Here is a 57,671-nt window from a genome sequence, read left to right on the forward strand (position 1 = left end):
ATACTCCGAACGATCCAGAAGCTTCTCTTGCCCGGATTTGGTACGATATTCCGTCACCGGAAAGGATGCTGACATGATCTCGTATACACGTTCAAACTGTTCTAGCTGACTCATTCGAAGTAATCTCCTGTTTATCCTTCCGTTACGCTCTGGCAAGCCTCGCAGATCCCGTACACCTCGAAGCGGTGCCGGATCACCTTGTAATTTCCCGGCAGCTCCAAGCCATGGTCCATCGGACAGAAGTCAAAAGCCAGTGTTTTTTCGCAATTAATGCAGATCAGGTGGTGGTGGTGATGCGCCGCGCAATTTTCCCGGAACTTCAAGCCGCCTTCCATGAAATAGAAATGCTCCAGCACACCCATCTCACTCAGCATCCGAAGATTGCGGTAAACCGTATCCAGACTCATGCTTGGATAATGAACGGACATTTGGTCATAAACATCCTTCGGCGATAAATAGCCGTCATAGTCGGCAAAAATCTGCGCCAGCGTCTTTCGCTGCTCCGTTACCCTCCACCCGTTACGCGCCATCGTATCCAGCATCTCTTGAACCTTGGAGTGGCTCTTTTCCATTCCTGCGCACATTCCCTTCCTTGATATCTAAAGCGTCTGGTCCGCCAGCCCCAGCCCGCATAAAATCCTATCGTTCTATTTTATCAGGAAAAGGGAGAGTTGTCACAATCACTCCTTATATTTCAAGCTCGTTATCGGCCGTAAGCGAGAATGCCTCGGGCTGCTTGCCGGTCAGCTTGCGGCTTCGCTGGTCCGGCTGGGAGGTGCCTGCATAGACGGTGTAGGTTCCTTTCTGAATCCTGCGCACGCCTTCCTCGTCGCATAATGAGAAGGCGGAAGCAGGCAGATGCAAATTCACTTCCTTGGTCACGCCAGGCTCGAGGTGAATTTTTCGGAGCGCCTTTAGCTGGGCATTAGGCGTCCCGGCCCGCTCGGCCTTCACGTAAAGCTGCAGGGCTTCTCCCCCTGCCCTTTTGCCGTCGTTACGCAGCATAGCGGTTACCTGAACGCCCTGGGAAGTGACCCGGTCCGTATCCAGCTTTACGCCTTCCAGGACGATATCGGTATAGGAAAGCCCGTAACCAAACGGATACAGCGCCTCGCCCGTCATATAGCGGTATGTCCGGTTTTTCATCGCATAATCAGTAAAGGCGGGAAGCTCCTCTGTTGAGCGGTAGAACGTCACCGGCAGCTTACCCTCCGGAGAAAACTCGCCGAACAACGCCTCCGCAATGACCCGTCCTCCTTGGGCGCCCGGATACCAGCCTTGCAAAATCGCCGGAACATGCTCGTCAGCCCAGCTGAGATCAAGCGCACTTCCTGCCAATACGACCAATACCACGGGCTTGCCGCTGGCATAAGCGGTTTTCAGTACTTCCTCCTGAAGTCCCGGGAATTTCAGATCCGGTTTGTCACCGCTGCCGAACTGGTTTCCGGTATCCCCTTCTTCCCCTTCCAGCCCCGCATCCAGTCCCAGACAAACCACGACAACATCGCTTTCCGCACAGACGGCCTTGACCTCGGAAATCCGGTCGTTTCCGGTGCTGAGCCCGCTAACGCGGTCTTTGTACAGATGACACCCCTCGGAATACAGGACGCGGGCAGCGTTCCCGACATAATCCTGAATACCTTCCAATACCGTAATATAGCGAGAGGCTGTCCCTTCGTAATTGCCGACAAGCGCCTTGCGGTTATTGGCATTGGGGCCGATCACGCCTATGGTACTGACCGCGTCTTTGCTCAGCGGCAGCAGTCCAGCTTCGTTCTTCAGCAGCACCAGGCTCGAACGGGCGGCTTTGCGGTTTAATGCCTGCATCTTGGGGGTATCCACTTCGTTATAGGCAATCGCGTTAAACGGTACTTGTTCCGGCTCGTCAAACAGACCGAGCTTCATGCGGGTCGTGAACAGCCGGATCACCGCACGGTCGATTTGTTCCTCGGTAACGAGCCCTTCCTTGACCGCATCCAGCAAAAACATAAACAAGCTGCCGCAGTTCAAATCGCAACCCCGGTTAACCGCTAAAGCGACCGATTCCACGGCGTTTTCCGTTACATGGTGGTGCTCGTGAAAATCCCTGATCGCCCAGCAATCCGACACGACATGCCCGTCAAATTGCCATTCGCCGCGCAGGATTTGTTCGAGCAAAAGCTCGCTTCCGCAGCAGGGTTCACCATTCGTCCGGTTATAGGCGCCCATTACCGCTTCAACCTTGGCTTCCTCAACGCAAGCCTGGAAGGCCGGCAAATACGTCTCATACAAATCCTGAGCAGACACGACTGCGTTAAACTGATGCCTGAGATCCTCCGGTCCGGAGTGAACGGCAAAATGCTTGGCGCAAGCGGCGAGCTTGAGATAATTTTCGTCATGGCCCTGCAGGCCTTGAATAAACCGGACACCCAGTCTTGCGGTTAAATAAGGATCCTCCCCGTAGGTTTCATGACCTCTGCCCCATCTTGGATCGCGAAAAATATTAACGTTTGGCGCCCAAAAAGTCAGACCTTTATAAATGTCCGTATCCTCGTACTGCTGCTGCATGTTAAATTTAGCTCTTGCCTCCGTGGCGATCGCATCGGCCACTTCCTCCAGCAGCTCTTCGTCGAACGTGGCCGCAAGCCCGATCGCCTGCGGGTACACGGTGGCCACACCGGCTCTGGCGACACCGTGCAGCGCTTCGTTCCACCAATTGTAGGCTTTGACGTCAAGCCGCGGAATTGCGGGGGCGGCGTGCAACATTTGATGCACCTTCTCATCCAGCGTCATCTGCTCGACGAGACTCTGGGCACGCGCCTTATACTGATTCATTTTTTCACGGTTGTTTACGAGTTCGACCATCATCTCAACCTCATCTTTCACCTGTTTTTTGATCAAATAGGATTTGATAAACTCTTTTCGCGCATGGTATCATTTTGTATGCGATTTCATCGACTTTATTATACCGGCTTTAGCTTCGTTATTTCTTCGTAAATTTAGCTTTTAACTTCTCAAATATTGCTAAATTTGAAGCCTAGAGAGGAAGAATACAGATGATTGAAAGTCTGAATGGCGCCAAGGAAACCGTTTCTTACCGGGACCATCCCGGAATCCGTATCTATTTGAACCAAGAGGCTGAGGATTACCCTATGCACTGGCATACGGCTGCTGAGGTGATCATGCCGATCGAAAATAATTACTCGGCGGTTGTCGACGATACCCGGATAGTCCTGAATCCCGGGGACATACTCATCATCCCTCCGGGTGAGCTGCATCAACTGTTTGCCCCGGAAACGGGAAAAAGGGTCATTATGCAGTTTGACAGTACGCTTCTCTACCCGCTGAACGGCTTTGACTCCACCTTTCACCTGCTTCGCCCTTACATCATCATCGCTTCTCATCAAGATCAGGAACTGCACGGTGCGCTGAAGCCGCTGCTGCTTGAACTGATGGATGAATATTTCAGCGGCTCCCTGCTTAAGGAAGCTTCCGCTTACGCCATGCTGATTCAATTTTTCGTTGTGCTTGGCCGGAACTATATGCATCTGGAACGCCGTTTCCCCAACCGAAAGAGCCAAAAACAGCAGCATAAATACATCGATAAGCTGCTGGAAGTATGCAACTATATTAACGAGCACTGCACCGAGGAGATTCAGGTTGAAAAGCTGGCCGAGCTGGCCGGAATCAGCAAATTTCACTTTATGCGTTTGTTCAAGCAATTTATGGGCATATCCTACTACACTTATCTCAACCAGCATCGGATCATGCATGCAGAGAAGCTGCTGATCGATGCGAATTTGTCGATTATGGAGGTCGCCATGAGCTCCGGCTTCGGCAGTTTGCCTACCTTTAACCGCGTATTCAAGAACTATAAAAAATGCACACCTTCGGAATATAAGCTTTTACATGGGGTTCATAAGCTTTAATGCCTAAGCCAGAGGACAATGTGAAGAGGTTGTCCCAAACCATCGTAGATGATAGGGGGGGACATTTTTCAATGTGAGGTTACGCCTTGCGTCGCGAAATAAGTGCCGAAAGGCATTAAAATTCCTGGCGTGGGTGCTCGTGTGGCGAAATAATGCAGAAAGGCATTAAAATTGTTGGCGTGGGTGCTCGCGCGGCGAAATAAATGACAAAAGGCATTAAAATTGCTGGCGTGGGTGCTCGTGCGGTCTTTATAATGCAGAATGTCACTAAAGCCTCGAGGCTTGCTTGCCAAAGCCAGTTTGGATGTCGGGCGGATTCCCCCTCGCTCCTCATTTGCTCAAGAAAGCCGCTGGGACGCAAGAAACCAAGGCACCAAGCGAGAGAAAGGCCGCTTAGCTCCTTGGTTTTTATATGAATATCACTCTATTATGCTACTAAGGCTGTACAAAAATTTACTTTCGGGACTCCCTCTCATTTAAATCCTCTCTTCGATCTCTCCCTCAAGCTCCAAATAGCGGTTGCGGAGTTCCTCAAGTTCTTCCTCCGTCGCCGGCCAATAACTGCGCTGGTGGGATTCCAGCAGGGTCTCCAGCATTTGATGGTATGCGAAGCGATTGTTCTCCAGCAGCTGACGGCTGCGGGCTTCATCCGCGACATAGGTTTCATGCAGTGCGGAAAACACCCACGAATCCACTTTGTTCGTCGTCGCCGCAAGCCCGAGTATATTTTCGAAGCGCTGTGCGATCTTTTGCGTTCCATGGTAATCATGCTCCAGCAGCGCGTCGATCCACTTCGGATTGGTCAACCGGGTACGTACACCCCGGACAATCGACTGCTCCGCCGATTCGGTCAAAGGCAGCTCCCCGGTCGTGTCTGTAATATGAATCTCCGCCGGCGTTCCCTTCGCCATCTCAACGGACTTGGACAAGCCGCCAAAATACTCATAATAATGATCGGAATCGGTAACCTCCCATTCATGGCTGCCGCGAATTTGCGAAACGACATCGACTGCCAGCAAATGAGTTCGGTACAGCTCCGGCTCCGCGTGCCCGCGTTGCTCCAAGCTGTAGACATACTGCTGACTGTCCGCATAGGCTTGCCCCAGCTCCGCTTCCTCGCTCCAATGCTTCGTCTCGATCAGCTTGGTCATGCCCGTCCCGTATTGACCTTCCGCAGGGCCGAAGATCCGGGCGTTCGCCAGATCCGCGGCGCGCTCAGACTCGTAGCCTGACGAGAGCAGTCCAGCCTTCGTCTTGCGGGTATGGGCCTTGAACAGGTTCATATCCTCCGGCTCGTCCAGCTCGGAGACACGGCGGAAAATCCGGTTCAGATCCTCCAGCAGATTCGGAAACATGTCACGGAACAATCCGGTGATATGGACCACGACATTCAGACGCGGACGTCCCAGCTCGGAGAGCGGGATGATATCGTATTCGGTTCGGAACGTACCGAGCCCTCTGCCGGTGCGTACTCCCAGATAGCGAAGAATCTGGCCGATCGTCTCCCCTTGCGTCCTGGACGTTTCCAGACCCCACAGCACGATAGCTGTTGTGCCCGGATATTCGCCATGCTTGTCGTAATATTGGCGAACCGAGTTGTCGGCGGTCCGCGCTCCCCGTTCCGCGGCGGTAACGCTCGGCACGGCACGCGGATCGAATTGATAGAGATTTCGTCCGGACGGCAGCACCTCCGGCGAGCGCATCGCGTCGCCGGCCAGTTTGGCCCGGAGATAGCGCCCCTCCAGCGCCTTCAGCAATCCCTCCATCTCCTCGTTGTTCATGGAGTTCTTGTATGCCTGATAGCCGTACTCCAGCGTCTGCTTCAAGGCCTCCTGCCATTCCGCCGGCTCCTTCGCGCAGGAGGACGGAAGCTCCCTCGCTGCAAGGTAACCGGCAATCAATTCTTCCGCCTCCTGATCCAGTCTCCGAAGTTCCTCCGTTTGCCTCTGCTCAGCAAGCTCCTCCGCCTTCTTGCCGTTCCGCTCCGCCAAGAGTCCCCGCAAGGAACGGACCGTTCCCCGCTCATGCCGAAGCACGAACCGCATGTAAGCGGCAGCCTCTTCGGAGGAATAGCCATCGCCGAGCACATGCAGGCCGCTTGGAATCATGGAACGCTGCATCCGGTACAGCTCCTCCTCCATGTCCTCCGGCGTCTTCGCGGCAAAGTGCAAAGCCTCGGCCGTCTCCTCCAGCTTGCGGAGGATATCCCGGCAGCGGTCAGGGTCCAGTTGCTCCGCTTCGCGGTACTCCTGCAGAAGCAAGTCCAGTTCAGCCCATTCGCCGTACAGCTCTGCCTCGGCAAACGGCGGCGCCTGATAGCCGACCAGCACCGCATGGCTGCGGCGTTTGGCGATCATCGCTTCCGAGGGATTGCCCACGTAATAATAGTACAGGTGAGGAAGCTCCCCCAGAAAATCGTCCGGCACGCAGTCGCCCGACATGCCGCATTCCTTGCCGAGCTGGAACTCCAGTGTGCCGTGGGTGCCGATATGAACGACCGCATCCGCCTCCCACTCCTCGCGAAGCCATTGATAAAAGGCGGTATACTGATGCGTCGGAAGCAGGGAACGATCATGCACGGACTTCTCGGGATCCTCATGAATGCCCCGCGAAGGCTGCAAGCCGATAAAAACATTACCGCTTGCGATGCCGGGAATCAAAAAGGCCCCTTGCTCCGCCATGATTTCACCGGGAGGTTCGCCCCAACGGGCTTTCGCCTCGGCACCCCACGAACGGGCCGCCAGCTTGGCTGCAAATTCAGGATCGCTGTAACGGATCATTTCATCCGCGGCCTGCTCGCCCGTCCATTGTCCGGAATTGACCAGACCGCCCTCAACAAAGCGGGAGCGCAGCTCCTTCGCAGATATTTCCTGAACATCATAACCTTCCTTTTTCAGCCTGGTGAGCAGCCTAGATACCGATTCAAACGTATCCAGAAACGTGCCTCCGAACACATTGGCCTCGCCGGGAGGGTAGTTATAGCAAATCAGGGCCAGCCGTTTCTCCCGGTTTGTCTTTCTTTTCAGTTCCAGCCAACGCCGGACGCGTCCGACCAGCCGTTCTGCCCGTTCGGGAAGGAGTGCCAGCCTGCTGAGCGCAACGCCCAGCCCCCGATCCTCTCCTTCACGGCGCAGAGCAGCGATCGGAAAGGTCTCAATGGCTCCGTCCAGCTCCGGCAGCACAACCTGAACCATAAGCTGCGAGGGACTTACTCCCTGAACCGACTGCCTCCATTCCTCCTCTGTTGTGCCGGATAGGAAAAACGGATGCAGCATCGGCGCTCCCACGGCGTCCAGCCAATCCACCGCACCGCCTGCTCCGGCTGGAGATGATGATGCAGCCCCGCCTCCGCCCGGACCGATCCCCAGACGGAAGGGAAGCAGATTGATGATCAAATCAACCGGCCGATCTTCTTCAACCAGCAATTCGCGAAGACGCTCCAGCGAAATATGCATGACGGAAGGAAAAGCCACCGGCAAAACGTCGGCAAAAGCCTCGATGCTGTCCATCAGCTCGCCGATACATTCCGCCATGTCCAGGGGATTGCCGTTACCGAGAAACAGCAGCGCCACTGTTGGCCGATGCTCCGTATATCTCCGGCTTTTCCGGTAGTCCGCCAGGGTCGAGAAACGTGTTCCCCGGAGCGGGTCTAACAGGCATAGCTCCTGAACGAAGACCGGAGCGGGAGGGACGGGCAACAGGTTGCACCCGCCATACTCCCGGCCCGCCAGACAGAGCAGGCCGAGCATATTTTCAACTCCGCCGCCCCGCCAATATTCCGTTATATTCACATAGCGGTCGTAGTCCTTCCTGAGTTCATTCGGCAGTTCTGTCTCTGCGTTCACACCCGGGCTCGGCAAGCGGTCGGCAGTCAGTCCGCCTAGCCGGAACAAAGAGCGGATCTCGGCCGCATCCCCGCCCACAGGAACGAACTGCGCCGCCCCTTGACTAAGAAGCAGCTTGATTTGTTCCACAACCTCCTTGCGAACGCCGTGCGCATCGAATACTACAAAATCTGCGGCATCCGGTCCGAGCTTCGTCTCCAGACCCGGCGGCGATTTGACGGATTCGGGTCCTCCCGGGTCGACGACGGCCAGCTGCAACTGATCCCGCTGCGCCTCATCCAGCCTACGGTACGCTGCCGACAAGTGAGCCTGTGATGCCTCGCTGTTCGTCAATACGATGATTTTCAACCTCTCATCTCCCCACGTATATATTAAAAGAAACGTCTGGCGGCCCTTCGTTATATAACAGAGCCGTCCCCACGCTCTTGCGCTCCTGCATCAAGTTCCTTGCCGCACGTTCGATCACGCCGGCATCCAGCTCCTCCAGCCGCAAATACTGCGCCTGCATGCATTCCGCCAGCTTGCGGGCGTAGCCAAGACGGACAAATCCCTGCTCCGTATCGATGACCAGGGCCTGGATCCCCGCAGCCGCAATACGGCGGCCAATGCCGCGAATTTCCTGCCAAAGGTCAAGCCCTGGAGTTGCCCCCACGTTCGCTTTTCCATCCGTCATGATGATCATTGCCGGAATGAGCCCGCTACCCTTGCGCTGCATCGTTAGCATCGTCTCCGCCCCTTTCTCCAACCCGGCCAATAGCGGAGTTCGTCCGCCGACAGGCATCGATTGTAAGCGGCGTTCAGCCAGCTCGACACTGCGCGTGATGTCCAGCAGCAGCTCTGCCCCGCTGTCCCGAAAAGCGACCAGGCCGACGCTGTCGCGCTGCCGGTAAGCGTCGCGCAGCAGCGACAGCACCGCACCCTTGACCGCTTTCATGCGCTTGGCCGCGTTCATCGAGCCGCTGGCATCGACGACGAACAACAGCGCGGTCCCCGTTCGGCTCTCCCGCACCTTGACGCGCAGGTCGCTTCCCTCGACCAGCACGCGAGGACCGCCTTCGCCGCCGTCAGCAGCTTGCCGCAAACGGCGGGCCTGCTGATAAGGAGCCGCCGCCCGCAGCGTGGCGTCGAGCGCCAGATCGGAGACCGCCCCTCGCGGCGTCTCCGATCGCGCATAGCGGCCGGACCGTCCGCCCTCGCTCGCCTGGTTGCGTTTGCCCGCTTTAGCCTTAAAGCGGGTGTGCGGCGGAGCAAAGGCAATCCGGCGGACGCCGAAGTCCCGGCCTACCGCCTCTACGACGGCACGCGCAGGGACGGATGCAGCGCCCTCTCCACTGGAGGCGGAGCCCTCCTCGGCAGCATTGCCCCCAAGCGCCGGTTCTGGTGCCGGCGCTTGTTCTGGCGCTGATTCTGGTGCCGGCGCTGCCTCCCCGCTGCCGGCCTCCGGCAACGGCGAGCCGTCAGGCTGCATGTCATCCTCCTGTGCATCGGATGACGGCGCTTGCTCCGGCGGCGGTTCAACGTCCGCCTGGCCGCGGTCCGGTTCTTTTTCCGGCGCTGCCTGTCTCCCGGCTTCATTCTCCGCCTGACGCATGCGGTGCGGCAGAACAAATCCGGCCGCCTCCTGCACATGCCCGGCACTGACCTCCGGCTCGCCCTCCCAGGCAGCCAAAGCGCGAGCAAGCTCCGCAAGCAGAATTTCCCCGCGCTGTCCCGAGCATCCGGCTTCGCTGGCAATTTCGGCGGCCAGACGCAGCATCGGCTCGCCGATCCGCACGGCGCCCAGGCGCTCCTGTGCCTGCGCAAGCCTTCTCCGCAGCGCTTCGGACTCTGGCTCGAAGGAGCGCGCAAATGCTTGCGGATCCCGCTCGAAGGCCAGCCTGCGGGTGATAATCTCCGCCCGTTCGACAGGATCGTACGAGGTGTCGACCCGGACATAAAGTCCCCAGCGGTCAAGTAAAGCAGGAGTCAGCTTGGCCTCCTCAGGATTCATCGTCCCTAGCAGCAGGAAGGAAGACCGCTGCCAACCGGCTGTCCCTTCACGCGCTCTTTCAAAACATCCTAGTTCTGCAGCGGACAAAATCGCGTTCAGCGCCCTTTCGCTCATCAGGTTCACATCATCTATCGTCACCAGTTGCCCGTCCGCTGCGGCCAGTAAGCCGGAAGAAAAGGTTCTCTCGCCAAAGCGGATGGCAGCTGCCGTCTCCAAGCCGCCAAAGAGCCGGTCGTCATCGACATGAAGCGGAATGCGGAGCTCCTTGCGTTCCGGAACCAGAGAAGCAAAGCCGCGAACAATTGTCGTCTTTGATGTCCCCGTCTCTCCGGCCAGCAAAACTCCCTTGACCGACGGATTCACGGCGTGCAGCAGCAGCGCTTTTTTGGCCCGCTCCTGGCCTACAACGGCGCAGAAAGGATACAAGGAACCGCCGTCAGCACACATTCGCGGCCTCCAGCAGCAGATCGCCGAGCCGTTCCTTGATCGTCTCCGTCCCGTACGCCCCATCCTCGAACGGTCTTCTGCGCATCCGATGCGGCATGACAAGCGAAGCCGCCTCAACCATGTCATCTGCCAGGACACAGGTTCTGCCCTCCAAGGCGGCGAGCGCCATCGCCGTCTTCATCAGCGTGATATCCGCGCGGTGACCGTCCACCTCCAGCCGAATCCCGACCTTGGCGGTCCATTCCAGCAGCTGATCGGCAGGCTCAATCCTGGCAAGCCGCTCGCGAGCGCTCAGAATCCGGTGATAGAGCTCCGTTTGTTCTCGCGCATATTGGCGTCGAAACGCTTCGGGATTCGCATCAAAGGCAAGACGTCGCTTGACGACCTCCATACGGGTCTCAACCTCCCGCTCTCCCCCTACTTCCACGGACAGCGCAAATCGGTCCAGCAGCTGCGGGCGTAGATCCCCTTCCTCCGGATTCATCGTCCCGATCAGAATGAAACGGGAGGGATGACTATACGACACCCCCTCCCGTTCGACCGTATTTACACCCATGGCGGCAGCGTCCAGCAAGGCGTCCACGATGGTATCATCCAGCAGATTAATCTCATCCACGTATAAAATATGTCCGTGAGCCGCAGCCAGCAAGCCCGGCTCGAACCGCTTTTCTCCCTCACGGATCGCATGCTCGATGTCCAGGGTGCCCACGACGCGGTCCTCCGTAGCGCTGACCGGCAGGTTGACGACATGAAGGCCTGGCATCAGATCGGCGAGCGCCCGAACTGCCGTCGATTTGGCCGTCCCTTTCTCTCCCCGGATCAACACCCCGCCAAGCCGCGGGTCCACAAGATTCAGGAGCAATCCCTTCTTCATCGCATCCTGGCCGACGATGGCCGAAAACGGAAATACATCCGGTGTGATATTCATCGTTATCCTCTCCATTTCCTAATGCACATAGATTTTTTCGGCCGTCTGCGCCTGCTCTTTGTTCGGAAGCAGCCCCGTTACAAGACAGCTCAGCCGTTGATTGACCGGATCGCGCTCAATGCGCCCCTTTACGCCGAACACTTCGCCAAGAGAGTGTTCGGTAATCGTATCCTCCGGCGACCCGCTGGCATACACTTTTCCTTTGCTCATCATCATGATTTCGTCGGAATAGGCCGCCGCATGATTCATATCGTGCAAGACCATGATGATAGTCATGCCGTGTTTCCGATTAATATCGGAGATCAGCTCCATGATCTCCCACTGATGGCTGACATCCAGATAGGTTGTCGGTTCATCAAGCAGCAAAAGGCGCGGCTTTTGCGCCAGCGCCAACGCAATCCACACCCGCTGGCGTTCCCCGCCGGATAAGGCGGACAGCTTGCGGTCGGCAAACATCCAAGTCCCTGTCTGCGCCAGTGCCCAATCGACGATGGCCTCATCCTCCTTGCGCTGTCCGGCCCAAGCCGGTTTATGCGGAAAGCGCCCGTAACCGACCAAGGTTCGCACCGTCATGTCCGGCAGCTTATCCTGGCTTTGCTGCAGCATGGATAACTGACGGGCCAGACTTCGCCTGGAATAGGCTCCGATAGGCTTCCCTTCCAGCAGAATCGAGCCCCCTGCCGGCTTCAATTGACCGGAGATCGCCTTGAGCAAGGTGCTTTTTCCGCATCCGTTCGGACCGATAATGCTGTAGATCTTCCCCTCCTCCGCCTGCCAATCCAGACGGTCGATCACGCATCGGTTGTGGTAATTGACAGAAACCTGATCCAGCAGCAATGCTGTCATTCTCCTTCCCTCCTTAGCAAATACAGAAAGAACGGAGCGCCAAGCGCTCCCAGTATAATTCCAACAGGCAGCTCGATCGGTGCGAACATCAGACGAGCCAAGGTATCACAGACCGTGACCACCGCTGCGCCGAGCAGCGCCGAGGCGGGCAACAGCAGCCGATAGTCACTGCCGATCAGCAGCCGGGCGGAATGCGGCACAATCAGGCCCACAAAGCCGAGCAACCCCACCACGCTGACGGCGCTGGCGGCTAGCAAAGTAGCTACAGCCGTCAATACCAGGCGGGTAGTCTCTACCTTAAGGCCAAGGCCGCGCGCATTGGAATCTCCAAGAGAGAGCAGATTTAAATGCACGGAGCCTGCCAAGGCCAGCGCCACTCCCGCAAAGGAATACGGAAGCATCATCTGCAGCTCCGGCCAGCTTTTGGCAGCTAAACCGCCAACGAGAAACACAAGCGCACCGTTGACCCGGTCGCTATAGAAGGTGAGCAGCGCGGAAATGCCGGAGCCTAGAAAAGCGGACACCGCCACCCCCGCAAGAATGATGCGGACCGGCTGAACGCCCTGCTTCCAGGCCAGCAAATAGATGATGGCAGCCGCTATCGAGGCGCCGACAAATGCAGCCGGCGTTAGCAGGGGCCAGGCTTGCGGAAATAAAATAAGGATGACGATGCCAAGCAGCCCGGCTCCCGAAGAGACGCCAATAATATGGGGGTCAGCCAACGGATTGCGCATGACCCCCTGCAGAATGGCTCCGGACAAGGCCAGATTCACGCCGACCAAGGCCGCTACCAGCGTGCGAGGCAGACGGATGCTCCAGATCACTTCTTTCATCGGCCCGTCAAACCCGTGGAACAAATACCTCCAAATATCCTCCAGCGAAATCGAAACGGCTCCGGTTCCGATGCTAAACGCAATCCCTGCTGCTGCCGCAACTGCCATAGCTGCTAATACGAAAACGCCTCTCGGAGCGGATACCCGTTTAATGTCAGTTTTCATTGCCATACACATCAGGGTATACAAGCTCTGCCAGATACTCGACCGACTCGTTTAGCCGAAAGCCCGGATTCGACAGCAGCAGATCCGAGGGCAAGATGGCCATGCGTTGTTCCTTGACCGCACGCAGCGAAGCCCATGCCGGTTGAGCGGCCAGATCCGATTCGACTTTCTTCTCTCCATCCTCCCGCGCTCCATGAATAAGGACAAAGACATAATCCGGGTCCAATTCTACGATCTTTTCCAGACTGAACGGAGCAGTAGACGGACTCTTCTGCGATGCCTCCAGCGTTGCCGCTACATTTTTCAGATGCAGCATTTCCGCGACCTCGATTCCCACCGTATTTTGCCGCTGCACGCTAATGCTGCTCGGCGTGACATTCAGCATAATGAAGGTAGGCGCCTGATCTGAGGGCACCTTGTCCGTCAAACCGCCGATTTGCTTCTCCAGCTTTGCCAGCGCTTCGTTTGCTTGCGGCTCCGTACCGGCCAGCTTGCCGAACAGCTGGGCCTTTTCCTTCAAATCGTCATAGGTGCTGAGCGTGAAGAGCGCAAAAGGAACATTACTGGCCTCCAGAACGTTTACCAGCTCACGATGGAACGAAGTAGAGCCGATCACCAGATCCGGCTTCAAGGACAGCAGCTTTTCCGTATTCACGGTGGTCATGCCGCCGACATCCTCAATCGCCTTGGCCTTCTCCGGAATGGTTCCTCCCGTTGACGTAGCCTTAGCTATAGCGGTACCTTCAACCGCATATAGCAGGTCCAGCAACTGCGGGGAGAGTACGACGATTTTCTGCGGTTGTGCCTGAAGCGTAACCTCACGATCAGCATCATCCGTAAAAGATAGGAAAACCTCGGCCTGATTCTCTTCCGTCACGGTTGAAGACTCCGTCGGTTCCGCCGCAGACACCGAAGAGTTTGCTTCCTGCTTTTCCGCCGCAGTGTCAGCAGCAGGCGATGAAGCACACCCCGTTGCCACCGCCAGCATCAGACTCCCTAATAGAATAAGTGTTGTTTTTTTCAATGAATGCATCGTTTTCTTCCTCCTCCATGAAGTTAAAGCGTAATTATTACTATTTGTAGATATGAATATAGAATTTAGGAAGCGGGTCGTTCAATGTTCGCCAGTTGCTTGCGCGTGGCAATCCACATGATCCCCTTGGACCGCACAACCTCATGCTCGTGCTTCACCCAACCCTATCCTTATTTGTGATCCGCTTTAGGTCTGTATTCCGAATACGCATCCTCCAGATGCTTTCGTGACAGAGAACCGTCCTCGATGATGGCCTTTCGTTTGGCTTTGAGAACGATTTGCTCCATATCGGCAAAGCTGCAGCCCGCAAGCAGGCCTAGTGCCGCTTCGTGAATCGGTCCGTCCAGCTCGAAACCATCCAGCAGCAGCGAAATAAATTCAGTCCGTCCGGCATCGTCAGGCATACTGTAATTCATCTTCGTATCAAAGCGGCGCCAGATCGCCTGATCCAGCTCTTCCTCCAGATTGGTGGCTGCGATGAAGATGCTGTTCCCTTCAAATTCGTCCAGGGACTGCAGCAAGGTATTGACTACTCTGGCCATTTCCTTAACTTCATCATTATTGTCCCTTGTTCTTCCGATCGCATCGAACTCATCCAGGAACAGAACGCATGGTGTTGCCTTGGCATAATCGAATATTTTGCGGACATTGCTTCCCGTCTCTCCCAGATGGCTATGGATAATCGAATCCAGTCGGACCAAAATCAAAGGGAGCTCCAGGCGTGCGGCGATATAAAAGGCTGTCAGTGTCTTTCCTGTACCGGGAGGGCCGAACATGACAATCTTGTTGGGAATCGGCACATCATACTGCTCGAACCTTTCCTTTAAGCCGATGATGGAGATGAATTCCTCGACAATCTGGCGGTTAACAGGCGAGAATACGATTCGTTTTGCTTTCTTGCCGCACTCTTTAGGCGTATAAAAGGTCGCCATGTCGGTCCCCTTGGACCGTGGGAGCCGGAGATTTGCGTTGTTTTTACTCATTCATGGATACTCCTCTTACTTTTAGTCAGAATGTTTCAGCCCAGTCGCCAGTGGGCCAGAAGATCCCCTCAGGATCCAGCTCGACCTGCTCAAGCTGCCGTTCAAAGTCCGGACTGGGCGCAATGGATTTGACGGGTACCCAGTCATGGCTCGCATTTAGGGCATACACATTCCATTGATTGTGTTCCAGACGAAACTGTGCAATAGCCGAACAAAGCCATTGCCGCCCGTGGGAATGGGACCGCTCCTCGAAGAGAATCATTGCTTTGCCGTCCCACACGTATTTTAAGCGCACGAAAGACCGGACCTCCTTCGGAACCTTCGCTTCAAAGTAGCCGTTTAAGATGGCCTCCAATCTTCGAATCGTAAATTCGTCCATCATTAACACCCCATATCACGCCTATAATTTGCTAAGCTCGCTATTAAATCGTAATTTTTACGATGTGAATAGTATACTGATCACTTCTTTGTGTGTCAACCGTTTATCTTGTTGTTATTTGTATTTGCTACGATTAAAATAGAACAGGAACATTATCATTCTTCGAAGGGACTTATATACAGTCATGTCATTGCTTGCATTGGATTTTTCATCTGAACTCCTAACATTCAAAACGATATTTATCAGCATCTTTCTGGAAGCACTTCCGTTCATTCTGCTGGGCGTGATCTCATCCTCCCTGCTGCAAATGTTCGTATCCGAGGAATTCATCGCACGGATGGTACCAAAGAACCCTTTGCTCGGCATTTTGTTTGCCTGCTTCTTCGGCGTGCTCTTTCCGATCTGTGAATGCGGCATGGTTCCGGTCATTCGCCGATTGATTGCCAAAGGAATGCCGGTCTATATCGCCACCGTATTTATCATGAGCGGACCGATCCTGAACCCGATTGTCTTCTTTGCTACCTACACCGCCTTTCGCAGCCGCCCCGAGATCCTTTACTCGCGGATGGGACTGGCTCTGGTGGTCGCGCTCGTCGCGGGCCTTCTCATTTACCGCTTCATTCGTTATAATCCGCTTCGTCTAAGCATGGAGACCATGTATGATGAAGGAACTGGAAGCAGCATGCATCCTCCTGGTGCCGGGAAGGTCACCTCGATGTTCATGCATATGACCAGCGAATTTTTTGAGATGAGCAAATATCTTACCCTTGGCGCTTTGATCACCGCCCTGATCCACACCTTTGTAAATACGGGGCAGCTAGCGGCTTACGGGAACGGTCCGATCTCCTCTCATATGCTGATGGCCGGATTTGCTTACATACTCTCGATCTGCTCCACCTCGGATGCCTTTGTGGCCTCCTCCTTTGTAAACACCTTTTCGGCCGGCTCGCTGATTACCTTCCTGGTGCTTGGGCCGATGCTTGATCTGAAGAGCACGCTTATGCTGCTGTCTGTATTCAAGACCAAATTTGTTGCCACCTTGAGTGTAATTATCGTATTGGTTGTGCTGGCATTCAGTATTGGGTGGGATCAGCTATTTTTAAAATCTTTCTCGTAAAGGAGTGCCTTCCATGAAAAATCAGCAGCGGGCTACCGTGCTCCATCATGTGGTCAGAACCGTCATTCTGTTAGGCTTGGCTGTGTACATTGCGTTTCTGGTCGAAAGCGATACGCTTCAGCTGTATATCGGCATTCGTATTCGGCCGCTTGTCAAACTCTCGTCGATTGTCGTCTATGCCCTGGCCGTCATTCAGGGCTTTATCGCCTATAGAGCTTATCGAGGCTCCATTATCGAATGCGACTGCTGCAGCGGTGCCAAGGAGAAATCCTGGTTCCAATCCGGCTTTCTGTATGCCATGCTTGCCCTGCCGCTGCTATTAGGATTCTTGCTGCCCGATACCGTGCTTGGCGGCTCCTTTGCCAGTAAGAAGGGCATGATCCTTGGCGCATCTACTACACCCAATTTAGGAGCTATGTACGCGCAGCAGCAGTCCGCCATTTCAGGCGATACTGCCGGTAACATTTCAGATGATGCTGTTGGTAACATTTCAAACGATGCTGTTGGTAGCGCTGAGGGTTCCATAAACCATGAGAGCCCCGATACCTCCCTTTCGGCGGACTTTGGAGAGACCGCCACGCCGGGCGAATTGATAGCCACTGACGGGGCCTCCGGGATATCAGCTGATCCTGTGTTCATTGGTGCGGATGCCTTCGAGCAGGAGTTGGCCGTATTGGCTGAGCGTCTGTACGCCCAGCCGGTCATCGAGGTCAAGACCGACATTTATATGGAAATCCTCACTACCATCGTCACCTTCCAGGAGCAGTTTGCAGGCAAAGAAATCGAGCTGACCGGATTCGTCTACCGGGAAAAAAATCTGGACAAAAACCAGCTTGTCGTTGGACGAATCGCCGTGCAGTGCTGTACCGCCGACGCGACTCCTTACGGCGTGTTGACCGAGTTCCCCGAGGCCTCCGGGTTCGCCGATGACACCTGGGTCCGGCTGAAGGGAACCCTCGGTCAGACGCAATATAACGGAAACACCATCATTAAAGTGGATGTGACTGAATCCGAAGTCATACCTGCACCGGACAATCCATATATTTACCCTAACTTTGATTTTTTGGACGTCAGTATCCCATGATGATCAAAGGACTTGAAGGATAAGGAGGAGCCTATGAAAACACCTGTTATTGTCATCTCCGGCTTTTTGGGAAGCGGCAAGACCACACTGCTGCTTGAGCTGATTCAAGAGATGCACCGCCGGAAGCTAAAGCCGGCCATTCTGATGAATGAGCTCGGCAAAGCGGATGTGGACGGCATGATCCTGTCCCAGAGCGCCGGGGATATCCCGCTGGAGAAACTGTTCGACGGCTGTATATGCTGCAGCAAGAAATCGGAAATATCCGGGTCGATCCAAGGCTTGCTTGCGCTGGCTCCCGATGTCATTCTGGTCGAGCTGACCGGGGTCGCCAATCCCGAGGAAGTCGTCGATGCAATGGCTGAGCCCGATCTGCTGGATAAGGTGATACTGCACAACATCGTCACGGTCATAGATGCGGAGCATGTGCTGGAATACAACAGTATTTTTGCCTCGGACAAACAGCTCGTTCACACCCTGCGGCGCCAATTGAATGTTGCGGATGTGATCGTCGTCAATAAGCAGGACCTGGTATCAGATCACCATCTGTCAAAGGTCGAGCGTCTAGTCAGAAAGCATAATGAGCAAGCTGCTATTTTCTATGCCGTACAGGCCAAAATCGAGCTTGAGAGCGTGCTGCGGGGACTGGTTCCCTTGCGCCTCAAGGCCAAAGCATCCAGCCCGTTCAAGGTCATCTCTGCACCTCACCAGCCTTCAGAGCCTCGCGGCCGCTCCGGCTCCCAGTATGGGCATGGTCATGATCACGGGCATGGGAATGGGCATAGAGACGCAAACGGGCATGGACATAGTCACGATCATAATCACGGGCAGGGTCACGTGCATAGTCACAATCATGATCATCGCTCCTTCTCCCGGGTTCAGACCATCTATATTCCGATTAACAGCGAAAGTCCCTTTTCTCTGAAAAAGCTGGAGAAGCTGCTGAAAAATCAGGGGAGCCACGTGCTCCGTGCCAAAGGCTATGTTTCTCTGAGCGGTGCCTCCAATGCCGATGCGTCGCTAATCCAGTTTTCAGGAAAGCAGCTCCGCCATGAACGCACAACGTACAAAGGGCCCCATTATCTGGTCGTCATTGGGTATGACCTGGACGAACACGAGCTGCTTGATGCTTGGCGTTCTATCGGCTGAAATGAAACAGCGCAACCATCGAGTGGTTTGCGCTGTTTTTTTTCTATTGCATAGCAGTATAAGCTGATCTCAACGCCAGCATCATCATACTGAGCGATGAACGAGTACTTTTATCCGTTTTTTCATACAAAAAATAGGAATTCAAGTCCCAACCCCAGCATTTGTACGATTTTTCGCATAAAAGTTGCCTACTTGAGTAACATCCGAGCTAATTTATCCGTTTTTTCGTACAAAACAGGCAAATTGGGCCCGCACGATCCTACAGTTATACGATTTTTCGTATAAAACTCTCTGCGCCTCACTCACCATTCCAGCTAACTTATTCCACTATAGAAATACATGCCCCGCTATCCCTTACCAACTTGCTTTTTTTACGCCGGGAATTTGCCCTTTGTGGGCAAGCTCGCGAAATACGATCCGGGATACTTTGAATTTGCTGAGATATCCCTTGGGCCGCCCCGATACGGAGCAACGGTTGTGAAGACGGGTCGGCGAAGAATCGCGAGGCAGCTTTTGCAGGGCTTCATAATCACCGACTTCTTTCAGCGTTCTGCGCTTCTCGGCGTACTTTTCCACCAACGCTTGCCTTTTCAATTCCTTGACGACCTTCGATTTCTTGGCCATGCTTAGTCCTCCTTTGGCTTGCGGCTGCAATCTCCGCATAGTCCATAGATTTCAAATTTATGAGACCGGATCACAAATCCATCAGGCGGATCAATTCCGTGATCTACCGGACAGAAATCCAGCGGGTATGTCATGTGGCAGGACTGGCAAATAAAATGGTGGTGATGATGGTCCGGCCCGCATCTCAGCTTGAACCGGACACCATCGGGAAAGTCGAATTGCTCGATCAGATTGATCTGCACGAGCAGACGAAGATTGCGATACACAGTGTCATAGCTGACACCGGGGATGTGCCTAGAAATATGGGTGTGCACCTGTCTCGGCAGTACAAAGCCTCTGGAGCTGGAGAACAGCTCGGCGATTAATTTGCGCTGTACGGTAATCCGAAGCCCTTCCGCCTCCATCCCGTTAATGATGCTCTCCGCCAGGTTCTCCATCTCTTCCCGCCCTCTCTTTTCCAGATACATACCGGTTGCCTCTTCTATTCGTTCAGCGCTGCCTTTAAAGCTTCAAGGTTTTGACGCATCAGACCGAGATAATCCAATCCGCCTGCGATATCCTCTTCGGTCAATCCTTCAATCGGATTAAGAACTGCGGATTTAGCGCCAAGCTCCGCAGCAATCGTATCCGCTACCTTGGACGATACCAGGGTTTCGAAGAAGATCGTCTTCACGTTATGCTCCTTCGCGAATTCAATGATCTCCGCCATTTGGGCCGCGGAAGGCTCCTGTTCCGGGGACAGACCGGCAATCGGAACCTGGGTCAGACCATATTGCTTGGCCAGATAGCCAAAGGCCGCATGCTGCGTTATGAAGTCTTTGCGAAGGGAATCCTTCAAGCCTTCTTGAAATTCCTTGTCCAGTGCTTCCAGCTGAGCAACATAAGCATCTGCGTTAGCTTTAAATGCCTCCTTGTGCTCTGGCGCCGCTTCCGACAGTCCCTTCTCGATATTGCGAACCTGCTGGATCGCCATCGCAGGAGACAACCAGACATGCGGATCTAAGCCTCCATGGTCGTGGTCATGGTCGTGGTCATGGTCGTGGTCATGATCGTGGCTGTGCGCTTCTTCGCCCTCATGGGCATGGTCGGCTTCATCATGGTCATGAGCCTCCTCTTCGTGAGCATGATCATTTTCACCATGAGCGTGATCTTCTCCCTGGTGGTCATGCTCCCCTTCCTCATGGCTATGGGCTTCTTCGCCCTCGTGCGCATGATCAGCTTCATCATGATCATGACCTTCCTCTTCATGAGCGTGGTCATGCCCTTCATGATCATGACTATGAGGTGTGCCCTCCATGATCTCTAGACCGTTGCTCGCCTCGATGACAAGTACATGCTGTCCGGCAGCACTATCCAGCACTTGCTCCGCCCAGCTCTCCATTCCGGCGCCGTTGTAGACGAATACGTCGGCATCCGTAATAGCGGCCATGTCCTGCGGCGACGGCTCCCAATCATGGGGCTCTACGCCGGCGGGCACGAAATTCTCCACCTCAGCCAGATCACCGGCTACTTGCCGGGTGAATTCATACATCGGATAGAAGCTCGTCTTGATCTTCAGCTTCTCTCCTGCTGCAGTATTCACAGGCGCCGAATCGGGAGCTGCATTCTGATTTGAACCCGTTTTGTTGGCATTTGAGCCGCAGCCCGCGACAACCAGCATGATCGATAAAAATAAAACCGTTACACTATGCTTCCAATATTTCATGGATATTTGACTCCTTCGACTGAATTGTTTTTTGCGGTCTCCGGCGGCCAATCAGCCGCAGCAACCGTTGAATCAAAATCGTAACCAGCAAGAATGATAGCAAAATCAAGGCGATCGTCCCCCCGGGCGGCGTATCCGCATAATACGAAACGCTCAAGCCGGAGAACACGCCAAGCATTCCGGTTCCAATGGCAATGAAAATGGCCGAGGTGAAGCCGGCAGCAATCCGCAGGGCCAGCGAAGCAGGGAGCACGATCAACGCCGAGACCAGCAGCACGCCGACAACAGGCATTGCTGCCGCTACGGTCATACCCGTTAATACGGCAAAGGAAAAGGACAAGGCTTTTACCCGGACACCGGAAATTTCGGCCGTCTCTTCATCAAAGATCATGCTGTATAACGGACGCCGTAAAATGATAAAATAAGCAACCCCTAGCAGAGCAACGAGCGCAATCAAAGCTAATTGGGTATTGCTGACCGCAACGATGGAGCCGAACAGGTAGGAACTGAAGCTTTTACTCAAATTCTGCTTAAGGCTCATCAGCACTACAGCCAGCGCCAGCCCCGAGGTCATGATGATCGCCACCGGCATCTCACTGTATGTACGGTAAGAACGCCGCAGCTGCTCGATGATAAGCCCTCCCGCTACGGCAACGGCAAAGCCGCTGAGCGCAGGATTGAGATGAAGCACCGAGCCGAGAGCAACGCCAGCCAGCGACACATGGGACAGCGTATCCGCCATTAGCGCCTGCCGCCGCAGCATCAGGTACACGCCAAGCAGCGGAGCGATAACCGCAATCAGGCCTCCGGCCCAGAAGGCCCGTTGCATGAATTCGTAACTGAGCATTGCCATCCCCCCTCCTTCCGTTCCAGATGAATCAGCGCATCCAGATAAGGGGCAGCTTCCTCCAGGCCATGCGTCACCATGATCACGGTACGTCCATGCCGGCTTACATCCTCCCGAAGCATCCCATACAGCTTCATCCTGCTGGCAGCATCCATCCCTGTGGTCGGTTCATCCAACACCAGGACATCCGGCTCCTGGACAAGCGCGCGCGCAATACAGACTCGCTGCTTTTGCCCCCCGGACAGATCCCCGATTTTCCGGTTCCGGTAAGCCCACATCTCCGTCCGTTGCAGCACTTGCTCCACCTTCTGCCGATGCTCCGCCTTGAACCTCCGGAACAGCCCGAGCCTGAAATAGTAGCCCGAGCTGACCAGTTCACTAACCTTGCTCGGAAATCCGGTATTAAATGAAGCTGCCTGCTGCGGCACATAGGCTACATTCAACCGGGTGCCATCCTCCTGGATCCGGCGGAAATTCACCGTGCCGCTCCAGGGCTTAAGCAGTCCGAGCATCAGCTTCAGGAGCGTCGATTTGGCCGCGCCGTTCTCTCCCGTAATGCCGATCAGTTGCCCGGCATGGATATCTAATGATAAATTCTCGATGACAGCCTCCTGTCCATACCCAAAGACCACATCACGCATAGAGGATAAAATCATTGAAACCTCTTCCTTTAATCGTAATTATTACTACACAACAACCTATATTAGCGTAATAATTACGATTTGTAAACCGTTTTATTGAAAAGCTTCCTCGGGCCAAGGCAGGGGATTGTTGAACCTGCTCCAGTCCTGCTTCATTTCTTCTTCCGTCAGCAAACAGCGTCCTAATCGCTTTTCGATATCCGGCCGGTTCATCTCTACGCCGATAAAAACCAGCTCCGTCATCCGGTCTCCCCACTTCTCGTCCCAACGCGCCCTCACCTCCGGCTCGCTCTCGAGCACTTGGCGCTGCTCCTCCTCGGGCATCGCTGCAAGCCAATACCCCGCAGGACCGAACTGGATTGAAGGTCCGGCCTGACTTAGCGTGGCCGCCATATCGCCGCGGGCGGCGATCCATACGAGCCCCTTGGCGCGAACGACTTCCTCCGGCCAATTGCTGAAGAAGAAGCTGAGGCGCTGCGGGTGAAACGGGACCTTGCTGCGATACACGAACGAGCCAATACCGTACTCTTCGGTCTCCGGCGTATGCTCCTCTTTGTTTAGCTCCGCGATCCAGCCTGAGGACAGGCTCGTCTTTTCAAAATCAAACAGGCCTGTATTCAAGATCTCTCTTGGATCCACGACGCCGTTTACCGTCCGGATCAGCTTGGCCGCAGGCTGAAGCTTTCTCAGCACCGCCTCAAGCTTTAACAATTCCTCTTCTTCCACCAGATCGCATTTATTCAGCAGCAAGACATCGCAGGTTTCAATCTGATCGATGAGCAGGTCTACAATGTCCCTGTAATCGTTCTCCCCGGCCGCCTGATCGCGGTCCAGCAGACTTTCGCCCGAAGCAAAATCATGCCAGAACCGGTTGGCGTCCACCACGGTAACCATCGTATCCAGCCGGGTCAGCGAGGTTAAGTCGATGTCCAGCTCAGGATTGGCATAAGTGAACGTCTGCGCGACCGGAACCGGCTCGCTGATTCCCGAAGATTCGATCAGAATATAATCAAATCTCCCTTCGGCAGCCAGCTTCTGAACCTCGCGCAGCAGATCGTCCCGCAATGTGCAGCAGATACAGCCATTGGACATCTCTACCAGCTTTTCTTCGGTTCTGGACAAGGTATTGCCGGACTTCACCAGATTGGCGTCCACATTGACTTCGCTCATGTCATTGACGATGACCGCTACTCTTAAGCCATCCCGGTTGTGCAGGATATGATTAAGCAGCGTCGTCTTTCCGGAGCCCAGATATCCGCTCAGTACCGTAACAGGAATTTTCTTCGTTGATTCCATCATATTTGCTCCTTCTTTATCGGGTCTCGCGATGCAGCGTATATTTTCTGAGGCGCGGACAGTATTTCATCAATTCCATCCGCTCCGGATGGGTCTTCTTGTTCTTGGTCGTCGTATAATTCCGGTCTCCGGTCTCCGTGCAAGCCAAGGTAACAACTACTCTCACAATAAACATCTCCTTTTAATTCGTAATTTTTACGATTTGATTATTTTACACGTTCGTTATTCGGCTGTCAACCAAATCAGATCTGTCCCCGATTTTGTAAATATTGTCACACAGACGACTCAATAAGCTAGACTCATGACTAACCACAATAACACCGATATTTCTGCTTTTACAAATGCCAAGAAAAGTGTGCCAGATTTTTGCCTGCGTAACGGCATCCAGCATCGTCGTCATTTCGTCTGCAATGATATACTTGGTTGCCGGGTTCAGGGCTCTTACAATGCAGAAGCGCTGTTTCTCCCCGCCGGAAAGTTCAACCGGCCAACGGTTCATCCATTCCTCCCGGATTTCGAAAGCATCCAGAATATCATCCGTGGGCGAATAGGATTCGTTCAGCACGTCGCACATGCGCCATTTGGGATTGATCGCCTTTTCCGGGTGCTGATAGATTAATTGAACCGATCGAAAGCCCCTTTGTTCCATGGGACGGTGATCTACCGTTACAAGGCCGGCATGCGGAGAGATATAACCGGCCAGCATTCTGGACAATGTCGTTTTACCGCACCCGCTGTAACCGGATAACCCCAGCACTTCTCCCGGCGCGACAGAAATGTCGATATTCTTAAAAATCCAGCGATCCTTTTTATAATAATGACCTAGTTTTTCTCCTCTTAAAGACATTGACCATCCGCCTCCCTTCCGTTGAATTCCAGATCGAAATCGTTTTGCGGTAATGCCCGCCACAAGCTTTGGGCATATTCGGTCTTTAAGCGTTCTCCCTTGCCTTCAAACGCCGCGGCTTCGGCAATTTCTACAGTTGCCCCATCCTTGATAACCACTACCCGGTCTGCAATCTCGAGCGCAGAAATAATATCATGTGTAATCAGCATGACCCCTGCACCGTCGATCGCAAATTGCTTCAACTGACGTAAGATTTCGGACAGCGCCTGAGGATGGATTCCCGGTGTCGGTTCGTCTGCAATAACTAGCTTGACGCCCTCCCGAACACTTGTCGCAAACAGTACCCTGCGCAGCATGCCTCCCGATAGTTCATGCGGGAACAATCGGCCATCACCGCTCTTCAAGCCATAACGGGCAAACAGGCTCTCTTGCGCGGCCTTTGCCGTGCTGCGATCCAAGCCAATCTGTACCTGCCGCCCCACACGCATCAAAGGATCCAGATAGTTGACGGATTGCGGAATGAACGAAATCTCCCTCCCCCGCAACTGCTCCTTTCTTTTGTCCGTCAGCTCTTCTCCTCTATAGAGGATACGCCCACCACAAACTGCATTTCCAGGCAAAATCCCCAGTACAGAGTGGGCTAACAGACTCTTGCCCGATCCGCTGGCTCCAACGACGGCCACGACTTCTCCCTCTCCAATATCAACATGCAAATCAGCTATGGGACGGATGATTCGTTTTTTCGTTCCTCTCGTATACTGAGAAAAGCTGATCGACAGATTTTCTACCTGCAGCAACTTTCTTTTATCGGAATTGTTCAATGAAAGCCCTCCCTATTCATTGGAGCTGGAAGGCTCCATCAAAATGCGAAACTGTTCTCCAATGCTGTCAAAGCTTTTAATAACGACGACTAACAGCAAGCCCGGGAACACGACCAACCACCATTTTCCTGTTGAAATATGGTTCATCGCTTCCGACAAAATAATGCCGATGGCCGGCGTTTGGGGAGAAAGCCCGAACCCCAGGAAAGTCAGCGCGGCTTCATGCAAAATTACATGTGGAAACATCAGAAGAAAGCCGATCATGATTTGCGGGAAAACTGCCGGCATAATATGTTTTCTTGCGATAAACCATGCAGATCTCCCCAAGCCCTTGGACACTTGAATGTACTCGGCCGTTTTAATCTGAAGCACCTCGGAGCGAACAACTCTCGCAAGCGCAGTCCAATGCGTGAGCGAAATGCCAAGCACAATCCCCTGGACACCTCCCCCTACGATAAAGCAGATCAACACCATAAACACAAGGTGAGGCATGCCAATAAACAAATCGATGAGCCAGGAAATGACCGTATCCACCGCTTTACCGAAGGTTGCTGCGCATATGCCTAGGACAGTGGCTATCAGAACACTGATCAATGAAGTAAATGCACCTACCGCCAGAGACAGACGCAAACCCTTGATCGTTCTCGTAAACATATCCCGACCCAGCCAGTCCGTCCCGAACCAATGCTCAAGGCTGGGGGCAAGGTTTTTCCCCCCGGCGCCCAGGCGGAGATGATCATTGCTAAGGCCAAAGCTGAGGATCAGAACAACCAATAAAAAGCCGAAAGAACCCGCCATGAGCAACAGCATTCTTTTTCTAGCATTGAAACCTTCCTGTAAGCTCGGCATTTAGCTCGCCTCCTTTGTCCGGGGATCAATCACGTTGTTTAATATATCGGCTATAAGATTTCCGGCAAATACGAATAAGGAGCTGACCAAAATAATGCCCACCATTAAAGGGAGGTCTCCCTTTAACCCGGCTGTGGTCAAGGTGCTGCCGAGTCCTGGATAGGCGAATACCTGCTCAGCCAGCATGGAGCCCCCGAACAGCTCGCCAAAATAGGCAAACTGTAAGGATATAGCGGGAAGAATCGAATTACGAAAGCCGTGATGTTTGAAAATTTGCCATTTACTTTCCCCTCTTGCCTTGGCAAAGATGATATATTCCGTATTCAGAATGTCTATCATCTTCTCGCGCGTATGCATCGCCACATTGGCTACGCCCAAGATGCTTAAGGCTAGTGCCGGCAACACAAAATGACGGACCCGGTCTATAAAATGCACTTCGCTCTCCAAAACGCCGGCCGGAACAGCCAAGCCTACGGGAAGCCATCTTAACCAGACAGCAAAAACGATCAGAAGAATTAAGCCCATCCAGAAAACGGGCGTGGATACCAAGGTGTAACTGTACCATTTGATTATTTTATCGATGAGCCTTCCCCTGTTCATAGCAGCGAGCATGCCGAGTGCGTATCCGATAACTCCCGATAAAATCCAGGCTGTACCCATTAAGGCCAGCGATGTTAAAAACCGGCTTTGAATAATGTCAACGACCGGGGTGCGGTACAACAAGGAGGTTCCAAAGTCGCCTTTAAGCAGCGCCCCGGCCCAGGATAAATACTGCTCTACAAGACCTTTATCTGTTCCCCAATATTCCTTGAACTTCTCAATTTGCTCCGGTGATGCCGAACTGTCTCCTCCGACATAGGCATTGACTGGGTCCATCGGCGAGAGCTGAATCAAAGAAAAAGTCAGGATGGATAATCCGATCAATAAGGTTACGACGCGAACCAGGCGAATCACGATACTTTTTGCCACGGTCAATTACCCCAAGTCCACTCGGTGATATTGCCGAACAGTGCCCACTCGTGCCCATGGGAATGGATCGGCTGTTTGCCGAGATTCAGCTTCTCATTCGCCAGGTATAAGTGATCGACGCGCAAGAGCCAGACAATCGGCGCATCGCCAATGCCGCTAAAGCCGGTCTCTCCATCCCACTGTGCAAGCTTCCAGTATTTATTGGCCTCTTCCTGCGTAACCGCATTGAGTGCCTTTTTCAAATACTCATCCACCTTAGGATTTTTATAATTGGACATATTGTTATAGCCCGTGTCGATCACCTCGGAGGAATTCATCGTGTACAGCTGATGAGGATGGTGACGTCCTCCTCCCCAAGCGACCGCCCCAGTTTTGCCTTTAAGGTAGATCTCATCCCAGGTAGCCCCGATCAAATTGATTTTTATACCGAATTCAGTCGCTTGGTCCGCAACGGCAAGAGACAGATCACTGCGAAGCTGGTCACTGGAGCTGAAGTACATATCAAACTCCGCCTTGAGTCCATTCTTTTCCACGATTCCATCTCGGTCCGTATCAACCCATCCGCCATCGGACAGTATTTTTTTCGCCGCTTCGATGTCGCCGTCTTCAATGACGGTTTCTTCATTAAACCAAGGCAAACCATCACATAAGCAATAAGCCTTTTGACCGTATCCGTCCAATGCCACATCCAGAAGCATCTGGCGGTCCAGCCCGATATTAAGCGCCTGGCGGATCGCGAGATCGGAGGTGACATCATTGCCGGCATCCACTTCTTTATCGTTGGTTCTGCCTTTCCCGCCGCTAGGCACCGTCGGCAGCATGATTCCGCGGGAATCAATGCTTTCGAAGGCGAGGAGCTGCATGCCGTTTACCTTTTGCTCCGCAAACGTCGGCGGAACGTATACAATATCCGCTTGCCCGGCCTTAGCAGCCGCAAGCGCGGCATCTTCCTCAAGAAGAAGCAGAGTCAGCTTTTTGAACTGGGGTTCTTTTCCGTACCAATAGGGATTGTACTCCATAATAATTTGCTGCCCGTCGTCGTACTGGACAACCTGGTATGGACCGGAACCGATCGGATTTTGCGAGTAGCTGTCATCATAATGAGCTTCAGGCACGATGCCGATCTCCGTAAGCTGGCTTACGAAGGTAGAACGAGGTTCCAAAAGCCTGATTATGACGGTATTATCCTCAGGCAAGGCTTCTATCGATTCGACAAATGACAAGTCAAACTTAATGCCGTCTTCCTTAAGCATCTCATATGTAAATTTCACGTCCTCCGCAGTAACAAGCTCCCCATTTGAAAACTTAACATCGTCCCGCAACGGAAAAGTCCATGTTAAAGCATCCTCGCTAACGGTATAGGACTCGGCAAGGTCGCCGATGAAGTTCAGATCGGAATCGATTGTCAACAACGAGCTGTGTGTCAAACGAATCTGAGCATGCGTTCCCCAGCCTTTTTTGGGATCAAACATACCGATATCGGTCTTGCCCACGGCCAATATCAAATCCTCTTTGACCGTTTCCGTCCCCAGAGAATCGGCCGAATGAAGTTGTGAAGGAGAACTTGATCCACAACCTGCCAGGAAAATGAATATAGATAATACCCACGTTAAATAAAAGATCGTCCTCTTTCTAGCAATTTTCTTTTTATTAGACTTCATAGGAATCCTCCGTCCCAATCTCATATTTTAATCGTAATAAATACGATTAATTCTGAATAGATTATATCGACCTCCTAGAAGCTTGTCAACATCCCAAATGATAGTTATTTATTCATAGTCAATGCATAAAATAGTACAACTACAACTCTATTACAGGAGGCCATTGATGAGAGCTTCGACGTTCTACAAAACGCTGCCCTTCTTCCTGCTCATCGTCTTTCTAATCCCGGTCGTCGCAGTCTGGCCGCAGCACGGTGCCGCCCTCTTCGCTCACCCGCAATGGCAGCAGTTGAAAACGATCTTTATCGGCATCTTTCTGGAGGCCTTCCCGTTCATTCTGATGGGCGTGTTCCTGTCCTCCTTGCTCCAACTGTTCGTTAAGGACGAGTGGATTGCCCGCTGGTGTCCGAAAAATCCCGTAATCGGCGTCGTATTCGCCGCCTTGCTGGGCATTGTTCTCCCCATTTGTGAATGCGGGATGATTCCCGTCGTCCGCAGGCTTATGCTGAAGGGACTGCCCGCTCATATTGCGGTAACCTTCATTCTCAGCGGCCCGATTCTCAATCCGGTCGTCTTCGCCGCCACGATGATGGCGTTCCGCTCGCATTCCGAGATTGTTTACGGCCGAATGGGACTTGCCTTTGTCGTCGCCGCACTGATCGGCCTGATCATATACAGTCTATGCCGACGCAATCCGCTCAAGCGTTCCCTGCAGGAATTCGGGACACAAGGTGCGGGGGCGGAAGCCCATCAGCATCCCAAAACCTGGAACAGCTTTTTCACCCACGCCGGGGACGAGTTATTCGAAATGAGCAAATACGTCGTGCTAGGCACGTTTCTGACAGCTGTCATTCAGACGACGATCCCGAGGGATGAGCTCCTTGCACTGGGTAATGGACCGATATCCTCCTATGCGCTGATGATGGGCTTTGCCTTCATCCTGTCGCTTTGCTCCACCTCGGATGCCTTCGTGGCTTCCGCCTTTTCCCATGTGCTGACCGCCGGACCGCTTCTTTCCTTTCTGGTGCTGGGCCCCATGCTTGATTTCAAAAGCCTGCTCATGCTCTTTGCCACATTTAAGCCTAAATTTGTGATCGGTCTGAGCCTGTTGATCATCGTGCTAGTATTTGCCGGTTCAGTCACCGTAAATATGATTCTTTAAAAGGAAAGGAGTGATCACATGATGGACAGCTTCAGCTTGAAGCACCGCAGCCATTACTTCGTTCGCGCCATTCTGTTATGCTGCCTTGCGTTCTATATCATGGGCTTGAATAATTCCGATGCGCTGCATTACTACTTGGCGCCCCATATGCAGAGGCTGCTGCTGCTCTGTCCGATTCCGCTGCTCTTCATCGCCTTCGGCATGCTATGGCATGCAATGATGGGGGACTCCGCCCAAATCTGCGATTGTGAGCACCCGCTCCCGGGCGGTCTGCTGAAAAGCACCGGCGTATACGGCATGTTCGCCATCCCCCTGCTGTTCGGCCTGCTGCTTCCGGATCAGGCGCTCGGGAGCGATATGGCGGCGAAGAAGGGCATTGTCTATTCCTTCCCCGATCCGGAGCTCGAGCATAAGGCGAAACCGACCGCCCCCCTGGTCCCGGCCTTAAGCACATTGGACGAGATGTTTATTCCCCGGGATATATATAGCGTAGAATTTTCTGAATTAGCTAAAAGGCTGTATACGCTCCCTGTTATCCAGGTTGATCCGCTGATTTTCTCGGAGACGATTGGTTCCATCGATATGTATAAAGAGCATTTTGCGGATAAAAAGATCGTTCTGCAAGGCTTTGTCTTTCGAGAGGAGGATATGCCCCCGGACAGCTTCGCATTGACCCGCTTTCTGGTCATGTGCTGCACGGCGGATGCGGTTCCGTTCGGCGTCTTGGCACGCGGAGATGAGGTGTCCGCATTGGAGGAGGATGCATGGATAGAGCTGGAGGGGACTATCGGAGTGGGGAATGTGAACGGCGAAGAGCGGCTGCAAATTACGGTCGATCAGATCAGATCCGTAGAGCAGCCGGCCACCCCTTATATTTTCACACATCCCGATTCGGTTGCGGCTTTTGACGCGAAGAATTAAAATCCAGCGCACCACTCAAACAACAAGGCCGCCCGTTTAGGCAGCCTTGTTCATTTCTTAAAGCCGAAGAGCCTCTCCATGTTTACCCTTTGAGCGCTCCGACCATGACTCCCTTAACAAAATATTTCTGCAGGAACGGATAGACCAGCAGGATCGGGAGTGTAGCAACCATAATTGTTGCATATTTTATGGTTTCGCCGATAGCCGCCCTGTCCTGAGCTACTGCTCCGGACATCATTTCATCCGTACTGTTGGAGATCAGAATCTCTCTAAGCACCAGCTGCAACGGCCATAGTTCTCTATCTCTCAAATAAATCATGGCCCCGAACCATGAATTCCAGTGGCCTACCCCATAATACAGCACCATCACGGCAATGGTTGGCAGCGCCAGCGGCAAAATAATTCGGAACAGGATGACAAAATCATTAGCGCCATCGATATGAGCAGATTCTACCAGCCCGCTCGGTATTCCCTGAAACGCCGTTCTCATAATGATCAGATTCCAGGTTCCGATGGCTCCGGGAATGATCAAGGCCCATAAAGAGTCCATTAAACCGAGATTCTTGACCAACAGGAAATTGGGAATCAGCCCGCCGCCGAAAAACATGGTGAACACGATCATAAAGGTAATCAGCTTCCTCCAGAAGAAATCCTTCCTGGAAAGAACAAAAGCGCCCATAGAGGTCATTATGATATTGTAGGTCGTTCCCACCACGACAATAAAGAGCGTATTCATATATCCGGAATAAATGATGGGATTCTCCAGTACAGCCTTATAAGCCTCCAGGCTGAAGTTTAACGGCTTCAGAAGCAAGCCGCTATGGGCTGTAAGCTCATCAGCACTGCTCAAAGATGCAAACACCACATAAATAAACGGATAAGCCGTTATCACGGCCAATGCCGCCAATATTATGACATTTAACGAATCGAAAATATAATCCCCCACTGTCTTTCTGACAACCATACCTTCCACTCCCTACCAAAGACTGGTTTCGTTGACCTTCCGGCTAACATAGTTCGCTGTGACGATTAAAGTCAGATTCACGATAGAGTTAAAAAGTCCCACCGCCGCACTGAAGCTGTAATTTGCCTCCACCAATCCACGCCGATACACAAAGGATGAAATGATATCCGCTGTTTCATAGGTGCTGGGATTATAGAGCAGGATGACCTTCTCATATCCCTCGCTCATCATATGGCCAATATTCATTATTAACAGGATCACGATTGTGGGGGCGATTCCCGGGAGCGTGATATGGACGAACTGCTTCCATCTGCCGGCTCCGTCGATGGTTACCGCCTCATAGAGCTCCGTGTCGATTGCGGTAAGGGATGCAAGATAGATAATCGAGCCCCAGCCTACGCCCTGCCAAATGCCGGTGCCTACATAAATGGTCCTGAACCATCCCGCTTCAACAAGGAAGATCGTCCGGGAGCCTCCAAAATAAGCAACAATATCATTAATCAGACCGCTTTTTGCGAAGAAATCGATAATCATCCCGCAGATCACCACGGTTGAGACAAAATGCGGTAAATAGGTAACTGTTTGAATTGTCTTTTTAAAATATTTGCTTTTGATTTCATTAAGCAATAACGCCAGAATAATGGGGGCTGGAAAGGCAAAGAGGAGCTGATAGAAATTGATCAACAAGGTATTTCGGATGACCCTCCATGCGGAAATACTGCTAAAAAAGTCTTGAAAATGTCTTAGTCCTACCCAGGCGCTGTCCCAGATTCCTTTTATCGGGCTAAATTGTTTGAACGCGATAATGACCCCGTACATCGGGACGTAGTGAAACAGGATATACCAGGCTACGACGGGCAAAGCCATCAATATCAGCCACTTATTTTTTTTATAATCTTTTTTTATGGCTTGCATGAGGCTTGGCTTTTTATATATCAAATGCTGCGGCTGCAGCTTTAATTCTGGCACTATCGGAACCTCCCCGTATTGAGAGATGGGGGAATTTCTTCCCCCATTTCATTCATGCTATTTCTCAAAGATGTCGCTGATATTAAACGATTTCGGATTTAAGGCCTGCGGGAATTTTTCAATGAACCGGTCATAGGCAGCCTGCCTAACCTGGATGATGTCGTCAATACCCAGCCTTTGGATTTGCTCCACATATTTATCCCAAGTCGCATCCACGTCCTCTTTTCCCATAAGCCACTTCAGGAACATTTCATCCTTATAGGTGTTAATTTCATTCTGCTTGGTAGTCGTCTGTGAAACCTCATCCGGAGTCAAGGTACCTCTATAGTTCTTATTGGCTTGAGTAACCTGCTTGGCATATTTGGTCCAGGTCTTCAATGACTCTTGCTGCTGAGGCAGCGCCATATACTGCTCAAAATATCTCTTGTCCTGTACGAAGGGACCGTCCTTGAACGCACGGGTATAGTACTGCCCCATAGTTGCAATCGGCTGTCCGTTGGGATTGTTAGTAACCAAGTCCGTATATTTCGGATACCCGTCCTCCATCGTATAGCTTACGCCCTCAATTCCGAAGTTATAGAGCATAGAGCCTTCCTTCGTATATCCATAGTTCAGGAATGCCAGCGCCTCCGGAAGATTCTCGCATGCGGTGGTAATATTCCAGGCTCCATTGTTAACAGTAGGTCCATCCTTCGCCATAAAAGGATTGAAATCCCCCTTATTAAGCACGGGATACGGCATAGCGACCAAGTCAAATTCAGGATCCTTGTTCTTCATCAGCGGCAGGTATTTGCCAAGACCGGAGCCGGTATTCCCCACGGTTGCGCCCGCTTGATTGCCGGTGATTTTAGCATCGATGGTTTTGGTATTATTCGTAGCCAGCTCGGGGTCCAAGAGACCCTCCTTATACCATTTCACCATGGTTTTGGTGTACTCTTTAAACCTTGGATCAATAGAGCCGTATACGACTTTACCATCCTCAATGAAGTAATCCTGGTTAATTCCCCAGGCTCCGGTAAAGTACATTCCTTTAATATTTCCGACAGTTCCGGTAAAGGGCGCAGTCGCCCCCTTCTGTTCTTTGAAGGCCTTCAATACCGTATACAATTCGTCAATGGTTTCCGGCACTTCCAGCCCCAGCTCCGTCAACCAATCCTTGCGCAGAAAGCCGCCGAAGAAAGTGTAGATACTCTCGTCACCTTTGAGGAACGGAACACCGAACTGTCTCCCTTCCTCTGTCTCTACATCCATTAACAGATCGGGATAGGCTTCATAAATTTTCGCCAGATCCGGCGCATACTTGGGAATTTCATTCTTTATGTCAATCAGTATCCCATCCTCGAAGGCCTTTTCCCTTCCCCCCGGATAATCTCCAAAGGTGCCCACAATAAAATCCGGGATGTCGCCGGAGGTAAGCATCAGATTAAACTGCTCCTTCGCCGAGCCTTCTGTAGGATGAATATACTCAATCCTCACATTCAGTCTTCTCTCCAGCTCTTTATTCAGCTCCGACTCGGCATAATTCTTCATGATAGGAAGAGCCGTGCTCATCAGAGGATCCCAGACGCGAAATGTAACCGTTTCCTTAAAAGGCAATGTTACAGCGGTATCCGCCGCCGTCGAGTTCGAATTCGTCGAATTCGCCGGCTCCGCCCCTTTCTCCTCTCCTCCGCATCCTGTCAGCGCAGATGACAAAAGCGCTAGCAGAAGGAACCCCGTGGCAAGCTTGGTAAATAGCTTCTTACTCTTCAACTGATTACGTTTCAACATCTCTTCTCCCCTTACGTTCATTTTGTTGTTACACGCAATTATAATCCGACTGCAAGCTTCCCCGTCTCATGTCAATTACAATTGCTAGGGCAAGTGTAGTATTTCAGCGAGCTGCAGAGCAATCTCCATCCGGCTGAATACATACTCAAAATGCCAAAAGCCAATATTGAATTTGGGAAAATCATCATCAAAAAACAAAAAACGGGGCAACACCAGAGGATGTCTGCTTCCCGCGGCAGTGTATTGTAGTATACTATTGAGAAACGCAGACTCTCCAACATCGATAATCCCTGACTTGAGGAACTCAACAATTATAATAATGAGGGGGATCCATGAACGTAAAGAGCGTGTTGAACACTAGAAATAGCATCATCTTTACTCAAATTTTATCCTATATATTGATTCTGTTAATTCCTATCACTTTTACCGGGATCGTTTATCTTGTCACTGTAAGGACCATTGAGCAGGAAACCAACAGGGCGAATCTGGCTATGCTGAAGCAAGTCCAGTTGAATATGGACAACATTTTAAAGGATGCCGAGCGGTTAAGCTTTGATATCGCCTTCAATCCGGGCATTCAATTACTGGCCGCTTCGCAGGACAACAACTGGAATAGCAGACAGTATGAGGTTTCTCAGATCGTGAAGGAATTCAAAAGAATGAATATCGCGAATGGCTACATAGATGATTTTTATGTGTACTTTAAAAACCTGGATGGTGTGATTTCTTCAACGGCAGCTTCAAGGAGCAATTTTATGTACCCTATTCTGGTCACTAATGATTTAAGGTACGAGCAGTGGATAGATACTCTGCAGCATGCATACAGCGGCAGATATATCTCCATGAGCGATAAGACCAGCTCCATGGAGGATTCCGAGGCGCTTGCCTACATGCGTTCAATCCCCATAACGAATTCGGAGAAGCCGCTTGCCACGGTCGTCATCAAGTTTAATCCGGAGAGATTTGCGGAAATGATCCAGAATATCCAACTGGCCCAGTACGGGGGTATCTTTATCCTAGACAATGATAACAACATTCTCACGTCGACAGCTTCTTTTCCTTTATCGGATATTCTGCAGACGGGCGAGCTTGACCGCAACGACAACATCCTGGTGAAGGGACGAGGGAAGGATTCGTTGATTATTTCCTATTCGGAGTCCGATGTATCCAAGCTAAAGTATGTTTCCATTGTCCGGCGAGATATTGTGATGGAAAAAAGTGAGTTTACCGAAAAATTAATGATTGCGAGCATTGTGCTGTGTTTGCTTTTTGGAGGAGCTATATCCGTGTTACTTGCCTGGCGCAATTATAATCCGGTGCGTAATCTGATCCGCATTGTCCAGAACGGGAAGATCAAGAGCTCTTATGACAGATCGAGCAATGAATATCAGTTTATTTATGAGGCCATTCAGGATGCGCTTCAAGAAAAGGAAAAAATAAACCTGAAGCTTAAGCAGCAAAGCAGCGTGGTGAGAGCGGATTTTCTGCAAAAGCTCTTAAAAGGGAAGTTTGGTCACATATCCGTCCATCATAATGCGTTTTACGCGCTTGACATGCAGTTTATTTCCGATGACTTTATCGTCGTGCTCCTATCCATTGAAGATCAGGGCAAGCTGATCCCCTTAGAGGTGGGGGACGATTTTGAAGCGAAGTCGAAGCTTCCCAGCTTTGTGATCACCAATGTTTTTGAGGAGCTCTTGGGTCAAGGCTATAAGAGCTTTGTTACAGAGATTGATGAAAAAATAGTATTCCTAGTGAATCTACAAGCTTCTGAAGCGGTGGATCCTGTGCAGGAATTGGCAAGCATTATCGAAGAGCTGCAAGGCTTTTTTGGCAAATATTACGATCTGAGCCTCACAGCTTCCATCAGTGATGCGCACACGGGAATCCGCGGCATGCAGGAAGCCTATCAGGAAGCCATAGAAGCCCATGATTACAAGCTGATAGCCGGCAACGGAAAGATCATCAGCTTCCAAAGTCTGAAATATAATGTCAGAGATTATTTCTATCCTCTTGAAAAGGAACAAAAATTAGTGAATTGCATCAAAACCGGAGAGTTCGAAAAAGGAAAGCAATTGCTTGATGACATTATTCGCTCGAACTTTATGGACGGCGCTCCCACTGCGGAAATGACAAGGTACTTTATGCTTGACCTTGCAAGTACAGTCGTAAAAACAGTAAAAGAAATCGCTGCTGACGAGCCGGTAGAGAAGCTGTTTGAGTGTGAAACCGTAGCGGAGCTCCAGACGGAAATTACGAATATACTATCGTTGGTATGTAAGCGCATACAATCAAAGACAGGCAATCGTTTTTATGAAATGAGCAGGAATATCATCCAGTTTGTTAACAACCACTATGGAGAAGTTACCTTAAATGTAGCGATGATTGCAGATCATCTGGGAATTACTCCAAGCTATATGTCCAGGCTCTTCAAAGAACAAACCGGAGAAACCCTGCCGGATTACATCAATAAGGTGAGGCTGGAGAAAGCAAAAGTGTTATTAAGGGACGAAAAGCTCAATATTTCCGAAGCGGCTGTCAAAGTCGGGTATTTGAACAGCAATGCGCTGATACGCAGCTTTAAGAAGTATGAGGGAGTTACCCCGGGAAAATATAAAGGGTCTTGATAAGCCCCTTGATGCTTCAGAGCAACGGCTCATCGCGTACAAGCCCGATAAGAGGTTGGCGATATCCCCGCGTGGCACTTGAACTGGCGGGAGAAATGCGCCAGCTGCATGCCCAGTTGCTCGGCAATATCGGCAATGCTGGAGTCCGTGAAGGTCAAGAGCCGCTTGGCTTCCTCCATCCGCTTTTGCTGCACGTAATGCATAGGGGTAACGCCCATGATTTTTTTGAAATAAGGAATGAAATAGTTTGGATGCAAATGGACGAGATGGGCCAGCGCTTCGATCTCGATCGGCTCGCACAGATGCTCCTGAATATACGCCAGCACTTTGCCCAGCTTGTTTCTTTCCGTCATTTGCATGTAATCCTTCAAATAATCGTGATATCCCCCCTCCTCCAGACAGCAGGCAAGCAGGTTGAGCAGACAGGCCTGCATCCGCAGCCCGGCGAAAGGGCCGCCGCTCTGAAATTGGCGGATCATCTCCTCAAACGTCAGACGAACCTGCTCCGGGTTGCGGACACTGCTGATATAGAGCTTGCTTCCCGCATGAAACAGCGGCCAGCCTCCCACCTGGGCATCGAAATGGCAAAAATATCTTGAATACGGATTGTCCGGATTCGTAAACGTCGTTTGACTGGACCCCGCCGGCATGATCATCAATTGATTGGGACGCGGGTAATAGGTCTCGCCATTGATTATGACAGAGCCTTCCCCTTGAGGAATGAAATACAGCCGATTAAAGCTTGGGGACTGCTCCGTCCGGTTCCAGCCGGGAAAACCGGTTTTCAGTTGCGCGTGCGTTACCGTCACAGTCAAGCTTTCGGGCATTCTCCCGGCCTGAAGCTCCATTTCATTCATCATCTTTCCCAATCCTCTCCATCATGGATTTTCTTCTCCCTTGATTGTAACACGACAGAGAAATTTATCATATTCACCTTAATTTTGTGCAAAATACGCTTAATCCTTGTCATTCTCTTTCCTCCATATTCAAGCTAAGCTAAAAGCGATAAGTAAGGATGAACGCAAGAAGAAAGGCAGGTAGCAATATGAACAAAGTACGGTTTGGCATCATCGGCATCGGTAATATGGGCTCTTCCCATGCGTTAAGCCTGGTTCAAGATATTCAGGGAGCAGAGCTGACTGCTGTATGCGATACAAACCCCAAACGGCTGGAATGGGCACATGAGCACCTCCCTGACCAAGTGCTTGTATTTGGCAATCCCGATGATTTCTTCGCGTCTCGCGCGATGGATGCGGTTTTGATTGCAACGCCTCACTATGATCATCCCACCCTTGCGGTACAAGCTTTTGAGAGCGGTTACCATGTGTTGATTGAAAAGCCGGCTGGCGTCTATACCAAGGCAGTCCGGGAGATGAACCGCGCGGCTGAAGCCTCAGACAAGCTGTTCGGCATTATGTACAACCAGCGGACCAATCCGCTCTATGCCAAGCTGCGCGAGCTGGTGTTATCCGGGGAGCTCGGCGAGATTCGCCGGACGAATTGGATTATTACGAACTGGTACCGGTCGCAGAGCTATTACGATTCCGGCGGCTGGCGCGCCACCTGGGCCGGAGAAGGCGGCGGCGTGCTGCTCAATCAGGATCCGCATCAGCTTGACCTCTGGCAGTGGACGACCGGGATGATGCCGGCTCGGGTTCGTGCGTTCTGCCACTTCGGAAAATATCGGAACATCGAAGTCGAGGATGACGTCACCGCTTATGTTGAATATAGCAACGGCGCCACAGGGCTGTTCGTGACCACTACCGGCGAAGCGCCCGGAACGAATCGCTATGAGCTGACCGGAGATAACGGAAAAATCGTTATCGAGGACGGCAAGCTGACGTTCTGGCGGCTGCGGGTGCCCGAGCCTCAGTTCAACGCGGAATTCACTGGCGGCTTCGGCCAGCCCGAATGCTGGAAATGTGATATTCCCATCCATGAAGGGGAAGGCTCGCAGCATAAAGGAATTTTACGGAATTTCACGAACGCCATTCTTCACGGCGAGCCGTTGCTGGCTCCGGGAAAGGACGGCATTCACGGATTGACGCTGTCCAACGCCATGCATTTGTCGTCCTGGACCGAGGATTGGGTGGAGCTGCCGCTTGATGAGGACTTGTACCACGCCAAGCTGCAAGAGAAGATCGAAGCCTCAACCTTCCGAAAAGTAAACGGAGACGGCAAAACGCTCGATGTTTCGGGCACGCATTAGGCTCTGAGTTTTTATACCAAGCGATTTCAAGGAGGCTCAACCAGCGATGAAATTGTCCGTATTTACCGTAGCGACACCGGATCTTACACCGGAGGAACTGGTTCAGGCGGCTCGGGAAGCAGGACTCCACGGCGTGGAATGGCGATACAAGGAGATTCCGGCCGATGCAGCCGGAGAAGCGCCATCCTACTGGCGCAACAATCTATGTTCGATTGACCCGTCTCTCCCGGACGAGGAGCTGCTGCGCTTCAAGCACCTTACCGAAGCAGCAGGCCTGGAAATGGTCAGTGTTACCCCCTACTTGAATCACCTTGGACTGGAGGAGACGGAGCAAGCTTTCCACGCTGCTCGTCTGCTGGGCGCGAAGATGATTCGCGTCGGAGCCGCCGGATATGGCGACGGGACGCCTTATCCCGTGCTCTATGACAAGACGGTCCGCTATCTGAAGGAAGCCGAGCGGCTTGCCAAGCAATACGGCGTCAAAGGGGTCGTGGAGACGCATCATTTCACCATCGCCCCCAGCGCCGGCCTGGCCCATCGGCTTGTCAGCCATTGCGATCCCGACCTGATCGGCGTTTTATTTGACCCTGGTAACATGGTGTATGAAGGCTACGAGCAATTCAAGATGGGACTGGAACTGCTTGGTCCTTATCTTGCTCATGTTCATATCAAGAACGCCGCCTGGAAAGAAACCGGCAAGCTCAAGGACGGAACGGCCGAATGGCGCTGCGAATGGGCCTCCTTGCATAACGGGATCGTCGATTTCGGCCGGCTGCTGGCGGATTTGAAGTCCGTTCACTACGACGGCTATCTCGGCATCGAGGACTTCAGCGGTACATGGAATTCCAGAGCTATGCTTCGGCAATTTGCCGAATTCATTCATGAGCGAATTTAAGGAGGACGACTATCAATGCCATCAGAAGCTAACGGACAAGTTGAATCTTTTCAGACCAGCGACGGAATGAACTACGCGCCAAAGGGCCGGCCGAATCAAGTCGTGCAAGCGGGCGAGTTCATATTTGCAGCCGCTGCGCTGGATCATGGACATATTTACGGCATGACTGGCGGATTGATCGAGGCCGGAGCGACCTTGAAATGGGTGTATGATCCGGACCCGGCCAAAGTGCAGGCATTTTTGAAATCGTATCCGCAGGCAGCTCCTGCCGACAGTCTGGAACAAATTCTTCAGGACCCAGAGGTTCGGCTTGTTGCCTCCGCTGCGATTCCGTCTGAACGCGGTCCATTGGGGCTTCGGGTGATGGATGCCGGGAAGGATTACTTTACGGACAAGGCGCCGTTCACCAGCCTGGAGCAATTGGAGGCCGCCCGCCGGAAGGTTCAAGAGACCGGACGAAAATATGCCGTATACTATAGCGAACGCCTGCATGTGGAATCTGCGGTTTACGCAGGACAACTGATTCAGCAAGGCGCCATTGGTCGAGTGCTGCAAATCACCGGATTTGGACCGCACCGGCTGAACGCCCCCTCCAGACCCTCCTGGTTCTTTGAAAAGGAGAAGTACGGCGGTATTCTTTGCGACATCGGGAGCCATCAGATCGAGCAATTCCTGTTCTACTCCGGCTGCAAGGATGCAGAGGTCGTGCACAGCAAGGTCGCGAACTATAACCATGCCGAATACCCCGAGCTGGAGGATTACGGTGACGCGACACTCGTCGGGGATAACGGAGCGACCCAGTACTTCCGGGTGGACTGGTTTACGCCGGACGGGTTAAGCACCTGGGGAGACGGCCGGACGTTCATTATGGGAACGGATGGCTACATCGAGCTGAGAAAATATACCGACATTGCCCGGGATCGGCAGGGGGATCATGTCTATCTGGTCAACAAGGATGGCGAACAGCATTTCTCCGTTCGCGGGCAGATCGGATTTCCATATTTCGGAGAGCTGATCCTAGATTGCATCCACCGGACCGAGCATGCGATGACCCAGGAGCATGCCTTCAAAGCTGCAGAGCTCTGTCTGAAGGCACAGAACCAGGCTCTTCATCTCACCACATCTCTATAGACAGGAAGGATGCATCATGAGAGATCCGATCGGTGCGGCCATTGTCGGCGCTGGTGCGATATCCACCGTTCATGCCGAAAGTCTCGCCAAATTGAACGGAGTGCATCTGAAGCTGATCGTAGACATTGATCCGGTCAGAGCCGCACAGGCCGCTGAGAAATATCATTGTGAGGCAGCCAGCGATTTTCAAACGCTGCTGAATCGGCAGGATATTCAGGTTGTGCATCTATGCACGCCCCATCATCTCCATGCCGGGATGGCGATCGATTTGCTCCGGTCCGGCAAGCATGTTCTTACGGAAAAGCCGTTGGCTCATCATCTCCCCGCTGCAGAGGCCTTACTTCGGGAGGCAAGCCAGAGCTCGGCTCAGCTGGGGATTACCTTTCAAAACCGTTATAATGCCTCATCCCGGGCCATACGGGAAATGATCGACAAGGGAACACTGGGGCGTCTGCTTGGCCTTAAAGGAATCGTCACCTGGAGCCGCGAGCCTTCGTATTATACCTCCAGCCCTTGGCGGGGGAGCTGGGCGACCGAAGGCGGCGGTGTGCTGATTAACCAGGCGATTCATACCCTCGACCTGCTGCAATGGTTCGGCGGCGAGGTAGCTTCCATTGAAGGCAGCGCAAGCACCGATGCCCTGGGCGATACGATAGAGGTCGAGGATACGGCGCATGCTCATATCCGGTTTACCAACGGAGCACGGGGATTATTTTATGCTACGAACGCCTATGTCTCCAATTCTCCGGTCGAGCTCGAGCTTGTATTCGAGCAGGGGGTGCTCCGGCAGCGGAACGATTGCCTGCACCTCGTCCAGCACGGCAGCGAGACGCTGCTGTGCGAGCCTCCCGCAACCTTGGACGAGCAAGGACTGATTACGGGCAAATCCTATTGGGGCATCAGTCATCAGCTATTGATCGAGGATTTCTACGATCATGTCCGCAGCGGGACGCGCTTTCCGGTTCATGCTGAGGAAGGAATCAAAACCATGCGGTTGATTGCCGATTTGTACGCTTCTTCCCAAGCGCAGGCCGCTCGGATGAGCAGCCGTCCGACTTAAATTCTAGTAAAAGAAGCAGGCTCCGAAGCGGCTGGAATGCCTAACCGCTTCAGAGCCTGTTGAATTTTTATAGCAGACGCTTAGAATTTCGCTCTATTGAGGAGACTGGCCACTCTATCACTTAGCTGCTATTCCTCAGACTTTCTCTCCAGAAAGAACACCTCTTTCAAATCACGGCTTACAGGACGGTGGTCAGCATGCGTCTCCATGATATCCTTCATGCTATCCCACCACTTTCTGCAAATCCTCGTATCGGCAGCCTGGTTCCAAAGAGCTTCGTCCTCAAGCTCTAAATAGGCAAACAAAGTGCTTGTAGGTTCATCTAAAAAAATCGAATAACTAATAACTCCGTGAGCGAGAAGCATCTCTCTCATCTCGGGCCAAAGCTCATTGTGACGCTTATGATATTCATCATGACAGTCCTCGTAGACCTTCATCAGTGAAGCTTTTCGTATCATCCCTCCGCCTCCCTCCCTCATTTAATTTTACGTTTTGAGGGCAACGTGTGAAGTGTGCTTACGATCGCTGTTGTTCGCGGATTTCTCTAATTGAATTAAGATAGTATAAGGTAGAAATCCACTCACAAAGGCGAACGCTTACGCTTCTACAGCACACTTTCACACTTATACCCTTTCTACGTAATTTTATAGTTCAACTTATAAGCAACAAGTATCGAGTATCCTTCATCAATCATTCGCCAACTTGAATTGCCGCCGCCAGCAGCGCCAATGTGAGTCCCTGTCCCCAGCCCTGGGCCCATTTGCGGTCCACTGCAAGATAGTCCTCGACATCCTTCATCACGGCGGTTCCGCCGGAGACATTCAGCACGCGGCCATTCGCTGCAATGTTATCCAGCACGCCATCCAGCGCTTTCTGCACATATTTTGCATGGAGGGGATTGCCCTGCATGAGCATAGCCGCCGCTATTCCTGCCGTCGCTGACACTTCACCGTAGGCCTCAGGAGCATCAAGAACGGTTCCCCAGAGGCCGTTATCCTTCTGCAGTTTTTTAATCGCCGCGAGTTGATCCCGCAAGGAACTCCATATATGCATCATCGGCGGATAGAGGTAGCCTTCCGGCACCACCCTTGCCGCCCGGGACATCGTATAGGCTGCCCAAGCATTGGCGCGAGCCCAGTAGATCCCGGACATATGATCCTTCCTGATATTGTTGTAGCCATGATACCAAAGTCCGGAGTCCTCGTCCTGCAAATAATGGATATGCCAATAAAATTGGTGCAGAGCATCTTCAATCAGCGGCTTCTCTCCCAGCATCACACCGGTGCGCAGCATGAAATAGGCGGCCATAAACAGCGTATCGGCCCAGCACTGCTCCGGAAAATCATTCTTGGCGGACACCGTATGCTGAAGCACCCGTTCTCCGAATCGAGGGGCCTTATTCTGGATGTAATCGATCTTGCTTAAAATCAGATCGAGATACTTCTGGTCTTGCGTGTGTTCATACAAGGTAAGCAGCATATGTCCCATCGCGCAGGTGTTCACGTTCCAGATCGGAAGCCCTGCCTCAATGTACTCATCGCACCATTCCGCCATCCGTTCGAGATAAGCCTGTTCCCCGGTAGCTTCGAAGATCGAGCTGACTCCGTAAAAGGCAACCCCTCCCGGCCAGTCCCAGGTCAGATCCATGCCGAAGATATAGTCCACCACGCGTCCGGCGATTGGTTTCAGGTCGGACGGAACCGCTGTTAGCTTCAAACTATTCACCCTCCCGGATTAATTGTACTGTCCCGCGTCGATCGCTTTCTGCTTCTCGTCGAGAATCTCCTGGTAACCCGCGTTGAGATAAGTCTTCTTGGCTGCTTCGTAGGTCGCATCGAACTCTCCTTCCGGAGACAGAACACACTTGACATACAGCTCCTGGAACAACGAGTTCAGGTCGGCCTTGTATTCGTTAACTTTCTCAAGAACGATAGTAAACAAGGCGTCCGGCGTGCGGTATTCTGCCGTCTCATCATAGTACTTCAGCATATCCTCGGCCAGATATTCGTATCCTGGAGGCGCCCAGTTGCGGATATACGATTTCCGCGTCAATTCCGGGCTGGCGTATTCTGCCATCTCCGTGACTAGTCCCCAATAATCCTTGTTGTTGTTATTGGACAGCTTCGATTCACCCGCAAAATCGGCTGCCTTCACAGCGATGCCATCACTGTCGAGCGTGTAATTCTGGCCCTCGACACCATTTTGCAGGAAGAAGAGATTATCCGGCTGGCTCATCCATTCGAGATACATCCATACTGCCCTCCGTTCCTCGGCCGAGGATTCGTAATTTATGCCCATAATGAAGCCGAAGGGCCAGTAGGCGCGTCCCTGAGGCTGGAAGCCTTCCGGAACGCTCGCCGCCGGAGGCAGCACAGCGAACTCGGCATCCGGATTGTTGACGAGCGTAGCGGATATAACGTCTGTATTGCTCGTAAGATAGAAGGCGAATGTTCCGGTCTTGCCGGCTACGAACTCCGCTTTTGTCTTTGCCTCATCATTGCGCAAATAAAATTCCTTATCGATCATTCCGTTGTTGTACTGATAGTTCAGATTGCGAAGATAGCGTTCCGTTGCCGGAGACGTCAGGTCGGCCACACTAAGGTCAGAATACAGCGCCCGTTCTTTTCCATCAATCGGCCAGTCCCGGAAGGCATAGTTGAAATTATAGTTGTTTTGCAGCAAGTTGCCGCCGCCAACGCCGAGACCCGCTTCCTTCCATTTTGCCAGCATCTCGTTAAATTTCTCCAAAGACGTCAAGTCCTCGACTTTCATCCCGGCCTGCTCTACCCAGTCCTTCCGAACGAGTGTCGTGAAGTTATCCGCAGAAGGGCGATTGGCAAAGAAGAAGACTTTGTTTCCGTCCACACTACCGTATTTCTCTATGGTTGAACTCATATTTTTCCAATAAGTCGGGGCATAGTAAGCAATTTCGTCATAATCAAGCTCTTGCATCACTTCTTCTCCGTAATAGGCCAGTGCTTGCGGCATGTCATAGTGAAAAATAATGTCTGGCGCCTTGTGCGAAGCAAGCAATTGTTCATAGTCCGTAACCTCGCTCGTGCGGGTAATCGGAACATATTTAACATCGATGTTGTACTTATCTCCGAACTCCTGCTGAACCCAGCGGGTATAGTAGTTATCGGTGACATTCCAGCCTTCGAACGCACGCTCGTAGACCGGGATTTCCAGCGTGACCTTCTCGGGAAATCCTCCCGAGTAATCCTGATAATCTCCCGATGAGTTAGCGGAGTTGGCGGTCGGCGTATTCGAATTTTTAGAGCTGTTATCCGAATTGGAGCTGGAATTGTTACTGCCTGTACATGCCGACAGAACACTGATTGCTACGAACAAAGCCATGACGATCGAGAACATTTTACTTTTGTTCATCGTTTTCCCCCCGTTTTTCAAATGATCTTGCTTCAGTTATTCCTTAACTGCACCCAGTAAGACGCCTTGGACGAAATACTTCTGGATAAACGGATAAATGCAAAGGATCGGAAGCGTTGCAAACACGACACACGATGCCTTTAGAACCTCGGGATTACTGAGCTGAACCTGCGTCGCCTCCAACTGGAAGCTCTCGCTGGCCTGAATGACCAGATAATACAATTTGAGCTGGAGCGGCCGAAGATCCACCGCTTGCTTGATGTAGAATAAAGCGTCCTGATACGCGTTCCAGCGGCCAACGGCATAAAAGAGCGATAACGTTGCAATAATCGGCTTGGAGAGCGGCAGGACGATGCTCCACAAGATGCGGAAATGGCCTGCGCCGTCAATTCTTGCCGACTCCTCAAGGCTTACCGGAATACTGCTTGAAATCGAGGTCTTCATGATCAGGAAATTGAACGCGCTGAACGCCTGCGGCAGAATAAGCGCCCACAAGGTATCGAGCATGCCGAGTTGATTCATCAGCATGTATTCGGGAATAATGCCGCCGCTGAAATACAAGGTGATCATGAAGATCATCGTCAATGCGGTGCGCCCCTTAAGCTGCTTGCGTGATAAAGGATAGGCCGCGCAGACGGTGATGATCATGCCTAGTATGGTGAATGCAACCGTCACAATCACCGATATATAGAGGGAACGAAGAATACTAGCATCGGCAAAAATCTTGCTGTAGGCTTCAAATGTGAAGCCGCGCGGCAGAAGAATCACCTTGTTCGCAATGACAAAAGCGTCTGAGCTCAGCGATTTGGCAACGACATGAAGGAACGGCAGCAAGCATACCAGCGAGGCGATGATCAGCGTGAGATGAATCAGCACATCCCAGATGTCAAAGCGTCTGTTGCGATGCGCGGTGAGTACATTGCCCAAAGACTTCAAGAACCCGCCTCCTTTCTTTGATAGGTTGTTCAAAAAGTCATCTTCCCAGGACGAAGCTGTTCCAGGAGTACATTCGACATCGAATCTTGAATTCAGCCGGGCCTTCCGTTGCTCACGTAGATCTGTCTACGCTCCGCTACTCAGTCCCTAGCTTCATCCAACCTTCTTGGTCCTGTAAACCCAACTTTTTGAACTTTCAATTTAAGGGCTGTAATCAAAATCAGTTCGATTAGGTTTAGTTATAATACTCCCTCTCATAAGAGTCCGTCTTCACCAAGCTTTTTGGCGATACGATCCGCCAACAGCACCAGCATGATTCCAATCAGGGACTGGAACAATCCGAGCGCCGTGGCCCGGCTGAAGTTCCCGCCCTCGATCCCCCAGCGGTACACCAGCACCGGAATCGTCGTCGTAAACTCTGTTGTGGCTTTATTTTGCAGCGCATAGATCCGTTCGAACGAGCCCTCCATGACCCGTCCCAGGTTCATGATTAACAAAGTCACGATGGTCGTGCGAATCGACGGCAGGGAGACATTCCATACCTTCCGCCAGCGTCCTGCGCCGTCCACGGTTGCCGCCTCGTACAGCTCCGGGTTGATCCCGCTGATCGCTGCAAGATAAATAATCGTCCCCCAGCCCATACTCTGCCAGACGCCAATCGCCAGATAACTGATCAGCCAGTTGACATCCTCCTGCAGAAACGGAATCCGGTTTCCGCCCATCATCGCGATGACATTGTTGACCACGCCATTGCCCTCGCTCAGCAGCTGATAAGCAATTGCGCCGATAATAATCCAGGACAGAAAATGCGGCAAATAAAGCAGGGTCTGGTTGATCCGCTTGAATCGGATGTTTCTTACCTCATTTAGCAATAGGGCCAGTACGATCGGCATCGTGAAGCTGAAGACAAGATCAAGGCAGTTCAGCAGCAAGGTATTGCGGACAGCGCGGCCAAAATCATGCTTGGCGAACAGCTCCCTGAACACCTCGAATCCAACCCACTCGCTCCCCCAGACGCCATGGGCGATTTTGTAATTCTTGAACGCCAGCACAAGGCCAGACATCGGTGCGTATTTGAATACAAGCACAAAAGCGATCGGGATCAGAAGCATCAAATAGAGTTGAAGGTCCCGACGAAGATAAAAAGCGAGCCTCTTCACTAGTGTCTCTCTGGTAGTTGAGGGACTTTTAACTTTTGAAGCGCTTTCAAGTTTCAGAATCTCACCTCCTAACGCTTGGGGCTTCCTCACCCCGTCCGAATCATTGTGGAGATCTATGGGGGAGGCTGTGTCTCATCTTACCCTCCGTTTTCGCACCGGTAAATCATGAGTTTTGATTCTATTTGTCATTTTTGATTGCTGCTTGATGGAACGGGGATTTTGCGGGTGAACATAATCAATATTGAAGGCTATAAGCAAAATTGACTACTTCGACTAGGCAGCCTGCCTCTGCACCTTCATCTCATTCACGAAGTGTTCGTCTTGGCGGATCTGTAGCTGCTTGGCGCCATGCCCTCATATTTGCGAAAAAAACGGTTGAAGCTCTGCACATTGTAGTACCCGACTTCGGAAGCAATCTGGGCGATGGTAAGCGGGGTTTCCAGCAAGAGCTGCTTTGCCTTTTCAATTCGCAGTTGATTGATGTAATCGATCAGGCTTTTCCCCGTAAGTTCATATACGATTCTCCGCATATAGGAATAACTGATGCCGATTTCCTTGGCCATATTTTCGAACACGATTTCCTCGCAATAATGCTGTTCCAGGTAGCGGACAATTCGTTCGCCATGCCCTGCTTCACCCTGATTCCGTGTGAGGTACTGGATAATCTCGCCGAAGAAGCCGCGCATGTATTCCTCAAGCTCGTCAAGCGTATCCAAGGAAGCAATGGCGGAATACATATTTCCCCGCCCCGTGAATATCCGTTCCGTGTTGATGTTGTTTTCTCTGAGATGCTTGATCGTGACGCTGAGCAGCTGGTTATAGATGTACATGATATTATCGTAAGAGATATATTCGGCCGAAAGAATTTCCTGCCGGATCACACCCAGCTCTTTATAGATGCTGTCCGAATCAGCGGCGTTTAGAAAATTGAGAATCCTCCTTTCGCTGAGCGATGGATAGACGTATTTCCTGCTGCTGTGTTCCGTTGCCTCTCTCCAGAAAATAATTCCCCGGCTTCCTTCAATCATCCTGTACTTGATCATCTCCATGGCCTCAGCTGCCCGGTCAGGAATACTCCCATTTAAGGCAGACGGACTGCTTACCCCGATCGTCACCGTATGACCGAAAATGTGATCCGCCATGGTCCTCACTGCTGCAAGAGCAGCGTGGATGCCTTCGCCATTCCGGCCGGCTTCTTCCTCGCCATAATTAATCACCATCGCAAAATAGCCCTCGCCCTGATAAACGCTATAAGCGTGGATACCTTCCGGAAATAAGCCCTCACATTGGGCGTTGAAAAGATACCGGTGATAGCTCCGGGTTTCCGAATTCGCCTGGCGCACATAATTCCGGTATTGGTCAATCGAGACGATGGCGATCAGGCAGTGAGGCTCGGGGAACATGCTCACAGCCTGCTCCGGAACCTCGCCTTTCAGCAGGTTATGAATGGCCAGGCTGCGCGTATCCCGTTCACGCTGGCGCAGCAGCAAATGAAGGCCTTCCTCCTCCTCCTGCATCCGCCGAAATGCCGCATCGAGGAACGCAAGCTCATTTCGTCCCGAGATCCCCAGATTGCCGCGTGCACGAACACTGTGAACCAGCCTGCGCACCGGCTTGGACAGCCAGGTGGCCAGAAGGACGGACAGCAAGGTCCCGACGAAGAAAATAACGACGGTCAACAGAAGAATACTGCGCTGCATCGCGCGAGTCTGGCTCATTAACTCATCCATCGATGACATACTCACATTCCACCATCGGTACCGCTCTGAAAAGGACCAGGCATACAGCAACCGCTTGTCATTCTGCTCATGAAATGCGTACCCCTGCTTGATCCCTTGATCCAATATTTCTCCGACAAATGGCAGCTCTCTCCCATTGGTAAGCAATAGGCCTTTATCATCATGCGAAATGATCGTGCCATCCCGTCTCATAAGCACAAATCCGTGCTCACCAGGCTCCGACGACCGCAGGTAACTCTCAATCTGGCTTTCCCGCAAATTGACGACGATCATGCCCCGTGTCGTGGTCGATAAACGATTCAACGGCAGCACATACGAGATTACGTTCGTCCCCGAGCTTAATTCCCGAGGAACCCAAATCCCTCCGATCCCTATCCTCCCGATCAGCGCCTGCTCGATCCAATCGATCGGCTCATATCTGTCCAGCGTCGTAATCCCTTTGTCCGTGGAAATGACGTAGTTCGCTCCCTCCAGATAAAAATAGGTAGAGTACACGCCATCGACTCTGTGGTTCAGGTTCACCAATTCATTCAGCACCGTAAGGGCGCTGCTCATGTTGCCATAATTCTCCCCAAGCTCGGCATAGGTCTCGAAATTGCGGATCCGGTCATAAATATGGGTCGAAGACAGCCTTACGGCATCCTGTGCCAGATTGTTCAGCGCATTCTCATTCAGCTTCCGGTTCGCATTCAGCCCTGCGAGCGCGGATTCCGCAATCTCAAGCTCGGAATTCCGCAGGATCTGCGCTCCGCTGTACCAGGTCAGAATGGACAACGGAATCGCCATGACGCAGAACAGAATGAGTGCCAGCTGAAGCAGCATCGGAATTCGTTTCATTGCTCAAAGCCCCTCTTTTCCCGTTTGAATTCGCTTTCATTTCAATTTATATGAACTATTTCAAGTTAATTTAAATATATTTCGCCCTGCGTGCATTATCAACCATTTTTTTACACAAAAAAACCGCCCGAAGGAATGTATCAGGCGGTGATGAAACGACTGTTTTCTATTATTAATTGTGGGTTAGCGAATTAAAACTTGACCAGATCATCCACCCTGACCGCCTGGCCTGTTCGAATCGAACGATTGGCCGCGATCCCTGTAAGGATGGATCTTGCTCCATCTACATGGTTAGCAGCTCGGTTAAATCGATCAACAACTGGAGTACCAAACATATCTTGAAGTAAAATCGGATCTCCTCCACCATGGCCCCCTTCCCCTTCTTCAACCTCAACCTCATAAGGCGGCTTCCACATCGGATAGACTAAAATACGCTTATCCTTCAGCGCACCTTCCAGCGCTTTGTCTCCCCCGGAGTTGACATATGATTGCTCCACAATCGTCATCTCCATTCGCCCTTTGCTGCCGTTAAAGGCAATACGGTAGCCTTCCCATGGCATATACGCATTCAAGGAATATGTCAAAATCGCTTTATTCTTGTAGCGAACAATGACGCCCATCGTGTCTTCAATGCTGATCCCGTCGCCGAATACACTTTGGTCGCGCCGGTAGCCATCTTCATGCTCTGCATCCAGGTACATCGCCTTCAAGTGCGGATTCTCATCCAAATGCAGTGCGAAGGGATCGTCCTTGGCGTTGGGATTCCCTGTGGCCCGCTCGTAAAAGCTGGTTACTCCCCGCTGCTCAGCGTTTTCCCTGCCATAGAACAGCAAATCCCCAAAGGCAAATACCTCATCCGGCTGCGAGCCAATCCAGAAGTTGACCAGATCGAAATGATGCGTCGATTTGTGAACAAGCAGTCCCCCGCTATTCCGTTTGTCCCGGTGCCAGCGGCGGAAGTAATCCGCACCATGCATCGTATTGAGCAGCCATTCAAAGTGGATCGAATGCACATCCCCGATCACCCCATCCATGATGAGCTCGCGGGCTTTGGTATGATGCGGCGCATAGCGATAATTAAAGGCGACTCTTACCTGGCGGCCCGTTTGCTTAACCGCATCAAGGATGTCCTGACATTTGTCTTCATCTACAGTCATCGGCTTTTCCGTAATGACATCACAGCCAAGCTCCATCGCCCGGATGATATAGTTGTGATGCGTGCGATCCACGCTGGTTACGATAACTGCATCCGGCTTTTCGGCCTCAATCATCTCATCGAACTGCCCTGCAAGGTAGGTCCGCACCTTAGGATAGCTGTACTTTTCTTCAAGAAGCTGGTTGGCATAGTCCATCCGTGTCTGATTAATATCACAAAAGGCAACCAGCTCTGAAGTCTCACTGAATGGCTTGGCAATGGCAGAATAAAAAAACTCCGCACGGCCTCCGGTTCCAACAAGCACATACTTTTTCTTGTTCATGTTATAGCTCCTTTTGAGTTTATTTCTTCATTGGTAACTTAACACAATAAAGAATTGTTTTCTCCGCTTTTAAAGCTGATTTTCTTTGATAACCCGCTTTTTTTGTCATATGATAAAGGAAGTAAGTATTTAGTTAAGGAGTGTTCTCATGAAGCTTTCCCATTTTCCTGACATCCTTCGATTTGGACATAAAAATGACCCCTTCTATCTGGAATTCGATCGCAGAAGGGGCCATTATTCCATGGCGACAGATCATTACCACCGGGAGTATGAGCTCTATTATTTATTCAGCGGACAACGCAACTATTTTATCAAAGATGATGTCTACCAGGTACAGTCAGGCGATCTTGTATTCATCGAGTCAAATGCCGTTCACAAGACGTCCGACTCGGGTGCGCCAAATCATGAACGAATCGTACTCTACTTCGCACCGTCCTATTTCGATGATTTGCCTGCAGAAGAAAGGGACTTGCTCTTATCTCCTTTTCTCCAGGAATTTCCGCTGCTGAGACCTAACCTTCAGGAGCAGCTGCAGCTCGAAGCCCTGTTTCATACCCTGCTCACAGAATTGAATGAGCAACAGCCCGGATTTCGCTTACGCATCTCTCATATAGCAAGCGAATTATTGCTATATACGGCACGCAGCTTCCTTAAGCTCGAGTCGCTGCCGAAGCAGGAGTCCTCCTCGGTTCAACGCAAAATTTCAGACGTTGTTCGTTATATCAATCTTCACTTTGGAGAGCCGCTTGAGCTGGAGGAGCTATCTCGTCATTTTTTCATTAGTAAAAGTTACCTGAGCAGAATGTTCAAGCAGGTCACTGGTTTTGGCTTCGCCGAATACGTGAACCTCACCCGCGTAAAGGAAGCGGAGCGATTGCTTCGTGAGACTGATCACAGCATTACCCATGTGTCTGAGCTCGCCGGCTTCGATAACTTTTCCCACTTCGGGAAAATGTTTAAAAGGCTGACCGGACTGACACCCAGGGCTTATCGGGAGTCCCATCAGCCCTTCCTCCGATAATACAGCGGCGCCTGTCCTGTCACCTGCTTGAATACCCGCCCAAAGTGAGTGATACTGCCAAAACCGACTTTTCTCGCGATCAGATTTACTTTCATGGAGGAGTTCTCAAGCAGTTGCTTCGCTTCCTTCACGCGCACATGGTTCAAATATTCTATAAAAGTAAAGCCTGTCGCTTCTTTAAAGAATCGGCTCAAATAATAGGGACTGATATAAAATTTCTCCGCCACCATGGGCAGTGACATGTCCTGCATGTAATGACTGTTCATATACCTGACCACTTCAAATATTCGCTCATATGCCGCCGGGTTTTGGACTTCCGTGGAATATGCGTTGCTGTTCAATAGATGTCTGCTGCAAAGGATGAGCATCTGGAATACAAGGGTTTGAGCATACACCTCAAATCCAGGATTACAGTCCCGAATTTCCTTGATGATGCTCCGTGACAGCTCCTCGATCAGCATCGCCGTTTGCGGAGGGCATTTTAGAATCAGATACTCATGGTCAAGCAGTCGATTGATGAAATCCGGGGATATTCGATCCGCCCAAGCCAGCTCCTCACTGTGGATATTGATTACCAATCTTTCATATTGTGATGTGTTCGCATCCGTGGTCCGGTGCAGCACATTCGGGCCGATTATGATGATATGCCCTTCATCTACAACCATGGTCCGGTCCTTAATAAAGAACCTTCGCTGGCCGGACATTAAGTAGAAGAATTCATAGCTGCTGTGTAAATGATTAATCTTCATATGATGGCTGCTCGCCTTCCGGTAAGAGACCGAGAAGGTGGTTTGTGCGTTCACATAATTGATCTCTTCCATCATCCCGCCTGCCTTCTATTCCAACCCTTTTCCCCATCATAATTTACCGTTCAATTTAACGCAAGATATAAGAGGTTTCTAGTAATTTTCGCAAAAAATGTGTATTTTCTTGTGCTATGATGAGGTCAATTCCAAGGAGGTCAGATGCAGATGAACAATTACGGGAATGGTACGTCGTCTTTGAACCCATCAGATACGATGCAGCGCTCTCCAATCGAGTGGGCGGAGCTGGGATGTGAAGCGCTAATGAACAAGTTTAAGCCAGAGGAGCTTCCTCCCGACCGTTTTCATTATCATCAGGGCGTATTTCTGTCAGGGATGGAGAAGTGCTGGGAAATCACTCAAAACCCTGCCTATTATCATTACATTAAGAGCTGGGTCGACAGTAATATTCGGGCGGACGGCAGCATCAGAAAGTACAATTCTACGGAGCTGGATGATATACAGCCTGGGGTGCTCCTTTTTAATTTGCTTGAGCAAACCGGGGATGAACGATACAAAAAGGCGCTGGACGAACTCGTGTCGCACTTTGAGTCATGGAAGACCAATCCTTCAGGCGGGTTCTGGCATAAGGATCACTATCCGAATCAAATGTGGCTGGATGGCCTGTATATGGGCGGACCAATTGCAGCACTGTATGCGAAAACATTCGGCAAAGACGAATTCTTTGACATGATCGCCGCACAAGCGCTTTTGTTAGAGAAGCACACCAAAGATCCCGTTACCGGCCTGCTCTATCATGGCTGGGACGAGACCAAAGCTGCGGTATGGGCTGATCCCGAGACGGGTCTGGCCCCGGAGTTCTGGGGACGCTCGATTGGCTGGGTTCCTGTCGCCTTGCTTGAAATGCTGGAGCATTTCCCGGCGGAGCATAAGGATCGTGCTGCCTTGATCCAAATCCTGCAAAGTCTGCTTGAAGCCGTCGTAAAATATCAGGACACCGCTACCGGGCGCTGGTATCAGGTTGTCGACAAGGGACATCTCGCTGACAATTGGTTAGAGAACTCTTGCACCTCCTTATTTGTTCAAGCTATCGCTAAGGCGGTAAGACTTGGATTCCTTAGCCCGGATTATTTGGAGTATGCGTGGAAGGGATATCAAGGTGTGATTGATACCCTGACCTTTGATGAGCATGGCGGACTTGTGATCGGTCAAATCTGCATCGGCACCGGCATCGGTGACTATGCGCACTATATCGCCCGTCCTACCAGTGAGAATGATCTACATGGGGTTGGAGCCTTTGTGTTGATGTGTGTTGAGATGGGTCAGGCTCGAGGGTAACGCGAGGAAGCCCATCGGTTCTGTCGCTCTAATTGTGCTGATCGTCGCAGTCATAGGGTGGGCCCGCAACTGAAGAACTTAAGCAGCGGGCTCATCCCATCGCTGATTTAATGAACATTAGTTATTAATCGGTATTTCCTTATCAAAAAAGACGATTGATACGATTTCCTTGGTATTGATTACATGTTCAAATGTTTTAACCGTAAATAATTGCGTGCCATTTTCCATCAAATGCAATCCGTTAAACAGGTTTGTCGTTTCCGTCGTACCATCCTGGTATTTTATCGTGACCGGAAAGTTATCCAAGTGTTGATTAACCCCAATTTCCTTTAAGAAGCCGGCAGCTTCGTAAATATCATCCATTGAACTGCTCTCTAGCTTTAATGAAATCGAAATCGGTGAAACGGAGATCGTTTCTAGTACAGCCCTGTAACCAAACATGTCAAGGCTTTTGTTGACGTTATAAGGAGTAGAGTACTCCTTGAAATCCAGCTTGAAATCTGTTTCCCAAGCGTCCGGTATAACCGTTGTGAAAATGCCTGGATACGGATCTGCCGCTTGTAGATCCTTGAGCTGGAAGTGCACGTTTTGACCGGCTATGGAAGTTTTCGTTAGGATGCTCATAACCAGGCTAATTCTATTGTCACTGTGATCGCCATCGTCAAGCACTTTAAATTCTACACCCATATAGTCCTGATTTGTTGGAATGTCGTAATATAAAAACCGATACCGTGCCGCGTCTAATACGGTACCTTCAGGTGCAATAAAGTCCATTAAGATATAGGTCAGATTACTATCGCCGATCACTTGTTTAATATGAAGCGTCCCATTCTTGTTTTTTACCTGTTTATCAACCACATAAGCGCCATTTGACAAATATTGTGCTTGCTCTTGATTTATTGGATTAAGAAATCTCATAAACACATCATCCAATCCCATATACGCCCCTGCAAGAGCAGTTGTGGATAAACAAACTATCAATACAGCAACCAATAAGGCGGGTCTTAAACGTTTTGAAAAAGCTTGTCCTGTTTTCCCTTTATCTCCATCCCTGCTGTGCACTAAAATATTTTGAAGCATTTTTTCTTTTTTTTCGGTATTTGGCGTAAGGGCTTCGAAAAGTCGATTGATATTTCTGTTACTCAAGGAAATCCCCTCCTAGGTCAATTTTGAGGCGTTTACGACCTCTGAATAGTTGTGTTTGAATCGTACTTTCTTTGTAACCCAACATCTCAGAGATCTCTTTTACGGAGTACTCCTCAAAATAGTACAGATATAAAACGGTTTTGTATTTTTCAGGGAGTGAAAGCAGTCTTGCAAGCATGTCTCTTGACGGCTCATCGCCATTCCAGGAGGACGCCTCAGGTAAAGCGTCCAGAGCAACACGACGGGTTTTCCACCAGCTTTTAAGAACATCTTTACAGTGATTTCTGGCAGTTACCGTCAACCACGCTTTTTCATGCTCGCGGTCATTGAACATCTTTGGATATTTGATCAGCTTTAGAAATACAGATTGAACAGCATCTTCTGCATCAACAGGATTCTTCAAATAGATATAGCACAGCCTGTATACACGATCTACATGTCGTTGATATAGTTCAGCCAATTCTTTATCCGTACGCAATAAAGAATTATTCTCCATTTTTTCTCCTCCTGCATATAACACGATCAGGGACTCGAAATAATCTCATTACCGTCCGTAATTATTTTACAGTACGCAAGGAAGCAGAGTATTAATATGTAGAGACGAAGGGGAGAGTTCCAGAGCAACAAAATAAAGCCGGAACGCATGACCAATTCACGCCCCGGCTTGTTCTGATGTTATAGTTTCAATTACCTCTCCACTTCACCAATCATCATCCTCAGTTAGCCCCTGCCTTTACAATACTAGGCTGTGTTTCTATGGATACATTACCTGCTACGGCTCTGGAGATCATGCAGGACTGTTCGGCCAAATGTGCGAGCCGCTCTGCTTTTGTAAATTCAGCTTCGGTTGTCTCATCCTTGAGTACGATCCGTGGTTTATGAATGATCCGTTCGTACGTAAAAATATTATTCGTTACATCGACTGTCGCCTCAGACTCTAGTGTCAGTTCCTGGGGTGTAATACCCGCACGCTCCAGCATCGCTGCCAGAGTGATCAGATAACAGGTCGACGCTGCTCCCAGCAGCATTTCGTCAGGGTTTGTGCCTGTTCCCGGACCGCCCATCTCCTGCGGAATGGATATAACCGTTTTTAACCCGCCTGCTTCTATATGTCCTTCACTGTTACGTCCACCATTCCATACTGCTTTCAGATGAAAAGGATGTTTCATTCCTCTCATTCCTTTCGATCTTCT

Annotated in this window: 51 protein-coding genes (1 of these 51 only partly in view); 13 read left to right on the top strand and 38 right to left on the bottom strand. The window is 51.5% G+C overall.

What is annotated here, in order from left to right; all coding sequences use genetic code 11:
* The 3 genes from KI362_RS02920 to KI362_RS02930 form a co-directional block, all read right to left on the bottom strand.
* On the bottom strand, positions 1–114 hold the start of the coding sequence (locus tag KI362_RS02920; RefSeq protein ID WP_301624748.1) for a GNAT family N-acetyltransferase. The gene continues 405 nt to the left of window position 1, outside the view; the window shows 114 of its 519 coding nt (coding positions 1–114); it begins with the start codon at positions 112–114; its stop codon lies off the left edge, out of view.
* Between the two features lie 17 nt (positions 115–131).
* Positions 132–584: a Fur family transcriptional regulator gene (locus KI362_RS02925; protein ID WP_044478080.1), complete on the bottom strand. Its 453-nt coding sequence runs from the start codon at positions 582–584 to the stop codon at positions 132–134.
* Between the two features lie 103 nt (positions 585–687).
* Positions 688–2,865 (bottom strand): glycoside hydrolase family 3 C-terminal domain-containing protein, encoded by a 2,178-nt coding sequence (locus KI362_RS02930; protein WP_301624751.1) that lies wholly within the window; start codon positions 2,863–2,865, stop codon positions 688–690.
* Positions 2,866–3,035: 170 nt separating this feature from the next.
* On the opposite strand from KI362_RS02930, the gene KI362_RS02935 reads away from it, so the two are divergent.
* Positions 3,036–3,908 carry a helix-turn-helix transcriptional regulator gene (locus KI362_RS02935; RefSeq protein WP_301624753.1) on the top strand — a complete coding sequence of 291 codons (873 nt, stop codon included), beginning with the start codon at positions 3,036–3,038 and terminating at the stop codon, positions 3,906–3,908.
* 476 nt (positions 3,909–4,384) lie between these two features.
* Here the strand turns inward: KI362_RS02935 and KI362_RS02940 are convergent, their stop codons facing one another.
* From KI362_RS02940 to KI362_RS02975, 8 genes are all read right to left on the bottom strand, one after another.
* Positions 4,385–8,101 carry a cobaltochelatase subunit CobN gene (locus tag KI362_RS02940; protein ID WP_301624755.1) on the bottom strand — a complete coding sequence of 1,239 codons (3,717 nt, stop codon included), beginning with the start codon at positions 8,099–8,101 and terminating at the stop codon, positions 4,385–4,387.
* 4 nt (positions 8,102–8,105) lie between these two features.
* Positions 8,106–10,190 (bottom strand): VWA domain-containing protein, encoded by a 2,085-nt coding sequence (locus KI362_RS02945; RefSeq protein WP_301624756.1) that lies wholly within the window; start codon positions 10,188–10,190, stop codon positions 8,106–8,108.
* Positions 10,180–11,118, bottom strand: a complete 939-nt coding sequence (locus tag KI362_RS02950; RefSeq protein ID WP_301624758.1) for an ATP-binding protein — start codon at positions 11,116–11,118, stop codon at positions 10,180–10,182. The genes KI362_RS02945 and KI362_RS02950 overlap by 11 nt, the downstream gene beginning before the upstream one ends.
* A gap of 18 nt (positions 11,119–11,136) precedes the next feature.
* Entirely contained in the window at positions 11,137–11,964 is an 828-nt protein-coding gene (locus KI362_RS02955; protein WP_301624760.1) for an ABC transporter ATP-binding protein, read from the bottom strand.
* On the bottom strand, positions 11,961–12,962 hold the full coding sequence (locus tag KI362_RS02960) for a FecCD family ABC transporter permease (protein ID WP_301624762.1): 1,002 nt from the start codon (positions 12,960–12,962) through the stop codon (positions 11,961–11,963). Before KI362_RS02960 ends, KI362_RS02955 begins: the two co-directional genes overlap by 4 nt.
* Positions 12,952–13,995 (bottom strand): ABC transporter substrate-binding protein, encoded by a 1,044-nt coding sequence (locus KI362_RS02965; protein WP_301624764.1) that lies wholly within the window; start codon positions 13,993–13,995, stop codon positions 12,952–12,954. Before KI362_RS02965 ends, KI362_RS02960 begins: the two co-directional genes overlap by 11 nt.
* A 170-nt stretch (positions 13,996–14,165) precedes the next feature.
* The gene (locus KI362_RS02970; RefSeq protein WP_044478069.1) at positions 14,166–14,978 is read right to left on the bottom strand and encodes an AAA family ATPase; all 813 of its coding nucleotides are present in this window, start codon (positions 14,976–14,978) and stop codon (positions 14,166–14,168) included.
* Positions 14,979–15,003: 25 nt separating this feature from the next.
* Positions 15,004–15,357 (bottom strand): DUF3024 domain-containing protein, encoded by a 354-nt coding sequence (locus KI362_RS02975; protein WP_301624766.1) that lies wholly within the window; start codon positions 15,355–15,357, stop codon positions 15,004–15,006.
* Between the two features lie 184 nt (positions 15,358–15,541).
* On the opposite strand from KI362_RS02975, the gene KI362_RS02980 reads away from it, so the two are divergent.
* Genes KI362_RS02980 through KI362_RS02990 form a run of 3 tightly spaced genes read left to right on the top strand, consistent with a single transcriptional unit; the run spans position 15,542 to position 18,704 of the window.
* Positions 15,542–16,474 (top strand): permease, encoded by a 933-nt coding sequence (locus KI362_RS02980; protein WP_301624768.1) that lies wholly within the window; start codon positions 15,542–15,544, stop codon positions 16,472–16,474.
* 13 nt (positions 16,475–16,487) lie between these two features.
* On the top strand, positions 16,488–17,558 hold the full coding sequence (locus tag KI362_RS02985; RefSeq protein WP_301624770.1) for a TIGR03943 family putative permease subunit: 1,071 nt from the start codon (positions 16,488–16,490) through the stop codon (positions 17,556–17,558).
* 33 nt (positions 17,559–17,591) lie between these two features.
* Positions 17,592–18,704, top strand: a complete 1,113-nt coding sequence (locus tag KI362_RS02990; RefSeq protein ID WP_301624772.1) for a CobW family GTP-binding protein — start codon at positions 17,592–17,594, stop codon at positions 18,702–18,704.
* Positions 18,705–19,058: 354 nt separating this feature from the next.
* On the opposite strand, the gene rpsN is transcribed toward KI362_RS02990, so the two are convergent.
* From rpsN to KI362_RS03050, 12 genes are all read right to left on the bottom strand, one after another.
* Positions 19,059–19,328: a 30S ribosomal protein S14 gene (gene rpsN / locus KI362_RS02995; protein WP_301624774.1), complete on the bottom strand. Its 270-nt coding sequence runs from the start codon at positions 19,326–19,328 to the stop codon at positions 19,059–19,061.
* A 2-nt stretch (positions 19,329–19,330) separates the two neighbouring features.
* Complete coding sequence (locus tag KI362_RS03000) at positions 19,331–19,795, bottom strand: Fur family transcriptional regulator (RefSeq protein WP_301624776.1); 465 nt, start codon at positions 19,793–19,795, stop codon at positions 19,331–19,333.
* 14 nt (positions 19,796–19,809) lie between these two features.
* Positions 19,810–21,033, bottom strand: a complete 1,224-nt coding sequence (locus tag KI362_RS03005) for a metal ABC transporter substrate-binding protein (protein WP_301624778.1) — start codon at positions 21,031–21,033, stop codon at positions 19,810–19,812.
* Positions 21,014–21,886 carry a metal ABC transporter permease gene (locus KI362_RS03010; protein ID WP_212942949.1) on the bottom strand — a complete coding sequence of 291 codons (873 nt, stop codon included), beginning with the start codon at positions 21,884–21,886 and terminating at the stop codon, positions 21,014–21,016. Before KI362_RS03010 ends, KI362_RS03005 begins: the two co-directional genes overlap by 20 nt.
* Complete coding sequence (locus KI362_RS03015; RefSeq protein WP_301624781.1) at positions 21,832–22,536, bottom strand: metal ABC transporter ATP-binding protein; 705 nt, start codon at positions 22,534–22,536, stop codon at positions 21,832–21,834. The genes KI362_RS03010 and KI362_RS03015 overlap by 55 nt, the downstream gene beginning before the upstream one ends.
* A gap of 78 nt (positions 22,537–22,614) precedes the next feature.
* Positions 22,615–23,817 carry a GTP-binding protein gene (locus KI362_RS03020; protein WP_044479822.1) on the bottom strand — a complete coding sequence of 401 codons (1,203 nt, stop codon included), beginning with the start codon at positions 23,815–23,817 and terminating at the stop codon, positions 22,615–22,617.
* A gap of 16 nt (positions 23,818–23,833) precedes the next feature.
* Positions 23,834–23,983, bottom strand: a complete 150-nt coding sequence (gene rpmG / locus KI362_RS03025) for a 50S ribosomal protein L33 (protein ID WP_044478057.1) — start codon at positions 23,981–23,983, stop codon at positions 23,834–23,836.
* 45 nt (positions 23,984–24,028) lie between these two features.
* Complete coding sequence (locus tag KI362_RS03030) at positions 24,029–24,664, bottom strand: ABC transporter ATP-binding protein (protein WP_301624787.1); 636 nt, start codon at positions 24,662–24,664, stop codon at positions 24,029–24,031.
* Positions 24,655–25,485, bottom strand: coding sequence for an ATP-binding cassette domain-containing protein (locus tag KI362_RS03035; protein WP_301624789.1), 831 nt, complete (start codon positions 25,483–25,485; stop codon positions 24,655–24,657). Before KI362_RS03035 ends, KI362_RS03030 begins: the two co-directional genes overlap by 10 nt.
* Before the next feature lie 12 nt (positions 25,486–25,497).
* A complete protein-coding gene (locus tag KI362_RS03040) occupies positions 25,498–26,334 on the bottom strand; it encodes an ABC transporter permease (RefSeq protein ID WP_044478053.1) in 837 nt (278 codons plus the stop codon).
* Complete coding sequence (locus KI362_RS03045) at positions 26,335–27,303, bottom strand: ABC transporter permease (protein ID WP_301624792.1); 969 nt, start codon at positions 27,301–27,303, stop codon at positions 26,335–26,337.
* A 2-nt stretch (positions 27,304–27,305) separates the two neighbouring features.
* On the bottom strand, positions 27,306–28,796 hold the full coding sequence (locus KI362_RS03050) for an ABC transporter substrate-binding protein (protein WP_301624794.1): 1,491 nt from the start codon (positions 28,794–28,796) through the stop codon (positions 27,306–27,308).
* A 334-nt stretch (positions 28,797–29,130) separates the two neighbouring features.
* Here KI362_RS03050 and KI362_RS03055 point away from each other — a divergent pair, with 334 nt between their 5' ends.
* Together KI362_RS03055 and KI362_RS03060 are read left to right on the top strand one after the other, a co-directional pair.
* Positions 29,131–30,126, top strand: coding sequence for a permease (locus KI362_RS03055; RefSeq protein ID WP_301624795.1), 996 nt, complete (start codon positions 29,131–29,133; stop codon positions 30,124–30,126).
* Between the two features lie 18 nt (positions 30,127–30,144).
* Entirely contained in the window at positions 30,145–31,047 is a 903-nt protein-coding gene (locus KI362_RS03060; RefSeq protein WP_301624796.1) for a TIGR03943 family putative permease subunit, read from the top strand.
* Positions 31,048–31,129: 82 nt separating this feature from the next.
* On the opposite strand, the gene KI362_RS03065 is transcribed toward KI362_RS03060, so the two are convergent.
* The 3 genes from KI362_RS03065 to KI362_RS03075 form a co-directional block, all read right to left on the bottom strand.
* Positions 31,130–32,011, bottom strand: a complete 882-nt coding sequence (locus tag KI362_RS03065) for a carbohydrate ABC transporter permease (RefSeq protein ID WP_301624797.1) — start codon at positions 32,009–32,011, stop codon at positions 31,130–31,132.
* Positions 32,012–32,023: 12 nt separating this feature from the next.
* The gene (locus KI362_RS03070) at positions 32,024–32,926 is read right to left on the bottom strand and encodes an ABC transporter permease (protein WP_301625226.1); all 903 of its coding nucleotides are present in this window, start codon (positions 32,924–32,926) and stop codon (positions 32,024–32,026) included.
* A 111-nt stretch (positions 32,927–33,037) separates the two neighbouring features.
* Positions 33,038–34,750: an extracellular solute-binding protein gene (locus KI362_RS03075; RefSeq protein ID WP_301624798.1), complete on the bottom strand. Its 1,713-nt coding sequence runs from the start codon at positions 34,748–34,750 to the stop codon at positions 33,038–33,040.
* 332 nt (positions 34,751–35,082) lie between these two features.
* Here KI362_RS03075 and KI362_RS03080 point away from each other — a divergent pair, with 332 nt between their 5' ends.
* Positions 35,083–37,377: a helix-turn-helix domain-containing protein gene (locus KI362_RS03080; RefSeq protein WP_301624799.1), complete on the top strand. Its 2,295-nt coding sequence runs from the start codon at positions 35,083–35,085 to the stop codon at positions 37,375–37,377.
* Between the two features lie 29 nt (positions 37,378–37,406).
* On the opposite strand, the gene KI362_RS03085 is transcribed toward KI362_RS03080, so the two are convergent.
* Positions 37,407–38,237 (bottom strand): AraC family transcriptional regulator, encoded by an 831-nt coding sequence (locus KI362_RS03085; protein WP_306432809.1) that lies wholly within the window; start codon positions 38,235–38,237, stop codon positions 37,407–37,409.
* A 185-nt stretch (positions 38,238–38,422) separates the two neighbouring features.
* Here KI362_RS03085 and KI362_RS03090 point away from each other — a divergent pair, with 185 nt between their 5' ends.
* Genes KI362_RS03090 through KI362_RS03105 form a run of 4 tightly spaced genes read left to right on the top strand, consistent with a single transcriptional unit; the run spans position 38,423 to position 42,672 of the window.
* Entirely contained in the window at positions 38,423–39,586 is a 1,164-nt protein-coding gene (locus KI362_RS03090; protein ID WP_301624800.1) for a Gfo/Idh/MocA family protein, read from the top strand.
* 46 nt (positions 39,587–39,632) lie between these two features.
* The gene (locus tag KI362_RS03095; RefSeq protein WP_301624802.1) at positions 39,633–40,481 is read left to right on the top strand and encodes a sugar phosphate isomerase/epimerase family protein; all 849 of its coding nucleotides are present in this window, start codon (positions 39,633–39,635) and stop codon (positions 40,479–40,481) included.
* A 15-nt stretch (positions 40,482–40,496) separates the two neighbouring features.
* Positions 40,497–41,612, top strand: coding sequence for a Gfo/Idh/MocA family protein (locus KI362_RS03100; RefSeq protein WP_301624804.1), 1,116 nt, complete (start codon positions 40,497–40,499; stop codon positions 41,610–41,612).
* 16 nt (positions 41,613–41,628) lie between these two features.
* Positions 41,629–42,672 (top strand): Gfo/Idh/MocA family protein, encoded by a 1,044-nt coding sequence (locus tag KI362_RS03105; protein ID WP_301624806.1) that lies wholly within the window; start codon positions 41,629–41,631, stop codon positions 42,670–42,672.
* Between the two features lie 128 nt (positions 42,673–42,800).
* Here the strand turns inward: KI362_RS03105 and rhaM are convergent, their stop codons facing one another.
* The 7 genes from rhaM to KI362_RS03140 form a co-directional block, all read right to left on the bottom strand.
* Positions 42,801–43,130 (bottom strand): L-rhamnose mutarotase, encoded by a 330-nt coding sequence (rhaM, locus tag KI362_RS03110; protein WP_301624807.1) that lies wholly within the window; start codon positions 43,128–43,130, stop codon positions 42,801–42,803.
* A gap of 232 nt (positions 43,131–43,362) precedes the next feature.
* Positions 43,363–44,388, bottom strand: a complete 1,026-nt coding sequence (locus tag KI362_RS03115) for a glycoside hydrolase family 88/105 protein (protein WP_374705615.1) — start codon at positions 44,386–44,388, stop codon at positions 43,363–43,365.
* 18 nt (positions 44,389–44,406) lie between these two features.
* Entirely contained in the window at positions 44,407–46,059 is a 1,653-nt protein-coding gene (locus tag KI362_RS03120) for an ABC transporter substrate-binding protein (RefSeq protein ID WP_301624809.1), read from the bottom strand.
* A 36-nt stretch (positions 46,060–46,095) separates the two neighbouring features.
* The gene (locus KI362_RS03125; RefSeq protein WP_301624811.1) at positions 46,096–46,995 is read right to left on the bottom strand and encodes a carbohydrate ABC transporter permease; all 900 of its coding nucleotides are present in this window, start codon (positions 46,993–46,995) and stop codon (positions 46,096–46,098) included.
* Positions 46,996–47,249: 254 nt separating this feature from the next.
* Positions 47,250–48,155 carry an ABC transporter permease gene (locus tag KI362_RS03130; RefSeq protein ID WP_301624813.1) on the bottom strand — a complete coding sequence of 302 codons (906 nt, stop codon included), beginning with the start codon at positions 48,153–48,155 and terminating at the stop codon, positions 47,250–47,252.
* 305 nt (positions 48,156–48,460) lie between these two features.
* A complete protein-coding gene (locus KI362_RS03135) occupies positions 48,461–50,731 on the bottom strand; it encodes an AraC family transcriptional regulator (RefSeq protein ID WP_301624814.1) in 2,271 nt (756 codons plus the stop codon).
* Positions 50,732–50,922: 191 nt separating this feature from the next.
* Complete coding sequence (locus KI362_RS03140; RefSeq protein WP_301624815.1) at positions 50,923–52,209, bottom strand: Gfo/Idh/MocA family protein; 1,287 nt, start codon at positions 52,207–52,209, stop codon at positions 50,923–50,925.
* Positions 52,210–52,357: 148 nt separating this feature from the next.
* Here KI362_RS03140 and KI362_RS03145 point away from each other — a divergent pair, with 148 nt between their 5' ends.
* Positions 52,358–53,230 carry a helix-turn-helix transcriptional regulator gene (locus KI362_RS03145; protein WP_301624816.1) on the top strand — a complete coding sequence of 291 codons (873 nt, stop codon included), beginning with the start codon at positions 52,358–52,360 and terminating at the stop codon, positions 53,228–53,230.
* On the opposite strand, the gene KI362_RS03150 is transcribed toward KI362_RS03145, so the two are convergent.
* On the bottom strand, positions 53,212–54,054 hold the full coding sequence (locus KI362_RS03150; protein WP_306432810.1) for an AraC family transcriptional regulator: 843 nt from the start codon (positions 54,052–54,054) through the stop codon (positions 53,212–53,214). The genes KI362_RS03145 and KI362_RS03150 overlap by 19 nt on opposite strands.
* Before the next feature lie 147 nt (positions 54,055–54,201).
* Between KI362_RS03150 and KI362_RS03155 the strand changes: the two genes are divergently transcribed.
* On the top strand, positions 54,202–55,332 hold the full coding sequence (locus tag KI362_RS03155; protein WP_301624817.1) for a glycoside hydrolase family 88/105 protein: 1,131 nt from the start codon (positions 54,202–54,204) through the stop codon (positions 55,330–55,332).
* 117 nt (positions 55,333–55,449) lie between these two features.
* Here KI362_RS03155 and KI362_RS03160 read toward each other — a convergent pair whose 3' ends face one another.
* The 3 genes from KI362_RS03160 to KI362_RS03170 all read right to left on the bottom strand — a co-directional run bounded on the left by KI362_RS03160 (position 55,450) and on the right by KI362_RS03170 (position 57,647).
* Positions 55,450–56,478 carry a hypothetical protein gene (locus tag KI362_RS03160; RefSeq protein ID WP_301624818.1) on the bottom strand — a complete coding sequence of 343 codons (1,029 nt, stop codon included), beginning with the start codon at positions 56,476–56,478 and terminating at the stop codon, positions 55,450–55,452.
* On the bottom strand, positions 56,471–56,974 hold the full coding sequence (locus KI362_RS03165; RefSeq protein WP_301624819.1) for an RNA polymerase sigma factor: 504 nt from the start codon (positions 56,972–56,974) through the stop codon (positions 56,471–56,473). The genes KI362_RS03160 and KI362_RS03165 overlap by 8 nt, the downstream gene beginning before the upstream one ends.
* Positions 56,975–57,194: 220 nt before the next feature.
* The gene (locus KI362_RS03170; protein ID WP_301625231.1) at positions 57,195–57,647 is read right to left on the bottom strand and encodes an OsmC family protein; all 453 of its coding nucleotides are present in this window, start codon (positions 57,645–57,647) and stop codon (positions 57,195–57,197) included.
* Positions 57,648–57,671 lie beyond the last annotated feature (24 nt).

Origin of the sequence: Paenibacillus apis (genome assembly GCF_018333295.1) — a bacterium.
GTDB lineage: Bacteria > Bacillota > Bacilli > Paenibacillales > Paenibacillaceae > Fontibacillus > Fontibacillus antibioticophila.

Coding starts and splice junctions, on each gene's coding strand:
- KI362_RS02925 (WP_044478080.1), bottom strand. CDS start 584: ATGTGCGCAGGAATGGAAAAGAGCCACTCCAAGGTTCAAGAGATGCTG.
- KI362_RS03015 (WP_301624781.1), bottom strand. CDS start 22,536: ATGATTTTATCCTCTATGCGTGATGTGGTCTTTGGGTATGGACAGGAG.
- KI362_RS03040 (WP_044478053.1), bottom strand. CDS start 26,334: ATGCCGAGCTTACAGGAAGGTTTCAATGCTAGAAAAAGAATGCTGTTG.
- KI362_RS03020 (WP_044479822.1), bottom strand. CDS start 23,817: ATGGAATCAACGAAGAAAATTCCTGTTACGGTACTGAGCGGATATCTG.
- KI362_RS03155 (WP_301624817.1), top strand. CDS start 54,202: ATGAACAATTACGGGAATGGTACGTCGTCTTTGAACCCATCAGATACG.
- KI362_RS03150 (WP_306432810.1), bottom strand. CDS start 54,054: ATGATGGAAGAGATCAATTATGTGAACGCACAAACCACCTTCTCGGTC.
- KI362_RS02970 (WP_044478069.1), bottom strand. CDS start 14,978: ATGAGTAAAAACAACGCAAATCTCCGGCTCCCACGGTCCAAGGGGACC.
- KI362_RS03165 (WP_301624819.1), bottom strand. CDS start 56,974: ATGGAGAATAATTCTTTATTGCGTACGGATAAAGAATTGGCTGAACTA.
- KI362_RS03090 (WP_301624800.1), top strand. CDS start 38,423: ATGAACAAAGTACGGTTTGGCATCATCGGCATCGGTAATATGGGCTCT.
- KI362_RS02980 (WP_301624768.1), top strand. CDS start 15,542: ATGTCATTGCTTGCATTGGATTTTTCATCTGAACTCCTAACATTCAAA.
- KI362_RS03085 (WP_306432809.1), bottom strand. CDS start 38,237: ATGATGAATGAAATGGAGCTTCAGGCCGGGAGAATGCCCGAAAGCTTG.
- KI362_RS02935 (WP_301624753.1), top strand. CDS start 3,036: ATGATTGAAAGTCTGAATGGCGCCAAGGAAACCGTTTCTTACCGGGAC.
- rpsN (WP_301624774.1), bottom strand. CDS start 19,328: ATGGCCAAGAAATCGAAGGTCGTCAAGGAATTGAAAAGGCAAGCGTTG.
- rhaM (WP_301624807.1), bottom strand. CDS start 43,130: ATGATACGAAAAGCTTCACTGATGAAGGTCTACGAGGACTGTCATGAT.
- KI362_RS02965 (WP_301624764.1), bottom strand. CDS start 13,995: ATGCATTCATTGAAAAAAACAACACTTATTCTATTAGGGAGTCTGATG.
- KI362_RS02975 (WP_301624766.1), bottom strand. CDS start 15,357: ATGGACGAATTTACGATTCGAAGATTGGAGGCCATCTTAAACGGCTAC.
- KI362_RS03000 (WP_301624776.1), bottom strand. CDS start 19,795: ATGTATCTGGAAAAGAGAGGGCGGGAAGAGATGGAGAACCTGGCGGAG.
- KI362_RS02960 (WP_301624762.1), bottom strand. CDS start 12,962: ATGAAAACTGACATTAAACGGGTATCCGCTCCGAGAGGCGTTTTCGTA.
- KI362_RS03105 (WP_301624806.1), top strand. CDS start 41,629: ATGAGAGATCCGATCGGTGCGGCCATTGTCGGCGCTGGTGCGATATCC.
- KI362_RS03100 (WP_301624804.1), top strand. CDS start 40,497: ATGCCATCAGAAGCTAACGGACAAGTTGAATCTTTTCAGACCAGCGAC.
- KI362_RS03065 (WP_301624797.1), bottom strand. CDS start 32,011: ATGGTTGTCAGAAAGACAGTGGGGGATTATATTTTCGATTCGTTAAAT.
- KI362_RS03005 (WP_301624778.1), bottom strand. CDS start 21,033: ATGAAATATTGGAAGCATAGTGTAACGGTTTTATTTTTATCGATCATG.
- KI362_RS02950 (WP_301624758.1), bottom strand. CDS start 11,118: ATGAATATCACACCGGATGTATTTCCGTTTTCGGCCATCGTCGGCCAG.
- KI362_RS03030 (WP_301624787.1), bottom strand. CDS start 24,664: ATGTCTTTAAGAGGAGAAAAACTAGGTCATTATTATAAAAAGGATCGC.
- KI362_RS02955 (WP_301624760.1), bottom strand. CDS start 11,964: ATGACAGCATTGCTGCTGGATCAGGTTTCTGTCAATTACCACAACCGA.
- KI362_RS03145 (WP_301624816.1), top strand. CDS start 52,358: ATGAAGCTTTCCCATTTTCCTGACATCCTTCGATTTGGACATAAAAAT.
- KI362_RS03055 (WP_301624795.1), top strand. CDS start 29,131: ATGAGAGCTTCGACGTTCTACAAAACGCTGCCCTTCTTCCTGCTCATC.
- KI362_RS03135 (WP_301624814.1), bottom strand. CDS start 50,731: ATGAAACGAATTCCGATGCTGCTTCAGCTGGCACTCATTCTGTTCTGC.
- KI362_RS03095 (WP_301624802.1), top strand. CDS start 39,633: ATGAAATTGTCCGTATTTACCGTAGCGACACCGGATCTTACACCGGAG.
- KI362_RS03010 (WP_212942949.1), bottom strand. CDS start 21,886: ATGGCAATGCTCAGTTACGAATTCATGCAACGGGCCTTCTGGGCCGGA.
- KI362_RS03140 (WP_301624815.1), bottom strand. CDS start 52,209: ATGAACAAGAAAAAGTATGTGCTTGTTGGAACCGGAGGCCGTGCGGAG.
- KI362_RS03070 (WP_301625226.1), bottom strand. CDS start 32,926: ATGCAAGCCATAAAAAAAGATTATAAAAAAAATAAGTGGCTGATATTG.
- KI362_RS02945 (WP_301624756.1), bottom strand. CDS start 10,190: ATGTGTGCTGACGGCGGTTCCTTGTATCCTTTCTGCGCCGTTGTAGGC.
- KI362_RS02990 (WP_301624772.1), top strand. CDS start 17,592: ATGAAAACACCTGTTATTGTCATCTCCGGCTTTTTGGGAAGCGGCAAG.
- KI362_RS03170 (WP_301625231.1), bottom strand. CDS start 57,647: ATGAAACATCCTTTTCATCTGAAAGCAGTATGGAATGGTGGACGTAAC.
- KI362_RS03060 (WP_301624796.1), top strand. CDS start 30,145: ATGATGGACAGCTTCAGCTTGAAGCACCGCAGCCATTACTTCGTTCGC.
- KI362_RS03080 (WP_301624799.1), top strand. CDS start 35,083: ATGAACGTAAAGAGCGTGTTGAACACTAGAAATAGCATCATCTTTACT.
- KI362_RS03075 (WP_301624798.1), bottom strand. CDS start 34,750: ATGTTGAAACGTAATCAGTTGAAGAGTAAGAAGCTATTTACCAAGCTT.
- KI362_RS03120 (WP_301624809.1), bottom strand. CDS start 46,059: ATGAACAAAAGTAAAATGTTCTCGATCGTCATGGCTTTGTTCGTAGCA.
- KI362_RS02985 (WP_301624770.1), top strand. CDS start 16,488: ATGAAAAATCAGCAGCGGGCTACCGTGCTCCATCATGTGGTCAGAACC.